The organism is Cupriavidus malaysiensis (assembly GCF_001854325.1).
Lineage (GTDB): Bacteria > Pseudomonadota > Gammaproteobacteria > Burkholderiales > Burkholderiaceae > Cupriavidus > Cupriavidus malaysiensis.
The window spans coordinates 168,913-226,583 of sequence record NZ_CP017755.1; the positions used below are offsets into that span (position 1 = coordinate 168,913).

Sequence of the window (57,671 nt, forward strand, 5' to 3'; positions counted from 1 at the left end):
GCTATCCCTTTACCGGCCGCCCCGTGCCGGTGGCCGCGAACTAGTCCGCGCAGTCCGTGCGGCGCCGGGCCGACCACCCCGGTGCCGCCCCCGGCACCCCGGGTGGCACGGCCTCCACCTGTTGCGCGGCCGCGCGCTTCGGTGTGCTTCCGTGCGCGAAAGCACGCGCATTCCTCGCGCCAGCGACGATACTAGTAGCATCATCGATGTCCGTCGCAACGCTGCCGCTGGATTATCGCCGTGCTGCCAAGGGTCCTGAACCGGTCTTCCGCCTCCGCGCGCAGCGCGAAGCGCGAGGCCGCTCGCCGCCCGCCACGGCGGGGCTGGCTGCGCCTGGTGGTGCTGGCGACCACCCTGGGTGGCGTCTACGTCATCGGCCACGGCATCGCCGACGAATTGCGCACCTCGCGCCTGCAGGCCCGCTACCTGTCCCGCCTGGGGCGCGACATCCGCTTCGAGGTGCAGCCGGGGGCCAGTGACAGCATCCGCTTTCCCGACCCCTCGCCTTATGACACCCGCCTGGGCTACGCGCTGCTGCCCGGCATCAGCAAGCGCCTGGCGGCCCGTGGCTACGCGCCGGTGGCGCAGGCGCGCATGTCGGACGACATGCTGCGGGCCATCGACTACGGCCTGTTCGCGCCCTACCCCGAGAAGGACCAGGCCGGGCTGTCCCTGCTGGACTGCAACGGCCTGACCTTGGCCGCACAGCACTATCCGCAACGCCAGTACGCCGGCTTCGCAGCCGTGCCGACGGTGATGGTCAACGCCCTGCTGTTCGTCGAGAACCAGGGCCTGCTCAATCCCGAATTCCCGGAGCGCAATCCGGCGCTGGACTGGGTACGCTTCTCGCATGCGATCGCCGACCAGGGCCTGCGCCTGGCACTGCGCCACCATGACTCGCCCGGCGGCAGCACGCTGGCCACGCAGATCGAGAAATACCGGCACTCGCCAGAGGGCCGCACGGTCTCTGTCAGGGAGAAGTTCCGGCAGATGGCGTCCGCCTCGCTGCGCGCCTACCTGGAAGGCCCCGACACGCAGGCCGCGCGCGAGCGCGTGGTGGTGGACTACCTGAACACGGTGCCGCTGGCGGCGCGGGCCGGCTTCGGCGAGGTCAACGGCATCGGTGACGGCCTGTGGGTCTGGTACGGCGAGGATTTCGCCGAGGCGAACCGCCTGCTGACCGGCATGGACCCGGTCCATCCCACGCCGCGCGAGGCGCAGGTGTTCAAGCGCGCGCTGTCGCTGATCATCGCGCAGCGCCGTCCCACCTTCCATCTGCGCCGCGACGACACCAACCTGGATGCGCTGACCGGCAGCTATCTGCGCCTGCTGGCCGCCAACGGCAGCATCACGCCCGCGCTGCGCGACGCCGCGCTGGCCCAGCCCCTGGACAAGGCGGCACCGCCGCCGCGGCCGCCGCAGCCGCCCTATGTCACACGCAAGGCGGAGAACCAGTTGCGCGCCGACCTCTCGCACCTGACCGGGATACCGAGCCGCTATGAACTCGACCGGCTCGACCTGCGCGCCACCAGCAGCGTCAACCGCGAGGCGCAGCGCGACATCAGCGCGGTGCTGCAGCGCCTGCACGATCCCGCCGGCGCGCGCGAGATGGGGCTGTACGGCTACAACATGCTGCGTCCCGGCGACGATCCGGGCAAGCTGGTGGCGAGCTTCACGCTGTACGAGCGGGTTGGCAACGCCAGCCTGCTGCGCGTGCAGGCCGACAACGTCGACCAGCCGTTCGACCTCAACAGCGGTGCGCGGCTCAACCTCGGCTCCACCGCCAAGCTGCGCACGCTGGTCACCTACCTGGAGATCGTCACCGAACTGCAGGCGCGCTATGCCGACATGAGCCGCGCCGAACTGCAGGCGGCCAGGCTGGCGCGCAACGATGTGCTGAGCCGCTGGGCGGTCGACTACATGCTGAAGACGCGCGAGGTCGACGAGCGCGCGCTCGAACCGATGCTGGAAGCCGCGCTCGAGCGCAAGTATTCGGGCAATCCGGGTGAGGCGTTCTTTACCGGCGGCGGCATGCAGAGCTTCTCCAATTTCGAGCGCTGGGAAGGCGAGCGCATCATGACCGTGCGCCAGGGTTTCCAGCATTCGGTCAACCTCGTCTTCATCCGCCTGATGCGCGATATCGTGCGCTACGAAGTGGCGCAGGCCCATCCCGATGTCGACCGCCTGATGGAAGACCGCGCCGCGCCGGAGCGGCGCGGCTACCTCGAGCGCTTCGCCGATATCGAAGGCAGTGCCTATATGGCGGGCTTCTACCGGCGCTACCGTCACCTGGACCAGCCGCACCGCATCAGCGCGCTGCTGGATCGCGTGCGCACGCCGCCATCGCATCTCGGTGCGGTGCACCTGGCCGTAGCCCTGCTCAGCGTCGAGCCGTCGCTCGACGAGGCCGGTTTTGCCCGCGTCCTGCGCGCGCGCCTGCCGGCGCTGAAGCTTTCCGACGAAGACATCGACAAGCTGTACCAGAAATACGGCCACGACAAGTTCAACCTCAATGACCGCGGCTACCTGTCGCGCATCCATCCTCTGGAACTGTGGCTGGTCGAGTACCTGTCCGGGCATCCGGACGCCACGCTGGAACAGGTATTACGCGACAGCCGCGCGCAGCGCCAGGAGGTCTACCGCTGGCTGTTCCGCACGCACAGCAAGTTCGGCCAGGACAATCGCATCCGCACGCTGCTGGAACAGGATGCCTTCGTGCGCATCGCGCAGCGCTGGCACCGCCTGGGCTATCCCTTCGATGCGCTGACGCCGTCCTATGCCACCGCCATCGGCGCCTCGGGCGACCGCCCGGCCGCGCTGGCGGAACTGGCCGGCATCCTGCTCGGCGGCGGGCTGGCGGTGCGCACCGCGGCGCTGACTCGGCTGGATTTTGCCGAGGGGACTCCCTACGCCACGCAGTTCGCGCTGCAGGCGCCCACACCTCAACGCCTGCTGCCGCCCGAGGTGGCAGCGCTGGTGCGCCGCTCGATGACCGAGGTGGTGCAGGGCGGCACCGCCAGCTCCATCCGGGATGCCTTCACCGTGGCCGGCCAGCCGCCGTCCGCGCAGCTGGCGGTGGGCGGCAAGACCGGCACCGGCGACCAGCGCTACCAGGTCGGCGGCCCTGGCGGGCGGGTGGTGGCCTCGTATGCGGTGAGCCGGTCGGCGACCTTCGTCTTCGTGCTCGGCGAGCGCTACTTCGGCACCGTCACGCTGTTCGTCAAGGGACAGGACGCATCGCACTACAACTTCACCAGCGCCCTCGCCGTGCACCTGCTGCGCTCGCTTGCGCCGCAGCTCACGGCAATGGCGGGCAGCACGGGCACGGAGCGCGCATTGCTGCGGTGTCCGCGCGAGTGAGGAGGGCTGGCGAGCGGCACGGTGCCGTCGCGCCGGCCAGCGCCTGCCCTCACCCCCGGCCCCTCTCCCGCAGGCGGGAGAGGGGAGCGAACCGGCGCCGCGCGGATCCGATCGTGCTGGACAGAGCCGCCAGGATGCACCCAAGGCGACCGAAGCAGCCGGCAGGCGAAGCCGGAAGCCTAGGCCGCCTTTTTCGCGTTGATGACCGCTTCGGCCACGCTGGCCGGCGCTTCCGCGTAGTGCTTGAACTCCATCGTGTAGGTGGCGCGGCCCTGCGTCAGCGAGCGCAGCGAGGTGGAGTAGCCGAACATGGTCGCCAGCGGCACTTCGGCGCGCACGATCTTGCCGCCGCCACCGGCGATATCTTCCATGCCCAGCACCATGCCGCGCCGCGAGGTGAGGTCGCCCATCACATTGCCGGTGAATTCCTCGGGCGTCTCCACTTCCACCGCCATCATCGGTTCGAGCAGGATCGGCCGGGCGCGGCGCATGCCTTCCTTGAAAGCCATCGAGCCTGCCGTGCGGAAGGCGTTCTCGTTGGAGTCGACGTCGTGGTAGGAGCCGAACACCAGCGTCACCTTGACGTCCACCACCGGGTAGCCCGCCAGCACGCCGGAATTGAGCGTGTCCTGGATGCCCTTGTCCACCGCCGGGATGAACTCGCGCGGCACCACGCCGCCCTTGATGGCATCGACGAACTCATAGCCTTTGCCGTGCGGTTGCGGCGCCACGTCGATCACCACATGGCCATACTGGCCGCGCCCGCCTGACTGCTTGACGAACTTGCCTTCGACGTCCTTGACCGCTTGCTTGATGGTCTCGCGGTAGGCCACCTGCGGCTTGCCGACCGAGGCCTCCACGCCGAACTCGCGCCGCATGCGGTCGACGATGATCTCCAGGTGCAGTTCGCCCATGCCGGAGATGATGGTCTGCCCCGATTCCTCGTCGGTCTTGACGCGGAAGGACGGGTCTTCCTGCGCCAGGCGGTTCAGCGCCAGCCCCATCTTCTCCTGGTCGGCCTTGGTCTTCGGCTCGACCGCCTGCGAGATCACCGGATCGGGGAAGCTCATGCGCTCGAGGATGATGATCTTGTGCGGGTCGCACAGCGTGTCGCCGGTGGTGGCCTCCTTCAGGCCCACCGCCGCGGCGATGTCGCCCGCGCGTACTTCCTTGATCTCGTTGCGCACGTTGGCGTGCATCTGCAGGATGCGCCCGATGCGCTCGCGCTTGCCCTTGCCCGGGTTGTAGACGGTATCGCCCGAGTTGACCACGCCCGAGTAGACGCGGAAGAAGATCAACTGGCCGACGAAGGGATCGGTCATGATCTTGAAGGCGAGCGCGGAGAACGGCTCGTCGTCGCTCGGATGGCGCTCCGCCTCCCGGTCGTCCTCGGTGTGTCCGAGGATGGCGGGCACGTCCACCGGCGACGGCAGGTAATCGATCACCGCGTCGAGCATGCTCTGCACGCCCTTGTTCTTGAACGCGCTGCCGCACAGCATGGGCACGATCTCGTTGGCGACGGTGCGCTTGCGCAGGCCGGCCTTGATCTGCGCTTCGCTCAGGGACTCGCCGGACAGGTACTGCTCGAGCAGTTCCTCGCTGGCCTCGGCGGCGGCCTCGATCATCTTCTCGCGCCAATGCTGCGCGGTCTCCAGCAGCTCGGGCGGGATCTCGACGTACTCGAAGCGCACGCCCTGGCTTTCGTCATCCCAGACGATGCCCTTCATCTTGACCAGGTCGATCACGCCGCGGAACTGGTCCTCGGCGCCGATCGGCACCTGGATCGGTACCACATTGCCCTTCAGGCGCTCGACGATCTGGCCGTGCACGCGGAAGAAGTCCGCGCCGACGCGATCCATCTTGTTGACGAAGGCCAGGCGCGGCACCTTGTACTTGTTGGCCTGGCGCCAGACGGTCTCGGACTGCGGCTGCACGCCGCCGACGGCGTCGTAGACCATGCAGGCGCCGTCGAGCACGCGCATCGAGCGCTCGACCTCGATGGTGAAGTCGACGTGGCCCGGGGTGTCGATGATGTTGATGCGATGCTCGGGATAGTTGCCCGCCATGCCACGCCAGAATGCCGTGGTGGCGGCCGAGGTGATGGTGATCCCGCGCTCCTGCTCCTGCTCCATCCAGTCCATCGTGGCCGCGCCGTCGTGCACTTCACCGATCTTGTGGTTCACGCCGGTGTAGAACAGGATGCGTTCGGTCGTGGTGGTCTTGCCGGCATCGATATGGGCGCTGATGCCGATGTTGCGGTAGCGTTCGATCGGTGTTTTGCGAGGCACGTTTGGCTCCTGGGGTAGCGGCTCGGACTGCTGAGATAGCGTAGCACTTTCGGAGTTTTCCGGTGCAAGGCTGGGCACATTCCCATGATCGCCGCATGTCATGCCGCCTGCCCTTGCACGCCGGGGCGCGCCGGTCTACCACTCGGCCTGCGCCAGCGCCTCCACCAGTGCGCCGATCTTCAGGGAACACTGGCGCGAAGGCGGATAGACCAGCGAGACCTGCCGGCCCGGACCTTCGAAGGCTTCGAGCACGGGCACCAGCCGTCCCGCGGCAATGGCGTCACGCGCCATGAAGGCCAGCACCTGCACCACGCCATGGCCGAGCACTGCTGCATCGACCAGTGCATCGGGCGCATCGAAGGTGAGCTTGCCTTCGACCGGCACGCTGAAGGCCCCGTCGGCGCGCGCGAACAGCCAGTCCTCCAGCCGGCCGGTGCGCGCGCAGCGCACCGTCAGGCAGTTGTGCCGCGCCAGGTCTTCGGGTTGCGCCGGCGTACCGTGCGCGGCGAGGTAGGACGGCGCCGCCACGGTGACGCGGCGCGCCATGCCGAGCGTGCGCACCACGATGCGGCCCTCGGGAACGGGGCCCATGCGCACCGCCGCATCGAAGCCCTCCTCGCTGAGGTCGACCATGCGGTCGGTCATCACCGACTCGATGCGCAGCGCGGGGTGCTGTTCGGCCAGCCGGGCGATCAGCGGCAGCAGCACGACGCGGCCGAGGCCGGCCGGCATGCTGAGCTTGAACGGCCCGGACGGGGCGCAACGGCGGTCCACCAGCAGCTTTTCCGCCTGCTCGAGTTCCGCCAGCAGCGGCGCGCAGCGTTCGTAGAAGAACTGGCCGTCGGGCGTCAGGCCGACGCTGCGCGTGGTCCGGTGCAGCAGGCGCACCCCCAGCTCGGCCTCGAGGCGGCTGATGGCGCGTGACAGGCCGGGCTGGGTCATCTGCAGCGATGCCGCCGCCAGCGTGAAGCTCCTGGCCTCGGCCACGCGGATCAGCATCTTGACGGCATTCAGGTCCATGTCTGGGTCATCGCGGAAGGCGCCGGAGCCGCCCGGGCGCGGGCGGCATGCCGACCCCTGGTTCGATGCACGGATTCATGCATCAAAGCATAGGTGAAAGCAAAGATAACGTATTTATCATTCTAGAGGCATGAGACAGACTCTGCATCCGTCACTTTTTCGGATCGACCCACCATGACCGTCCCGGCTACCCGACCTGCGCCGGCCGCCGCCAGCCTGCCGGCGGGCGCGCTGACCGTGCTTGCCATGGCCCAGCTCATCATTGCGCTGGATGCCACCATCGTCTTCGTTGCCCTGCCCGAAATCGGCGGCGCCCTGCGCTTCTCGGCACAGCAGCTGCAGTGGGTGGTGAGCGCCTACACGGTTGCCTTCGGCGGCTTCCTGCTGCTGGGCGGGCGCGCCACCGACCTGCTCGGGCGGCGCCGCATCTATGTGCTGGGCCAGGCGCTTTACGCGCTGGCATCGCTGGCCGGGGGCGTGGCCACCGACCAGGCCCTGCTGATCGCCGCGCGCGCGCTGCAGGGCATCGGCGGTGCCATGCTGTTTCCAGCCACGCTGGCGCTGATCCATGCCTGCTTCGCCGAAGGGCCCGCCCGCACGCGCGCATTCGCGGTCTGGAGCGCGGCCTCGGCGGTCGGGCTGGCGCTCGGCTCGCTGCTGGGCGGCGTGCTGACCGAGTGGCTGGGCTGGCAGGCCATCTTCCTGGTCAACGTGCCGCTGGCCGGCGGCTGCGCGCTGGCCGCGCTGCGCTGCCTGCCGGCCGACGGCCCGCCGCTGCGCGGGCGCCGCTTCGACGTGGCCGGTGGGCTCACCGTGACCGCCGGCGGCACCCTGCTGGTCCTGGCCCTGGTGCAGGGCCCCGAAACGGGCTGGGATGCGCCGGGCATCATCGGCAGCATCGTGCTGGCCTGCGCCCTGCTGGCAGCCTTCGTCGCCATCGAGCGGCACAGCCCCGATCCCCTGGTGCCGCTGCGCATGTTCGGCCACCGCAAGCTGCGCCTGGCCATGCTGCTGACCTGCGTCTTCATGGCGAGCTTCGGTGCGCAGTACTACTTCCTCGCGCTGTACTACCAGGAGGTCTATCGCTACAGCGTGCTGCAGGCCGGCCTGGCCTTCCTGCCGCCGACGGTGCTGTGCACGGCCGGCATCCATTGCGCCGAGCGCATGCTGCTGCGCGCGGGCGAACGCGCCACCCTGCTCGCCGGCTTGCTGGCCGGCGCGGCCGGCACGGCCTGGCTGTGCCTGGCGCTGCCGGGCGGTGCCGGCTACTGGCGCCTGCTGGCGCCGATCATGCTGCTGAGCGTGGGCCAGGGGATGACCTGGACCGCGATGTGGGTGACGGCCGGCAGCGGCGTCGCCGTACACGAACAGGGCGTGGCCTCCGGCATGGCCTCGATGAGCCAGCAGGTCGGCGGGGCCCTGGCACTGGCCGTGCTGGTGGCGGTGGCGAATGCCGGCAGCGCGGGGCTGGATGGCGAGGCGCTGCGCCAGGCGCAGGCGCATGGCATCGAGCGGGCCTTCTGGGGCATGGCGGGGGTGTTGCTGCTGGGCGTCGCGATCGCCGCCCGCCTGCGCCGGCCGGCCCCGCTGCGCGGCGGTACCGCGGCCGGCTGAGGCGGCTCTCCGCCGCCGTGCCGTGCCGCGGCATCAGCGCGTCATCGGCGGTCGATCAGCAAGCGGCCGATCAGCGGTCCGCCGGCGCACGCGGCGCCAGCCGGGCCAGCAGGGCGGCATGGTCCGGGTAGGCGGCCAGCAACGCCGGCATGTCGGCCAGCTCGAACTCGGCGAACTCGAAGCCGGGCGCCACCGTGCATCCGGCCAGCGCGAAGCCGTCCGGATCGGCGCCGGCATCGGCGCGCTCGGCGGCGAACCAGCTGCCCGCCGGCACCACTGCCTGGAACACCGTGCCGGGATGTGCCAGAGCGTTGCCCAGGTGCAGGGTGTGCACGCCACCGTCCGGGTCGAGCACATGCACGTCGAGCGGGCCGCCGGCGTAGAAATGCCAGACCTCGTCGGAACGGATGCGGTGCCAGGCCGAGTGGGCCGTGCCGCACAACAGGTAGTAGATGGCGGTCGAGGCGTGGCGCAGGCCTTCCTCCACGGCGCCCTCGCGCCGCACGCGGCGCGGATCGCGGTGGGTCTCGCGGTAATAGCCGCCCTCGGGGTGCGGCTGCAGCGCGAAGCGTGCGATCAGTTCCGGGATGACGGGCACGGGTGGTTTCGGTGTCATCGGGGCTGTGGTCCTTGGTGCGCTTCCTCCCCCGTCGCCATGACCGGCCCATCTCGTGGTTCGTCATTCGAACGAGCGGAAGAAAAATCTGACTAGAGAAGAAGAAAGGTCTCGTAGATCGTGCAATAGCGCCTTTTTAAACTCGGGCCTTGCATACCAATGCAGGTATTTCCGACCGACCCGCTCGACCTTTCGGGCATTTCAAAGGTGACGATTCTATGACGACGATCCTGATCGTGGACGACCATCCCGCCCTGCGGATGGTGATGAAGGCGCAATTGGAGCAGATACTGGGCGTCGGCAACATCCTGGAGGCCGACAACGGCCAGGCGACCGTGGAGGCGGTGCGCCAGTATGCGCCGGACCTGGTGGTGCTGGACCTGGACATCCCCAAGATCAACGGGCTGGACGTGGTGCCCCGCCTCAAGGTCATGCAGCCGGAAATCCGCGTGCTGGTGGTGTCCGGCCAGGACCAGTCGGCTTTCGCCACGCGGGCCATGCAGGCGGGGGCGCAAGGCTTCGTCAGCAAGACGCAGGACATCAAGGAGATCGTCCGTTGCGTCGAGGCCGTGATGGCCGGATACATGGTCTTCCCCGACCTGAGCCGCACCGGCGCCGCGGTGCGCGGCGCCACGCCGGACGACGAGCGCCTGCGCCGCCTGTCCGACAAGGAAGTGGTGATCCTGCAGATGCTGGCCAAGGGCCTGACCAACAAGTCCATCGGCGAGGCACTCTTCATCAGCAACAAGACGGTCAGCAGCCACAAGGCGCGCATCATGGTCAAGCTGCAGGCCACCTCCCTGGTCGAGCTGGTCGACTTCGCGCGGCGCTGCAAGATCACCGCCTGATGCCGGCGCGGCGGTGCGGGCGGCAGCGGGGACACATTCAGGGAATTTGATCTCCTCGTGCAAGGCGCAAGCGTGCAAGCGCCGCGCGCCGCTGGCACACTGAGGCCTCGTTCCCGGCGCGGCCGGGGCGTGCTGCGCGGGAGAGTGTCGTGGGTGATTTGCAGGGCTTGCTGGAAAGCCATGGGCTGATGCTGGTATTCCTCAACGTGCTGGCCGAGCAGGCCGGCCTGCCGGTGCCCGCCTATCCGATGCTGTTCGTGGCCGGCGCGCTCGGCATGCAGGACGGCGGCCCGTCCATCGGCGCCGTGCTGGCGGCGGTGATCGCGGCCTGCCTGATCGCCGACACGGCCTGGTACCTGGCTGGCAAGCGCCTCGGGCAACCGATGCTGCGTACCGTCTGCCGCGTGTCGATCTCGCCCGACAGCTGTATCCGCCAGACCCAGTCGGTCTATCTCAAGCTGGGGCCGCGCTCGCTGCTGTTCGCCAAGCTGCTGCCCGGCGCCGGCGCGCTGTCCACGGCCATGGCCGGCATGACCGGCACGCCCTATCCGCTTTTCCTTTTCTACGACGCTCTCGGCTCGCTGGTCTGGGCCGGCGGCGCGCTGCTGGTCGGCGTGGTCTTCAGCGACTTCGTCGATGCCATCCTGCATGCCTTCAGCACCTACGGCCACCTCGCGGTGCTGGCCGCGCTGGCGCTCTTCGCGCTCTTCCTCGCCTGGCGCTGGTGGCGGCGCGTGCATCTGCTGCGCCGCACCCGGCGCATCCCGCGCATGACCGTGGACGAACTGGAGAGGCGGCGCCGCAACGGCGTGCTGCCGCTGGTGCTGGACGTGCGCTCGGCGCCAGCGGAGATCGAGCGCATCCCGGGCGCGCAGGTGGTCGACCTGGATAGCGCCCTGCAGATGCTGGCGTCCCATCCCGCCACGGCCGAGATCGTGACCTACTGCGCCTGCCCGAACGAGGTGTCGGCCGCCATCCTGGCGGAACGGCTGATCGCGGCGGGCTATGCCAGCACCTGGGCGCTGGCCGGCGGCTTCGACGAATGGAAGCGCCTGCAGGGCGAGGCGGGCATCGAGCCGCCGGCCGCCCGGGACGAGCTATCGTCGCCCGCGTCCGGCAAGTCCTGAGCGCCACCGGTTCGCCACGCCGGCTGGCCGCCTCCGCACCCGGGTAAACCTGGGGCCCTTGCAAGCAGTGCTTTGCACGACGCTCCGGCTACCTATACTGGGCTGAACACTTCGCCGGGCTGAACCCTTCGAGACGGAGGATCGGATGCGAGACGACGCCCACCCAGGCAGCGACGAGGCGGCCCGCATCGCGCGCCGGCGCAAGCTGCTCGGCATTCCCCCGCGTCAGCGCGACGCGGCGCGCAACTGGGCGCTGGCGCTGTCGGGTGGCGGCATCCGCAGCGCCACCTTCTGCCTGGGTGTACTGCAGGCCCTGGCCAAGGCGCCGCCACCGCCGGTGGCGGCCCAGGCCGAACCCGAGCCGGGTACGGCCCCGGCCAATCCCGCCACCGCCACCACGGCCCCGCCGCTGCCGCCGAACCTGCTGGCGCAGTTCGACTACCTCTCCACCGTCAGCGGCGGCGGCTACCTGGGTGCCTTCTTCGCCAGCCTGTTCTTGCCCGGCCGCCTGCGCCGCGGCAGCAACCCGGTCCAGGCGGCCGCCGACGCCTACCGCACGCTGCAGAACGAGCCGCCCGGGCGCATCCATACCAGCCACGGCGAGGAGCCGACGCGCGACGCCGTGGCCTGGCTGCGCGAGAACGGACGCTACCTGACCCCGACCGGGGCCGGCGATGCCTTCTACGCGGCGGCCACCGTGGTGCGCAACTGGTTTGCCATGCACTGCGTGCTGGGCAGCGCGCTGGTGGTACTGCTGGCCGCGCTGGCGCTCGGCCGCCAACTGCTGGGCGGCAGCTGGCTCGCGCTCGGCAATTACCAGATGGATCTGCTGCACGACGCCCGCCAGGCCTTCAACCAGGGTGGCCTGCCGCTGTGGTGGAGCGAACTGATGTGGCTGCCGCCGGCGAGCCTGCTGCTGCTGGTGCTGCCACCCGGGCTGGCCTACTGGTTCGTCTATCCGTCGCAGGCCGAGCCGCAGCGCGCGCGCCTGCTCAATGCCGCCACGGTGCTGGCAGCGCTCGCCGCGGCGGGCTTCCTGCTGGCCGCAGTGTGGTTCCGGTTGCAGCCGCCGGCCATGTCGCTGGGCTGGTCGCTGGCGTGCCTGTTCCTCTTCCTCGGCGCCTGGCTCCTGCTGGGCCTGGCCTGGTGCGCCGCCATGCTGCTGCAGCCGGCCACGGTCAGCGCCTACCGCGTGCGCGCCACCCGCGCACTGCGCTTCGGCCTCGCGCTCACGCTCTGGCTGGCCGCGCTGGGGTTGGCCGACACCTTGGCGCGCACCACCTTCCTCTACGGCTATATGGCGACACAGCGCTGGGGGACGCTGCTGCCCGGCGGACTGCTGGCGGCCCTGGTCTGGCTGGTGCGCTACGGCAGCACGCAGCTGGACGAACGCAGCCGCGCCGGCGGCGCCGCGCAGGCGGGCTGGCGCGGCCGGCTGCCGGTCTCGCTGCTGGCTGGCGCGGCGGCGGCGGTGCTGGCCCTGCTCGTCTTCCTGTTGTGGTCGTGGCTGGTGCTGTGGGTGCGCTGGAACGGCCGCGAGCCGTTCGACTGGCTGGTGTTCGGCAACGCCTGGACCACGCCGGTGCTGGCGCTGCTGCTGGCGGCCGCGCTCGGCCTCGCGCTGCTGGCCGGCCGCTTTGCCGGCTTCCTCAACCTGTCGACGCTGCAGCCCTTCTATGCGGCGCGGCTCACGCGCGCCTACCTGGGCGCTTCGAACGGCCAGCGCTTCGGCGCCGCCGAGATGCTGGCGCCGCTCCGGCGCAGCGCGCTGAGCGTGGCGGAGCCGGTGGCGGGCGATGGCATCAGCCTCAATGCCTACTATGACCCCAAGGTGCTGGCGCCGCTGCACCTGATCAATGTGACGCTCAACCTCACCGTCGACCCGGCCGAGCAATTGGTGCAGCGCGATCGCAAGGGCAAGCCCCTTTGCGTGGCGCCCGGCGCCGGCAGCGTGCCGCACGGCTCGGCCTTTCTGCCGACGGACAACTATGTGCGCTTCACGGTCGACGGGCAGCCCTATCATCCCGCCAGCGGCAAGGCCTTGGCGAGCGAGCTGACGCAGGCACAGGGGGTGGGCGACTGGGTGGCCATCTCCGGCGCGGCGATCTCGACCGGGCTGGGCCGCGCCACCACGCTGGGGACGTCGCTGCTGCTCGGGCTGGCCAACCTGCGCCTGGGCGTGTGGTGGCCCTCCTACCCGCTCGATGCCGGGCATGGCGCGCACGCGGTGCGGCGCCAGGCCGACCGCGCCACGCATCCCTGGCTGGGGCGCCTGATCGCCTTGTTCCGCACGCAGTACTACCTCGGCTGCGAACTGGCCGCGCGCTTCCACGGCACGCAGCGCGGCTGGCAGTACCTGTCGGATGGCGGCCACTTCGAGAACACCGCCGTCTACGAACTGCTGCGTCCCGAGCGCAACGTCAGCCTGATCGTGCTGTGCGATTGCGGCTGCGATCCGGACTACCGCTTCGGCGACCTGGCCAACCTGGTGCGGCTGGCGCGCATCGACCACGGCCTGGAGATCGCCGTCGACGCCGGCGCCGCGGCGGATCCCGTGCTGGGACAGGTGTTCGGCGTGCCGGAGGATTTCCGCGCAGCCGCGCAGCCGGAGCCGGCCGGCGCCGGCAAATGCGCGCTGCTGCTGCAGGTCTTCCGTGCCGCCGATGCGCAGCCGCGCCAGCCCGTGTGCCGCATCGTGCTGCTCAAGCCGCGCCTGACGGCCTGCGCGCCGCTCGATGTCGCCGAGTATGCCGCCACCCGCCCGGCCTTCCCGCAGGAGCCGACCGCCGACCAGTTCTTCGACGAGGCGCAGTGGGAGAGTTACCGTGCGCTGGGCCTGGCCATCGGCGCGCGCGTATTCGGTGGCGGCCCGCACGGCGACGCGGTGGCGCGGACCCTGTTCGCGCTGTAGCGATGGCCGCAGGCCTAAGCCTTGCGCGCGCTGCGGGCGCGGGCGGCCTTCGCGCCGCCGGGTGCCGCCGGCGCGCTGCTGTCCGGCGCCACCACGCACACCGTGCGCATCACGGTCGCCTGGATCACCTCGCGCCAATGGGCGAGCGCCGGCTGGCTCATCATCGCCTCGCCAAGGAAGGCGCTCAGCGTGTGGTGGTTCGAGTTGTAGAAGTAGCCGAGCGAGGCGATCACCAGGTAGATGTCGCGCGCCTGTGAATCTGCACGGAAGGTGCCCGCGGCCTTGCCACGCGCGAGAATGCCGTCCAGCACCGACAGCGCATAGCGCGAGATGTCGCGCAGCCGTTCCGACTTCTTGGCATGCTTGCCCTGGCTCATGTTCTCGCTGGACAGGATGGCGACGAATTCAGGATGCTCGAGGTAGTAGTGCCAGACGAAGTCGATCAGCTGGGACAGTGCCCGCACCGGGTCCTCGGTATCGAGTTCCAGCTTCTGCTCGGCTTCGTTGAGCTGGGCATAGATGGTCTCGAGCACTTCGACGAAGAGTTTCTCCTTGCTGCCGAAGTAGTAATAGATCATCCGGTCGTAGGTCTTGGCCAGCGACGAGATGCGTTCCACGCGGCCGCCTTCGTAGCCGCGCTGGGCGAAGACCTTGATGGCTGCCTTGAGGATCTTGGCACGGGTGTCCTGTGCCTGCCGGGCCCGGGTTCCGGCTGCCGCGCTCTTTCTTGCGGTCGGGGTGCTCATATGTCAGCGGCGTGACGCCGCGTTGCTGTACGGATCGAGGCCGCCAGTATACCGATGCCATGCGTGCCGTCGCGGCTTCTCTGCGGCATGGCCCGCATGGCTTCCGGTCGCGGGCGGGAGGCCGGGCGCGCCGGTGCCGCACTCGGCACAGATGGCCGCCGTCGTCCGGAGCGTCGCGTGCCGGCCATGGGCATGGAGCTTGCTTGATGCCAGTCGAGTCGGCGTACGCCTGCCTGCCGATGTGGCAGGCAGGGCAGGTGCGCCAACCTTCTTCCCGCAACGCGACACCCGCTTTCGCCGATGCCATTGCCCGTCTTCCAATTCGTTCTGCGCGCCAAGCAACTCGAGATCGAGGGCCTGCAGCGGATGGCTGCGCGCATCGAGCTGGTGGACCTGATCGGCCGCCTGATCGACGCGTTGCAGCGCGAGCGTGGCGCCAGCAGCCTCTATGTGGCTTCCGGCGGCATGCGCTTCGGCCAGGAACGGCAAGACGCGACGGCTCAGGCCGAGCCGCTCGAGGCGACGCTGCGCCAGCGCTTCATGGAACAGCTCGATCCCGCCCAGGGCAGCTCTGCGCGCATGCTGTCGTTGATCGCCTGGGTGCTGCTCGACCTGGACACGCTGGCCGGGCTGCGCCAGCGCATCGGCCAGCGCGGCATCTCGGCGCATGACGCGGTGGCGGCATTCAGCCGCGTGATCGCGGGCATGGTCGAGCTGATCTTCCACCTGGCCGACGTGGCCCTGCAGCCGGGTATCTCGCGCCTGCTGGTCGCGCTGGTGCACGTGGTGCAGGGCAAGGAACTGGCAGGGCAGGAGCGCGCGGTCGGGGCCCAGCTGTTCGCATCGGGACAGTGCAGCGCCGATCCGCAGCAGCGCATCCTCCATTTGATCGACGCGCAGGAACGCAGCCTGCAGGTGTTCGAGGATTTCGCCGAGCCGAGCCAGCTCGCCTGGTGGCAGCGGCATCAACTGCAGCCGCACGTGGCGGCGCTGGAACGCCTGCGCCGCGCGCTGTGCACGGCAAAGCCGGGAGCCGCGCTCGACGGCCAGCTCAGCGAGAACTGGTTCGAGGCGAGCAGCGAGCGCATCGCCGGCCTGTGGCAGGTGGAGGTCGGCCTGGCGCAAGCGCTGCGCCAGGCCTGCGAGGCGCAGATCCAGGCATCGGAGCAAGAGCTGCAGGATTCCGAGGGCTTGCTGCGCCAATTGCGCGACAACCCGCCGCCCCATACCCACGCCGTGGCCTGTTTCTTCGAAGAAGCCGCGCAGGTCGAGGCGGTGCCGGTGCTGCCGGGCGTGGCGGATGGACCTGCCTCGGCGGTGCCGGGCGGCGCCGACCAGCCCACGGTGGCGGCGCTCAAGACCCTGCTGCAGGCGCAGTCCTCGCGGCTGGCGCGTGTCGAGGTGGAACTGGATACGGCGCGGCGCGCCTTGCACGAGCGCAAGGTCATCGAGCGTGCCAAGCGCGCGCTGATGTCGCGCCTGGGCATGAGCGAGGAGGATGCCTTCCGCGCCTTGCAGAAGGCGTCGATGGACCATAACCGCAGGCTGGTCGATGTCGCCGAGGCGACGCTTGCCATGCCGGAACTGGCAGCGCCGGCAAGCGGGCGCGCCCGGCCGCCGCACCGGAGTTGAGCGTGCCGGTGTGCGCTTGCCGTGCCCCTGCACCGTATGTGTGCGGCGGCGGCACGCCTGCGCCCGTGCGGCGCGATGGGGCGGGCGGCGCCGGCCCTGCGGGTCGGGCACGGAACGTGCGTAAGGGCAGGGCATCAGGCTAATGATGGCTTGGTGAGGTTGCCCCCGTGCGCGGCGAGGCGAGGCATCGCGAATCGTGCGGCGCGGGCGACAGGAATACGTGGATAACGGCGTCCCGTCCACGCATCGGCTGCGGCCGGTGCGTGGACGCGGACGCTTTTTTTTCTTTGTCCTACCGCTCAGAGGAAATTCCGATGGCCTACCTAGCCCCTGCCGAGTTCGTCTCCAAGATGGTCGATGCCGGTGAGTCCAAGTTGCTCATGTCGACCCGGGATACCTTGATCCGCGCCTATATGGCCGGCGCCATCCTCGCGCTGTCCGCAGCCTTCGCGGTCAGCGTCACCGTCAACACGGGTAATCCGCTGGTCGGCTCGCTGCTGTTCCCGGTGGGCTTCTGCATGCTCTACCTGCTGGGCTTCGACCTGCTGACCGGCGTCTTCACCCTGGCGCCGCTGGCCGTGCTCGACCAGCGCCCGGGCGCCACCTGGGGCGGCGTCATGCGCAACTGGACCCTGGTCTTCGCCGGCAACTTTGCCGGCGCGCTGACCGTGGCGGTCTTCATGGCCATCATCTTCACCTATGGCTTTTCCGAAGCGCCCAACCTGATCGGCCAGAAGATCGGCAGCATCGGCGAGAGCCGCACGCTGGGCTACGCGGCCCACGGCGCGGCCGGCATGCTGACGCTGTTCATCCGCGGCGTGATGTGCAACTGGATGGTGTCGACCGGCGTGGTCGCTGCGATGATGTCGACCTCGGTGTCGGGCAAGGTCATCGCCATGTGGATGCCCATCCTGGTGTTCTTCTACATGGGCTTCGAGCACTCGGTGGTCAACATGTTCCTGTTTCCCTCGGGCCTGATGCTGGGTGGCCATTTCACCCTGATGGACTATCTGCTGTGGAACGAGATTCCCACCGTGGTGGGCAATGTCGTCGGCGGCCTGACCTTCGTCGGCGCGACGCTGTACAGCACGCACTACAAGACCGCGCCCAAGCGCGTTCCGGCTGCCCCGGCCAAGCGCGCCGCCGTCTGAGGCCGTGCGATGGACGCGCTGCGCGTGGCGGTCGGCCAGCATTCGCAAGCCGGGTGCAAGCGCGTCAACCAGGATTTCCACGGCGCCGCGCTGCCCGCCGAGCCGCAGCGCAGCGCCAAGGGCATCGCCGTGGCGCTGGCCGACGGCATCGGCAGCAGCGCCGTCAGCCAGGTGGCGAGCGCCGCGGCGGTGCGCGGCTTTCTCGAAGACTACTATGGCACGAGCGAGGCCTGGAGCGTGCGCCGCGCGGCGCAGTGCGTGCTCGCCGCGACCAATTCCTGGCTGCACGCGCAGAACCAGCGCGGCGATGCGCGCTTCGACAAAGAGCGTGGCTACGTCTGCACCTTCAGCGCGCTGATCTTCAAGGGCCGCGACGTCCATCTGCTGCACGTGGGCGACGCGCGCGTCTACCGCCTGCATGCACAGGCCTGGGAGCAGCTCAGCGACGATCACCGCGTGCGCCTGTCCTCGCGCGAGTCCTACCTGGGGCGCGCGCTCGGTGTGGGGCCGACGGTCGAGGCGGACTATCGCTGCTGGCCCGCCGAGGCGGGCGAGGTTTACCTGCTGGCCAGCGACGGTGCCTATGAATACCTCGACCACGCGGATGCGCGGCAGGCGCTGGCCGAGCACCCGGGCGACCTCGATGCCGCCGCCGCGAAGCTGGTCGCCATCGCGCTGGCGCGCGGCAGCCAGGACAATGCCACGGTGCAACTGGTGCGCGTGGAGGCGTTGCCCGACAGCGACGCCGCGGGTCTGTGGCGGCAGCGCGCGGAACTGGCGCTGCCGCCGCCGCTGCAGCCGCGCATGGAATTCGAAGGCTATCGCATCGAGCGCGAGCTGTACGCCAGCGCGCGCTGCCACGTGCACCTGGCGCGCGACCTGGAGGATGGCGCGTGCATTGCGCTGAAGACGCCCTCGGTCGACCTGCGTGAAGATCCGGCTTATCTCGACCGCTTCCTGCTCGAGGAGTGGGTGGCCCGGCGCATCGACAATGCGCACGTGCTCAGGCCGCATGCCGTGACGCGCGCGCGCCGCTACCTCTATACCGCCATGGAGTTCATCGACGGGCAGACCCTGGCGCAATGGATGCGCGACCATCCGCGCCCCGCGCTGGCGGACGTGCGCCAGCTGGTCGAGCAGGTCGCGCGCGGCCTGCAGGCTTTCCACCGGCGTGAGATGCTGCACCAGGACCTGCGCCCGGACAACGTGATGATCGACCGCACCGGCACGGCCCGCATCATCGACTTCGCCGCGGTGCACGTGGCCGGCCTGGAAGAAGGCATGGTCGACCCGCATGCGCGCGCGCCGCTCGGCGCGCTGCAGTATGTCGCGCCCGAGTACTTCCTGGGCCAGCCCGGCACGACGGCCTCGGACCTGTTTACGCTGGCGGTGGTGACCTACCAGATGCTGGCCGGGCAGCTGCCGTACGGCCTGCAGGTGACCCGCCTGCGCCAGGCCGGCGAACTGCGCGGCCTGCGCTATGTCAGCGTGCGCGAGCGGCGGCCCGACCTGCCGCCGTGGATCGACCAGGCGCTGCGCAAGGCCCTGCATCCCCTGCCGCACAAGCGTCATGAGGCCTTGTCGGAGTTTCTCGAAGACCTGCGCGCTTCTCCCCGGCAGCAGCGGTTGCGCGACGCGCCGGCGCTGATCGAGCGCAATCCGGTGCGCTTCTGGCAGGGCTTGTCGCTGCTGCTGGCGCTGGCGGTCGTGCTGCTGCTGGGCCTGCGCTGGGGCTGAGGCAGGCTGCCGGCGATCAACGCTGGGAGTCAACGATCCGAGTCAACGACCGGCGTCACCTCGCAGGGCTGCCCCCCGCTGGCAGCGTACCGCGCAGGCCGACTACGCGGCGGCACCGTGCGCCGCCAGCACCGGGTCGCCTTCCAGCGCCACCGAGGGCCTGCCGTTCACGCCGACCGGCACGTCGCCGACCAGCGTGGTGCGATAGAGCTGGCGGTCGAAGTCGAGGTCGAAGATGTCGGCGGGCGCCAGGTGCGCGGTGGCGCGGTTGTCCCAGAAGGCGAGGCTGCCGGGCTCCCACTGGAAGCGCACGGTGAATTCCGGACGGACCGCATGTTCCCACAGCAGTTCCAGCAGTTGCTGGCTCTCGCGCTGGTGGAAGCCGCTCAGGTGCTGCAGGAAGGACGGGCTGATGTAGAGCACGCGCTCGCCGGTCTCGGGATGCACGCGCACCACCGGATGCTCGCTGACCAGGGTGTGCGCCTTGACGGCCTGGTCGAAGGCGGCGGTGGCGCTGGCGCCGACGGGCGCGGTGAAGCGGTGCACGCCGCGCAGGCCGTCGACGATGGCGCGCAGCGGCGCGGACAGCGCCTGGTAGGCGGCCGCGAGATTGGTCCACTGGGTGTCGCCGCCGTAGGGCGGGATCACCACGCCGCGCAGGATGGAAGCCGCGGGCGGGTTCACCGCCGCGGTGACGTCGGTGTGCCAGCCGCTCCAGGGACGCAGCAGCGCCCGGCCCTCGAAGCGGTTGGCCTTGCGGTGCTTGCTGACCGAGTACAGCTCGGGATGCCCGTCGACGTGGCCGAACACCGGATGCCCCACCGTCAGTTCGCCGAACTGGCGGGCGAAGGCGATGTGCTGCGCATGGCTGAGGTGCTGGTCGCGGAAGAACACCACCTTCCATTTCAGCAGCGCGGCGCGGATCGCGCCGATCTCGGCCGGGTGCAGCGGCGCGCGCAGGTCGACGCCGCCGATCAGCGCGCCGATATGGGCGGACAGCGGCCGCACGGTCACGGCACCTGCCGCTGACCCGGCGGCTGCCTGGTTATCTTGATCCTGGGTTTCCAGCACGGTCTGGGTCATCGTTGGCTCCGGGGAAGGGCGATGGGTGCGCCGGCCGGTGCGACGGCAGGCGGGTCGACCGCCTGCCGTCGGCGCGGCGGCCGCCGCGGGACTCCCACCATAAGCCCGGCCGGCACCGGCGCCAACGAAGCATTCCGCCGATGGATATGCGGAGCCGCTGCCGGCGCGGCCAAGGCGGCGGTCAGTGCCGCCCACTGCCTCGCCGGTTCAGCGGCGTACCCGTTTCTGCGGCCACGCCAGCATGGCCGTTTCGGCCACGGACTCCAGCGCCGCGCGCGTGGCACCGTCGCGCGCCTGCATCGACATGCCCTGCAGCACGGTGTTGAAGAAGCGCGCCAGGGCGGCCGCGTCGGCCTGCGCCGGCAGTTCGCCGCCGTCGATGCCCTGCTGGATGCGCGCCTGCAGCGCCGCCTGCCGCTCGCGGCGGCGCGCCTTCAGGGTGTCGTCGATATACGCGCAGTCGACCGAGTGGCTGGCCCCGGACAGCAGGAAGCAGCCGGACGGGTGGCCCCGCGTACTGAACTGCGCCGCCGCGCCGCGCAGCAGCGCGTGGATGGCATCGCGCGCGGCGCCGGGGCGGGCCAGCGGCGCGTACAACTCCATGCCGTGTGTCTGCGCATAACGGTCGACGGCCTCGTAGAAGAGCTGTTCCTTGCTGCCGAAGGCGGCATACAGGCTGGGCGCCGTGATCGACATGGCGTCGGTGAGGGCCGCGATCGAGGTGGCGTCATAGCCATGGCGCCAGAACAGCGCCATGGCGGTGCCGAGGGCCGCGTCGCGGTCGAACTGGCGGGGGCGGCCGCGGCCGGGCGATACACGCTTTTCCATAGTGGTCATTATATTTTTCCGTTGCCAGCGCCGCCAGCGCTGATTACTATAGCGATCGCTCTATAAATCAGGACAGCGTTCCGGCCGCGCGGCTGCGTTCCCGTTGCCGCGGCCGCCGGAACCAGGCAACGCCGATGATCCCCTACTCCCTGCTGGACCTGGCGCCGGTCGCCGAAGGGTCCGATCCTGGCCAGGCCATGCGCAATTCGCTCGACCTGGCACGCCATGCCGAAGCGCTGGGCTATCGCCGCTTCTGGCTGGCCGAGCACCACAACATGCCGGGCATCGCCAGCGCGGCCACCGCCGTGCTGATGGGCTACGTGGCCGGCGGCACGTCCACCATCCTGGTGGGATCGGGCGGCGTGATGCTGCCCAACCATGCGCCGCTGGTGGTGGCGGAGCAGTTCGGCACACTGGCCTCGCTGTACCCCGGCCGCATCGAACTGGGCCTGGGCCGCGCGCCGGGCACCGACCAGGCCACGGCGCGCGCCCTGCGGCGCCATCTCGGCCAGGATTCGGCGGATAGCTTCCCGCAGGATGTCGAGGAACTGCTGGCCTATTTCGACGAGCCCCGGCCGGGGCAGCGCGTGCGCGCGGTGCCCGGCGCCGGCCTCAAGGTGCCGGTGTGGCTGCTGGGATCGAGCCTGTTCAGCGCGCAGCTGGCGGCGGCGCTGGGCCTGCCCTTCGCCTTCGCTTCGCACTTCGCGCCGGGGTTCATGCGCCAGGCGGTCGATCTGTACCGCCGCACCTTCCGGCCTTCGGCGGAGCTGGCGCAGCCCTATGTGATGCTCGGCCTGAACGTGTTCGCCGCCGACTCCGACGCCGAGGCCAGGCGGCTGTTCAGCTCGCTGCAGCAGCAGTTCCTGGCCCTGGTGCGCGGCACGCCCGGCCGCCTGCGCGCGCCGGTCGACGACATCGCGTCGCTGTGGACGGAGAGCGAGGCCGACCACATCCGCCGCTCGCTGGCCTGTTCGGTGGTGGGCGACGCGGCGGGCGTGCGGGCCGGCCTGCAACGCTTCATCGAGGACCTGCGTCCGGACGAGCTGATGCTGACGGCCCAGGTCTTCGATCACGGCGCACGGCGCCGCTCCTTCGAACTGGCGGCGCAGGCGCTCGGCGAACTGGCGCGCTGAGCCTGGGACGCGCCGGCGCGTCCGCGCCGCGTGCCCGCCTGCCATCGGCGGCTGTCAGCATCAGCTGCCGCGGCGCAACATCGCCAAGGAACCCGCTCCGCTTCCGGCCCGCGCCAAGTGGCGCCACCAGCACCGGCGCCCCCGGCAGGCCACCCGGCCCCCGCCGTGCCCCCGGAGCCGGCCCGGTCGCCGTGTTTGCTCAAGCCGGAGCCTCTCGGATACAGTAGAAGTCCGAATTCAGGCGTTCCATTCCACAGGCAGAGAAAGCGCATCCATGCGCCCGCCCGCCGGTCGCCCGACGGCCGCCCGCCAGCGCGCGGTGGCCGCCGGGGCACCGGACGACTAGGAGACGACGATGGACCTGCGCCAGCGCGAGCACATCGAGACGGTAGTCCAGGCGACGGCACGCGGCCTGGCGCTGTGGCCCGAGGCCGCGGACGATGCTGTCATCCACAATTCCTGGCGCCGCTGCGTGCACCAGTACGGGCTCGATCCGTCACGCATGCAGGAGGCACGCATCCTGCCGCAGGCGCGGCTGCGCGAGCACCAGCAGCGCCTGGACGACTTCGTGCGGATCGCGCGCCACGGTCTGCAGACGCTCTACGGCCAGGTGGCCGGCATGGGCTACGTGGTGCTGCTGACCGACGCGCAGGGCGTCACCGTCGATTACCTCGGCGACGCCGGCGCCGACGCGCCGCTGCGCCGCGCCGGACTCTATCTCGGCGCCGAGTGGAGCGAGCGCGGTGCCGGCACCTGCGCGGTGGGCACCGCGCTGGCGACCGGCGAGGCGCTGACCGTCCACCAGGCCGATCACTTCGACGCCACCCATATTCCGCTGACCTGCACCGCCGCACCGCTGTTCGACACGCGCGGCAGCCTCAACGCCGTGCTCGACATTTCCGCGCTGGTCTCGCCATCGGCCAAGGCCAGCCAGGCGCTGGCGCTGCAGCTGGTGAAGATCTACGCGGCCCATATCGAGAACGCCAACTTCCTGCGCGTGCACCGGCGCGACTGGATCCTGCGGCTGAACGCCGCGCCCGAGTTCCTCGATGTCAATCCCGAATACCTGATCGCGCTCGACGCGGCGGGGCGCATCGTCGGCCACAACCGGCGGGCCCAGCGCATGCTCGAGGCGGAGTGGGGGCCGGCCGGCCTGGCGCGTCCGCTGCTCGGGCTGGCCTTCGACGAGGTGTTCGAGGCGCGCCTGGACGAACTCGGGCGCTTCGTGCACTCCACGCCCAGCGAGCAGCGCGTGCTGGCGCTGGCGCGCAGCGGCGGCCTGCTCTACCTGAGCGCGACGCCGCCGGCGCGGCCCGCGGTGGCGGCCGAGGCGCCGCGCCGCGTCGCGCTGCCGGCGCCGCTGGCCGCGCTGTGCGGGGGCGATGCGGCGTTGCAGCAGCAACTGGAACGCGCGGCCAGGCTGGTGGATTCGCCCATCCACCTGCTGGTCCACGGCGAGACCGGCAGCGGCAAGGAGTACTTCGCCAAGGCGCTGCACGCCGCCAGTGCGCGGCGTGCCGGGCCTTTCGTCGCCGTCAATTGCGCGGCGATTCCCGAGACGCTGATCGAAAGCGAGCTGTTCGGCCACCTGCCCAACAGCTTCTCCGGCGCCGGCGCGCGCGGCAAGCGCGGCCTGATCCAGGAAGCCGATGGCGGTACGCTGTTCCTCGACGAGATCGGGGACATGCCGCTCGGCTTGCAGTCGCGCCTGCTGCGCGTGCTGGCCGAGGGAGAGGTGATGCCGGTCGGTGCGGCCCGGCCGGTGCCGGTGCGCCTGCGCGTGGTCTGCGCCACCCACCAGGACCTGGAGGCGCTCGTGCGGCAGGGACGCTTCCGCGAGGACCTCTACTACCGCCTCAACGGCGCCCGCTTCACTTTGCCGCCGCTGCGCGCGCGCGCCGACCTCGACTGGCTGGTCGACAAGCTGCTGGCCGAAGGCGAGCCGGCCGCCGCCGCCGGGCCGGTGCTGCTGTCGGCCGAGGCGCGGGCGTGCCTGCACCGGCACCGCTGGCCGGGCAACCTGCGCGAACTGCGCAATGCGCTGGAGTATGCGCGCGCGGTCTGCGCGGGTGCCTGCATCGAATCGGCGGACCTGCCGGAGGCCTTGCACGGTAACGCTGGCGCGGCCGCGGTAGCGCGCGCGCAGGAGGGTTCCATGCCCTTGCCACAGACGGCGCAGACGACCCTGTCAGCGGACGGCCTGCTGCTGATGCAGTACCTGCGCGCGGCCAACTGGAACCTGAGCGCGGTGGCGCGCCAGATCGGTGTCAGCCGTATGACGCTCTACCGGCGCATGGCGCGCCTCGGCATCCAGTCGCCGAACCATCGCGACGCGGCAGGGTAGGCAAGGGCCGGCCGCGCCGGCGCTCGCTGCCCTGCATTGCTCCTCTCCCCCGCCATTGCGCGTCCCGGTACGCGTGTCTCCGCCCATCCGTCTCCGCTCACACCCTCTCTGCTCACCTTCTGCGTTCACCTTCGGCACGCGGTGGGCGTCTCCGCCGGCGGCGGGGCGCCGCGCGTTCCGGCGCGCGCGTCACCGCACGTGTCACCTGTTCACGTGATGTGACACCCGCCCCGTGACACCTGTCACGCCCGCATTGCAGCAAGCCGCCGCGTAGCGAGGGACGGTGCCGCCCGTGCGCGCGGGCCGGGCCCAGCCGCGGCGCGCCTGTGCGGGCGGCGGTGGCGTTTCCGCCGCTGCCGCGGCCGCCCGCCCGAAGGCTGGCACGCCCGTTGCAGATACCTGTGCAGACATCCAAAAACACAGGAGACAGGCATGGGCCAGCCGACCCGCGCCGCAGCGCCGCTGGTGGGCATCATCGCCAACCCGGTGTCGGCGCGCGACATCCGCCGCGTGATCGCCAACGCCAACAGCCTGCAACTGGCTGACCGCGTCAATATCGTGCTGCGCCTGCTGGCCGCGCTGGCGGCCTGCGGCGTCGGCCGCGTCCTGATGATGCCGGACCGCGAAGGGTTGCGCGTGATGCTGGCGCGCCATCTGTCGCGCCGGCATGGCCCCGATGCCGCGCTGCCGGCCGTCGACTACCTCGACATGCCGGTCACGGCCAGCGTCGACGACACGCTGCTGGCCGCGCGCCGCATGGCCGAGGCCGGCGTGGCGGCCATCATCGTGCTGGGCGGCGACGGCACCCATCGCGCCGTGGTGCGCGAATGCGGCGCGGTGCCGATCGCCGGCCTGTCGACCGGCACCAATAACGCCTTTCCCGAGATGCGCGAGCCGACCGTGACCGGCCTCGCCGCCGGCCTGTTCGCCAGCGGGCGCGTGCCCGCCGCGCGGGCGCTGCTGTGGAACAAGCGGCTCGACATCGCCATTCGCGACGGGGACGGCGGCCTGCGGCGCGATATCGCGCTGGTCGACGCGGTCATCTCGCATGAACACTTCATCGGCGCGCGCGCCTTGTGGAAGCCCGACACGCTGGCCGCGATCTATGCCGCCTATGCCGATCCGGAGGCGATCGGCCTGTCGTCCATCGCCGGCCTGCTGCAGCCCATCGGCCGCCGCGAGGCGGGCGGGTTGGCGATCGAGCTCGGCACGCACGACGATTGCGCCTTCGTGCTGCAGGCGCCGATCGCGCCCGGCCTGCTGTGCCCGGTGCCGGTGGCGGGCTGGCGCCGGCTGGAGCACGGCCATCCGGCCCCGGTGCGACAGCGCAGCGGCATCGTGGCGCTGGACGGCGAACGCGAGCTCGCCTTCGGCGCGCACGACGAGGTCACCATCACGCTGCACGAGCAGGCCTTCCGCAGCCTCGACGTGTCGGCCTGCATGCGGTATGCGGCCGATGCCGGACTGATGCGCGGCACCGTGCAGGCATGACCCAGTTTTCCCCCCCAAAGCCATGACAAAGGAGACAGCGATGGCCACTTCCTCTTCGCGCGGCGCGGCGGCGCCGCTACCGCTCGACAAGCAGATGCTGCTGGACGTCTACCGCAGGATGCGCACGATCCGCGAGTTCGAGGAACGACTGCACGTGGATTTCTCGCGCGGCGACATCCCCGGCTTCGTCCACCTGTATGCCGGCGAGGAAGCCGCGGGCGTCGGCATCCTGCACCACCTGCATGACGGCGACCGCATCGCCAGTACCCATCGCGGGCACGGCCACTGCATCGCCAAGGGCGTGGACCCGGTGGCGATGATGAAGGAGATCTACGGACGCAAGGGCGGATCCTGCAATGGCAAGGGCGGCTCCATGCATATCGCCGACCTGTCCAAGGGCATGATGGGCGCCAACGGCATCCTCGGCGCGGGCGCGCCGCTGATCTGCGGTGCCGCGCTGGCAGCGAAGTTCCGCGGCAAGGGCGAGGTCGGCGTGACCTTCGTCGGCGATGGCGCCTCCAACCAGGGCACTTTCCTCGAAAGCCTCAACCTGGCCGCGGTGTGGAACCTGCCGGTGATCTTCGTCATCGAGAACAACGGCTACGCCGAGTCGACCGCGCGCGAGTACGGCACCGCGGTCGACAGCTACGTGGACCGCGCCGCCGGCTTCGGCGTACCCGGCGTGACCGTGGACGGCACCGATTTCTTCGCTGTGCACGAAGCGGCCGGCGAGGTGATCCGGCGCGCGCGCGAAGGCGGCGGCCCTTCGTTGCTCGAGTGCAAGATGGTTCGCTTCTACGGCCACTTCGAGGGCGATGCGCAGACCTACCGTGCCGCCGGCGAGCTGGACGACATCCGCGCCAACAAGGACTGCCTGAAGCGCTTCGCACGCACGGTCACGCAGGCGGAGGCGCTGTCCGCCGCGGAACTCGAAGCGATCGACCGCGAGGTGGCCGCGCTGATCGAGCACGCGGTGCAGGAGGCGAAGGCCGCGCCGCAGCCCGGTCCGGCAGACCTGCTCACCGACGTCTACGTGCGCTACTGAGCGCGGGCAGACCGATATCGCGCCACCGGCGGATTCGATACGTTCGATACGTTCGATACGCAGCGGCAAGCGCCGAGAAAACACCACCAGCATCGACAGGAGACAAGACATGTCGCGCAGACTCAGCATGAAGCTGGCGATCAACGAAGCGATCGACCAGGAAATGACCCGTGACCCGAGCGTGATCATGCTCGGCGAGGATATCGTCGGCGGCGCCGGCGCGGACGGCGAGAAGGACGCCTGGGGCGGGGTCCTCGGCGTCACCAAGGGCTTGTACGCCAAGCATGGCGACCGGCTGCTCGACACGCCGCTGTCGGAGTCCGCCTACGTCGGCGCCGCCATCGGCGCCGCCGCCTGCGGCATGCGCCCCATCGCCGAACTGATGTTCATCGACTTCATGGGCGTGTGCTTCGACCAGATCTTCAACCAGGCGGCCAAGTTCCGCTACATGTTCGGCGGCAAGGCCGAGACGCCGGTGGTGATCCGCGCCATGGTGGGCGCGGGCTTCCGTGCGGCCGCGCAGCACAGCCAGATGCTGACGCCGATCTTCACCCACGTGCCCGGGCTCAAGGTGGTGTGCCCGTCCACGCCCTACGACACCAAGGGCCTGCTGATCCAGGCGATCCGCGACAACGATCCGGTCATCTTCTGCGAGCACAAGAACCTCTATGGCCTGGAGGGCGAAGTACCGGAGAACTCCTATGCGATTCCCTTCGGCGAAGCCAATGTGGTGCGCGACGGCAAGGACGTGTCCATCGTCACCTATGGCCTGATGGTGCACCGCGCGCTGGAAGCGGCCGCGACGCTGGCCAAGGAAGGCATCGAGGCCGAAGTGGTGGACCTGCGCACGCTGTCGCCGCTGGATCTCGATACGGTGCTGGAGACAGTCGAGAATACCGGCCGCCTGGTGGTGGTCGACGAGGCCAGCCCGCGCTGCAACATCGCCACCGACATCGCCGCGCAGGTCGCCTCGCAGGCGTTCGGCGCGCTCAAGGCCGGCATCGAGATGGTATGCCCGCCGCATACGCCGGTGCCGTTCTCGCCCGTGCTGGAGGATCTCTACATCCCCAGCGCGGCGCAGATCGCCGATGCCGCGCGCAAGACCATGAAGGGAGGGAAACACTGATGGGCGCGACCACGCAAGACAAGGGCATCACGCCCATCGTGATGCCCAAATGGGGCCTGTCGATGAAGGAAGGGACGATCAACGACTGGCTGGTCGCCGAAGGCGATGCGATTGCGGTCGGCATGCCGATTCTCGACGTGGAGACCGACAAGATCGCCAATGCGGTGGAGGCGTCCGACGCCGGCATCCTGCGGCGCAAGGTGGCCGCCGTGGGTGACGTGCTGCCGGTCAAGGCGCTGCTCGGCGTGCTGGCGTCGCCCGAGGTCAGCGACGCCGAGATCGACGCTTACGTGGCGGGCTACGAGACGCCGTCGAGCGACGAGGACGAAGCGGACGAAGCCGCTTCCGCCTACCAGTATGCAGACGTCGACGGCATCCGCGTGCGCTATGCGAAGAAGGGCGTGGGCGGTGCGCCGGTGCTGTTCCTGCACGGCTTCGGCGGCGACCTCGACAACTGGCTGTTCAATCTCGATGCCCTGGCCGAGGGCCACGCCGTCTATGCGCTCGACCTCCCCGCGCACGGACAGTCCACGCCACGGCTGCCCGGCACCACGCTGGCCGCACTGGCGGCCTTCGTGGCGCGCTTCATGGATGCGGCCGGACTCGAGGCCGCGCATGTGGTCGGCCACTCGATGGGCGGCGGGGTCGCGGCACAGCTCGCGCTCGATGCGCCGGGGCGGGTGCTGTCGCTGGCGCTGATATCGCCCGCGGGCCTGGGCGAGGAGGTCAACCAGGGCTATACGGCCGGCTTCGTCGCGGCACAGTCGCGGCGCGAACTGAAGCCGGTGGTGGAGCAGCTCTTCGCCGATCCGGCACTGGTCAGCCGGCAGATGCTGGATGACCTGCTCCGCTACAAGCGCCTGGACGGTGTGGGCGAGGCGCTGGCGGCCCTGGACGCCGGCCTGTTCGCCGGCGGGCGGCAGCAGGAGCGTCCCGGCCTGCGCCTGGCCGGGGCAGGGCCGGCGCGCGTGCTGGTGATCTGGGGCGCGCAGGATCGCATCATCCCCGCCGAGCACGCCGGCAATGCGCCGGCCGGTGCCACGGTGAAGGTGTTTGCCGACGCCGGCCATATGAGCCAGATGGAGAAGGCGGCCGAAGTCAACGCCTTGCTCAGGCAGCACGTGGCAGGCTGACACGGCGTGCGGCGGCGCGCCGCCGCACGCTGCTCCCGGGCCCGTCGCACAGCGGCGTCGCGGTCCGGGCGGCGGCTGGCGCCACGGTCCGCTGCGATGGACAATGGCATGCGGTCCAATGGCACGCGGTCGCCTGCCGCGGGTCGCGGCCCGTCCTTCCCTTTCCGATCACCACAACGATGCCATTCGAACTCGTCGAGCCGGAAGTCTCCGCGGACGGCCCGCTGCACGCCGAGCTGGCGCTGCTCGCCAGGGCGGAGGCGGGCGCGCCGCTGGCGCAGCTGTGGCAGGCGCCCGCCTCGCTGGTGGTGCCGCGCAGCTACCTGCGCTTCGCTGCCTTCGAGGCGGCGCGGACGGACTTCGCCGCGCGCGGCTGTCCGGTGTGGCTGCGCCAGTCCGGCGGCGGGCTGGTGCCGCAGGGACCGGGCATCCTGAACCTGACCTTGGCCTACCGCGTGGGCGGCGCTCCGGGCGACCTGGCCGAGGCGGTCTACCTGCATCTGTGCGACGTGCTGCGGGCGGCCCTGGACGCGCTCGGCGTGGCGACGCACTGGCAGGCGGTCGACGGGTCGTTCTGCGACGGCCGCTTCAATCTCGCCTGGGGGCCGGCCGGTGCCGCGCGCAAGATCGCGGGCACGGCGCAATACTGGCGCCGCGTGCCGGCGGCGCAGGCCGGAGCCACCCCGGGGCATGTGGTGCTGGCCCATGCGGTGCTGGTGGTCGATGCCGACCTGGACGAGATCCACCGGCGCGCCAACGGATTCGAGGCGCGGCTTGGCAGCGGCCGCCATTACGACCCGGCCGCCGTGGTCAGCGTGCGGCAGGCGATCGAGGCGGGCGGGGCGAGTGCGGGCGGCGCGCTTGCCGCACGCGTCGGCGAGCGGCTGCGCGCCGCGCTGGCGCAGCGGCCGCCGCCCCGCTAAGCGGCGCGGAGGTGGGCGGGCTGCTTCCGGGCGGGCGCGCCACGGGGGCTCAATGCTCGGGCTGGAAATGCAGGTCACCGTACCAGGCACGTGCCGTGGTGCCGGTATTGTCGGTGTCGGTCAACAGGCCGTAGGCGATCAGCTTGCCCGGTTTCTCATGGAAGACCTGCTCGTAGTCGCGCACGATGTCGCGCTGGAACTGCAGCCAGCGGCCGGCCTCGGCGCTGCCGCCGCTGACCACGATCATCTGCACCCGTGAGGTGAGGGGATTGGCGATCACGGCGCCCGGCGGTGCGGATTCCGACCAGATGTACATCAAGGTGGCGTAGGGCAGTTCCATGCCGGCCAGGCCCTGGGCGAGGTGCATCTGTACCCGCTGGCCAAACGTCAGCTTGCTGCGGTCGCCGTCGAAGAAGAACACCAGGCGCGCGGGCGCGTCTTCCTGTGCGGACAGGTGGTTGTCGGCACCGGTGATCGGCGCGGCGACCTTCCAGCGCCAGCTGACGGCGGGCGTCTGCGCCAGGTCGATGTCGCCGTGGCGCAGCAGCGCCGAGGCGGAGCCGTCGGCATCGGCCTGGATCACGGTGTTGCCGCCATCGTCCACCAGCGTGTAATGGGTCAGGCGCTTGCCCTTGACGACCGGCAGGTTATGCCAGCCGGGTGGCAGGGGGCCGGCCGGATGGGCGGAGGAGAAGGCGCCGCCGGCCGGTCCCCGCGGGGCTGGCACCGCCGAAGCGGCTGCGGCCGGCTGGACCGATGCCGCTGCCGTCGCGGCCGGGGTGGTGTCGTGCGCCGGTTGCGCCAGCGCCAGCGCAGGCATCAGCAGCGCGCAGCGCCAGGCGAAACCGAACCGGAGCCGCAGGCGGGCCGCTGGGCGCCACTGGCGATGGAGGACGGGGCGGCTGGTGGCGGCGTGCCGGTCGATGGGCATGGGCCGGTCGTGTGGTGAAGTCAACCACGATTGTAGGGCGCGGCGCCGGCGGGAGGCCGGCAGCGACGGCCCGGGCCAGGCAAAAAAATCGCGGCCACGGGGGCCGCGAAATCGGGAACTTGAGGGGGGTCGAATCCCTCATGAGCGATAACGGGCGATTGCGTAGTGCTTTTCACCCTACTTCCCGGGGGGCAGGTGGAGGCGAGCATGTGGCTGGACATACGGGGAGCGGGCTAGCCGGCGGTGGCCAGGGTTCCGCGTGGCGCCGCTTGCCCGGCCAGGCGTGCGCTGATGGCAGCCTCCAGTTCCGCCCGGGCCGCGTCCAGCCAGGGCAGGCGGTGGCGTACCGGATCGTTGCCGGACAATTCGTGGGCGTGGATCTCGCGCAGGAAGTAACGCACCATATTGCCGGCCCTGGCGGGCACCGGCAGCATGCCCAGCAGCTGGCGCCGGGGCAGCAGGCCCAGCGCCGCAGCGTGCAGCAGGCCGGCCCAGGCCGTGCGGCCCAGGCCGAGATAGAGCATGTCTACCGGCAGGCGCGGCAACAGGCCGAGGAAATGTTCGTCATAGATGGCGCGCAGCATGGGCACGTCGAGCAGGGCCGCCAGCGCGCCATCGAAGACCTGTCCGCGCCGGGTCGTGGCATGGGGCAGCAGCGCGAGCGGCTGCAGGAGGTCGAAGGCCTCGCCCCACAGCGAGGCCGCCGCCGCTATCCCGAGCAGCCTGGGTAGTTGGAAATGATCAAGCATGCGGATCAGGTTGGGGCGGATCAGCGCTCCACCCAATTCCACTTCCCGCTTGTTCTCGCGCTGGATCGCGCGTCCGGGCCGCTGTGTCGCCAGCAGGCGCGCGGTCAGCTCCGCCGCGAGCCTGACGTGCGTGTGGCCTGGCGTCAGGCTGACCAGCGCCAGCCTGGCGCCGGGATTCCGGTGCTCGAACGGCACATAGCTGGCGCTATGGATGGCATCGTGCTGGACCAGGACCGGCGACGCGATCACGCCCACCGCCCCGCCGCGCAGGATGCGGGCGCAATACTCTTCGAAATAACTTGCCAAGATGGAGACCCCCTCCGCATCCCTACCCGTCGAAATGCCTAGCAACAAAGCTCTTGTCTTTGTCCCTTGATCGTACGAGCGGGGCCGGGCGGCGGCAAAAACCGCTGTGCTGTTTGCGGCAGCCGGGGGCGCGTGCTTGGTGGTGCAGCGAACAGAGTCGGGTGCGTCCGCCCTGGGTCTGCCGCGCATGCCGGGCAGGGCAATGCGGGAACAGTCCGGGCGGCGAGGCATGACCTGGGTGCGGGCATGGCGCCGCGGGGCGCGTGCCGAGGTATTGGCGGACGTGGGAAAAAACGCCGGACACGAGGTGTCCGGCAACCCATTTGCTGACTCAGGCGGTGTCGAATGACCTGAGATTTAAATGATAACCATTATCATTTGCGGCGGCAAGCTTGCCGGCCACCGCCGGCTTCACGCCGGCAGTGGCTCGGTACTCAGTACGGCAGGCCCACGTAGTTCTCGGCCAGCGCGGCCGAGGCCGCAGCCGAGCCGACCACATAGTCCAGTTCGGCCTGCTGCAAGCGCCTGGCGAAGGCGTCCGCATCGGGAAAGCGGTGCAGCAGGGAGGTCATCCACCAGGAGAAGCGCTCCGCCTTCCAGATGCGTGCCAGGCATTTGTGCGAGTAGCCGTCGAGGCCGCCGCCGTCGCGCTCCTGGTAGTACTGGATCAGGCCGTCGGCCAGGTAGAGCACGTCGCTCGCCGCCAGGTTCAGGCCTTTGGCGCCGGTGGGTGGCACGATGTGAGCGGCATCCCCGGCGAGGAACAGCCGGCCGAAGCGTATGGGCTCGCAGACGAAGCTGCGCAGTGGCGCGATGCTCTTTTCGATGCTGGGGCCGGTGACCAATGCCTCGGCGGCGGCCGGATCGAGGCGGCGGCGCAGTTCGTCCCAGAAGCGTGCATCGCTCCAGTCCTTCGCCTGCTCGTCTGCGGGTACCTGGATGTAGTAGCGGCTGCGCGTCAGCGAGCGCATGCTGCATAGCGCGAAGCCGCGCTCGTGGCTGGCGTAGATCAGTTCGTCGGCAACCGGCGGCGTCTCGCTCAGCACGCCGAGCCAGCCGAACGGATAGACGCGTTCGAAGATCTGGCGCGAGCGCTCGGGGACGCTCTGCCGGCTGACGCCGTGGAAGCCGTCGCAGCCGGCGATGAAATCGCACTGCAGTTCATGCTGTCGGCCGTCCTTCGTGTAGCGCACGCGCGGCGTGTCCGCGTCGAAGTCGTGCAGACTGACCTGCTCCGCTTCATAGATGGTGAGCGCGCCTGCGGCGGCGCGGGCGTCCATCAGGTCGTGGGTGACCTCGGTCTGCCCGTAGACCGTGACCGAACGGCCGATCAGCGCGTGCAGGTCGATGCGGTGGCGCGTACCGTCGAATGCCAGCTCGATGCCATGGTGGACCAGTCCTTCCCGGTGCAGCCGTGCTGCGACGCCGGCGCGCTCGAGGGCATCGACCGTGACACTCTCCAGGATGCCCGCTCGGATCCGGCCGAGCACATAGTCGGGACTGCGCTGTTCGAGGATGACGGCGTCGATGCCGGCGCGGGCCAGCAATTGTCCGAGCAGCAGGCCTGCGGGGCCCGCGCCGATGATGGCGACTTGGGTGCGCATCGTTGTCTCCAGGGGCGGATGTTATGTGTGGAGGTAACGATAGCCGCGGCTGCGGGCCGTCGGGAAGGGACGGAGCGAACCAAGACCAGGACATATCGAACATTGTGCTTCTGTCCGCGCCGAAGCCCGCCCGGTTCACGCTCCGCGGCCTGGCATACTGCAGTGCGTCATGCCAGCTCTTTCCGCCCGAGGGTTTGATGGCAGAAGAGATGTCGGCAAGGACGTCTCGAACATGCCGGGGTGCGCCCGCCTGCGCCTGGGCCTTGCCGGTAGGCGAGGCGGCGCGTCGCTCAGGCCAGCGAGGTCTCGATACTGATCTGGGCCGACAGGCTCTTGTGGACCGGGCAGCGATTGGCCACGCGCAGGAGATCGTCGAGCACCGGCTGTTCCAGTTCGCCCTCGATCTTGATGGTCCGCTTGAGCTGGTACTTGCCGGCTTCTTCCACGTGAGCGACCGAGACGGCGACCGATCGGATCGGGTAGGCCTTGCGCTTGGCATAAAGCTGGATCGTCAGCGTGGTGCAGGCGGCCAGTGCCGAATCCAGCAGATCGTGCGGATTGGGCAGGCTCGGGTCGCCGCCGGCCGAGGTATCGAGGTCGGCTGCCCAATGGGCGGTGCCATTGTCCAGTGCGCAGGCACTCGAGCCCTGGTCGGCTTTCCAGCTTGCGTGAATCGTCATGGGGTGTCCTTGTACAGTGTGGTGAGGGGGAGAGACTGGACGAGGTGGCGTGGCTGCCCCGTCATCCCGGCCATCTGGGATATGTCGATTCTATATATAGAGAGTGGAGAGGACTGGCGGGACGGCCCCCTGGCCCCGTCGGGCAGCATAGGTGGCGCTTGCGCCACCTATGCTGTGTTTTTTCGGCTTTTTCTTCTTCTTGTCAAAAAGGCTTGCCAAGGCGGCCGGACTGGCCTACTATTCGCCCCCTCGCAACACGAAGCGCAGCGGCAAAGCCAGCGGCGACGCGGGTTGCGGGGTTGGCAGGATGGTGGGTGGTGCTGCGAAGCGCGACTGACCGAAGCGAAAAAGATGCTTCGAACCTGTTGACGAAACGCAGAAAGTTGTTCATAATCTCGTTTCTCTGCTGCTGACAACGCAGCGACGCGATAAGCAAAGCGAATCGCGTGAGTTCTTTAACAAACAAACAGCCGATAAGTGTGGGCGCTTGATGCGGGAAGCGGAAGACCTCGGTCTTCTAGCTTACAAGTTATCAGTGCTCGCACAGTAAACATGTTTGGTTTCGTCTTCGGACGGAGCCAGTCAGTTTTCTGAGAGTGAGCGACCGCTCGAAAGAGCGAGGTTTGCGCAGGCAACTGCGCGGAACCACACAGAGATTGAACTGAAGAGTTTGATCCTGGCTCAGATTGAACGCTGGCGGCATGCCTTACACATGCAAGTCGAACGGCAGCGCGGACTTCGGTCTGGCGGCGAGTGGCGAACGGGTGAGTAATACATCGGAACGTGCCCTGTTGTGGGGGATAACTAGTCGAAAGATTAGCTAATACCGCATACGACCTGAGGGTGAAAGCGGGGGACCGTAAGGCCTCGCGCAATAGGAGCGGCCGATGTCTGATTAGCTAGTTGGTGAGGTAAAGGCTCACCAAGGCGACGATCAGTAGCTGGTCTGAGAGGACGATCAGCCACACTGGGACTGAGACACGGCCCAGACTCCTACGGGAGGCAGCAGTGGGGAATTTTGGACAATGGGGGCAACCCTGATCCAGCAATGCCGCGTGTGTGAAGAAGGCCTTCGGGTTGTAAAGCACTTTTGTCCGGAAAGAAATCCTTTGGGCTAATACCCCGGAGGGATGACGGTACCGGAAGAATAAGCACCGGCTAACTACGTGCCAGCAGCCGCGGTAATACGTAGGGTGCGAGCGTTAATCGGAATTACTGGGCGTAAAGCGTGCGCAGGCGGTTTTGTAAGACAGGCGTGAAATCCCCGGGCTCAACCTGGGAATGGCGCTTGTGACTGCAAGGCTAGAGTGCGTCAGAGGGGGGTAGAATTCCACGTGTAGCAGTGAAATGCGTAGAGATGTGGAGGAATACCGATGGCGAAGGCAGCCCCCTGGGACGTGACTGACGCTCATGCACGAAAGCGTGGGGAGCAAACAGGATTAGATACCCTGGTAGTCCACGCCCTAAACGATGTCAACTAGTTGTTGGGGATTCATTTCTTCAGTAACGAAGCTAACGCGTGAAGTTGACCGCCTGGGGAGTACGGTCGCAAGATTAAAACTCAAAGGAATTGACGGGGACCCGCACAAGCGGTGGATGATGTGGATTAATTCGATGCAACGCGAAAAACCTTACCTACCCTTGACATGCCACTAACGAAGCAGAGATGCATCAGGTGCCCGAAAGGGAAAGTGGACACAGGTGCTGCATGGCTGTCGTCAGCTCGTGTCGTGAGATGTTGGGTTAAGTCCCGCAACGAGCGCAACCCTTGTCTCTAGTTGCTACGAAAGGGCACTCTAGAGAGACTGCCGGTGACAAACCGGAGGAAGGTGGGGATGACGTCAAGTCCTCATGGCCCTTATGGGTAGGGCTTCACACGTCATACAATGGTGCGTACAGAGGGTTGCCAACCCGCGAGGGGGAGCTAATCCCAGAAAACGCATCGTAGTCCGGATCGTAGTCTGCAACTCGACTACGTGAAGCTGGAATCGCTAGTAATCGCGGATCAGCATGCCGCGGTGAATACGTTCCCGGGTCTTGTACACACCGCCCGTCACACCATGGGAGTGGGTTTTGCCAGAAGTAGTTAGCCTAACCGCAAGGAGGGCGATTACCACGGCAGGGTTCATGACTGGGGTGAAGTCGTAACAAGGTAGCCGTACCGGAAGGTGCGGCTGGATCACCTCCTTTCCAGAGCGTGCTTCCCAAGTGAAGCGTTCACACTTATCGGTCTGTTTGCTGTTACAGCCAAGGGTCTGTAGCTCAGGTGGTTAGAGCACCGTCTTGATAAGGCGGGGGTCGTAGGTTCAAGTCCTACCAGACCCACCAAGTTATCCGAGGGGGATTAGCTCAGCTGGGAGAGCACCTGCTTTGCAAGCAGGGGGTCGTCGGTTCGATCCCGTCATCCTCCACCATCGACCTTGGGTTGGACAAGCCAAATGCAAGCGCTTAGCGTTGAGCGCTTGCATTTGGCGTTGGCCAAGCGATGCGAAAGCATCGGCTGTTCTTTAACAATATGGGATGTAGTAAAGGTGTCACGGCGTGTTGATGAGACGCGCAGTAGTTTAACGTGATACCGGGTTGTGATTGTATCAACCAAAGTATTTAAGTGATCGAAAGATGACTTGGAATACGGCACAAATGCGAGAACTCAACCTGTAATGAGCGTTTCAAGCGCGAGCTTGAGACACACTCGTTATAGGGTCAAGCGAACAAGTGCATGTGGTGGATGCCTTGGCGATCACAGGCGATGAAGGACGCGGTAGCCTGCGAAAAGCTTCGGGGAGCTGGCAAACGAGCTTTGATCCGGAGATGTCCGAATGGGGAAACCCGGCCCGTATGGGTCATCCCTTGCTGAATACATAGGCAAGGGAAGCGAACGCGGCGAACTGAAACATCTAAGTAGCTGCAGGAACAGAAATCAACCGAGATTCCCAGAGTAGTGGCGAACGAAATGGGAAGAGCCTTGTACTCTTTAGCAGCATTGTTAGCAGAACGGGATGGAAAGCCCGGCCATAGCAGGTGATAGCCCTGTATGCGAAAACAGCGTTGTGGAACTAGGTGTACGACAAGTAGGGCGGGACACGTGAAATCCTGTCTGAAGATGGGGGGACCATCCTCCAAGGCTAAATACTCGTGATCGACCGATAGTGAACCAGTACCGTGAGGGAAAGGCGAAAAGAACCCCGGGAGGGGAGTGAAATAGATCCTGAAACCGCATGCATACAAACAGTCGGAGCCTGGAAACGGGTGACGGCGTACCTTTTGTATAATGGGTCAGCGACTTACATTCAGTGGCAAGCTTAACCGATTAGGGCAGGCGTAGCGAAAGCGAGTCCGAACAGGGCGTTCAGTCGCTGGGTGTAGACCCGAAACCAGATGATCTATCCATGGCCAGGTTGAAGGTGCGGTAACACGTACTGGAGGACCGAACCCACTAGTGTTGAAAAACTAGGGGATGAGCTGTGGATAGGGGTGAAAGGCTAAACAAATCTGGAAATAGCTGGTTCTCTCCGAAAACTATTTAGGTAGTGCCTCGTGTCTCACCTTCGGGGGTAGAGCACTGTCATGGTTGGGGGGTCTATTGCTGATTACCCCGCCATAGCAAACTCCGAATACCGAAGAGTGCAATCACGGGAGACAGACATCGGGTGCTAACGTCCGGTGTCAAGAGGGAAACAACCCAGACCGCCAGCTAAGGTCCCAAAGATTGGCTAAGTGGGAAACGAAGTGGGAAGGCTAAAACAGTCAGGAGGTTGGCTTAGAAGCAGCCACCCTTTAAAGAAAGCGTAATAGCTCACTGATCGAGTCGTCCTGCGCGGAAGATGTAACGGGGCTAAGCCAGTCACCGAAGCTGCGGACGCGCGCAAGCGCGTGGTAGGAGAGCGTTCTGTAAGCCTGTGAAGGTGTCTTGTAAAGGATGCTGGAGGTATCAGAAGTGCGAATGCTGACATGAGTAGCGATAAAGGGGGTGAAAGGCCCCCTCGCCGTAAGCCCAAGGTTTCCTACGCAACGTTCATCGGCGTAGGGTGAGTCGGCCCCTAAGGCGAGGCAGAGATGCGTAGCTGATGGGAAGCAGGTTAATATTCCTGCACCGTCGTATGATGCGATGGGGGGACGGATCGCGGAAGGTTGTCCGGGTGTTGGAAGTCCCGGTCCCTGCAGTGGAGAAGGCGCTTAGGCAAATCCGGGCGCGGGATTCAAGGCTGTGGGGCGAGCGACCATGCGTCGCGAAGCAATCGGAAGTGGTTCCAAGAAAAGCCTCTAAGCTTCAGTCATACGAGACCGTACCGCAAACCGACACAGGTGGGCGAGATGAGTATTCTAAGGCGCTTGAGAGAACTCGGGAGAAGGAACTCGGCAAATTGGTACCGTAACTTCGGGATAAGGTACGCCCTGGTAGCTTGACTGGCCTGCGCCAGAAGGGTGAAGGGGTTGCAATAAACTGGTGGCTGCGACTGTTTAATAAAAACACAGCACTCTGCAAACACGAAAGTGGACGTATAGGGTGTGACGCCTGCCCGGTGCCGGAAGATTAAATGATGGGGTGCAAGCTCTTGATTGAAGTCCCGGTAAACGGCGGCCGTAACTATAACGGTCCTAAGGTAGCGAAATTCCTTGTCGGGTAAGTTCCGACCTGCACGAATGGCGTAACGATGGCCACACTGTCTCCTCCCGAGACTCAGCGAAGTTGAAGTGTTTGTGATGATGCAATCTCCCCGCGGCTAGACGGAAAGACCCCATGAACCTTTACTGTAGCTTTGCATTGGACTTTGAACCGATCTGTGTAGGATAGGTGGGAGGCTTTGAAACCGGGACGCTAGTTCCGGTGGAGCCGTCCTTGAAATACCACCCTGGTTTGTTTGAGGTTCTAACCTTGGCCCGTGAATCCGGGTCGGGGACAGTGCATGGTAGGCAGTTTGACTGGGGCGGTCTCCTCCCAAAGTGTAACGGAGGAGTTCGAAGGTACGCTTGGTACGGTCGGACATCGTACCTAAAGTGCAATGGCAAAAGCGTGCTTAACTGCGAGACCGACAAGTCGAGCAGGTGCGAAAGCAGGACATAGTGATCCGGTGGTTCTGTATGGAAGGGCCATCGCTCAACGGATAAAAGGTACTCTGGGGATAACAGGCTGATACCGCCCAAGAGTTCATATCGACGGCGGTGTTTGGCACCTCGATGTCGGCTCATCTCATCCTGGGGCTGTAGCCGGTCCCAAGGGTATGGCTGTTCGCCATTTAAAGAGGTACGTGAGCTGGGTTTAAAACGTCGTGAGACAGTTTGGTCCCTATCTGCCGTGGGCGTTGGAATCTTGACGGGGGCTGCTCCTAGTACGAGAGGACCGGAGTGGACGTACCGCTGGTGTACCTGTTGTCTCGCCAGAGGCATCGCAGGGTAGCTATGTACGGAAGAGATAACCGCTGAAAGCATCTAAGCGGGAAACTCGCCTGAAGATGAGGATTCCCTGGAGGCTTGACCTCCTTGAAGGGTCGTTCGAGACCAGGACGTTGATAGGCTGGGTGTGGAAGCGCAGTAATGCGTTAAGCTAACCAGTACTAATTGCCCGTAAGGCTTGATCCTATAACCAGTGTGTTTCACTGGTTGACGTATCGCGTGTGCCCAGGACGGTGCCGATACCTCACAACCAAGACTACATCCCTATTCGCTGCGACGGCTCAACCCCGGCGCAGCAACCCCTTATGCCTGGTGACCATAGCGAGTCGGAACCACCCCTTCCCATCCCGAACAGGACCGTGAAACGACTTTGCGCCGATGATAGTGCGGACTACCCGTGTGAAAGTAGGTCATCGCCAGGCTCTCCCTCCCGCAAAACCCCTCGACAGCAAACGCTGCGAGGGGTTTTGTCTTTGCGGCGCGCCGTCGTACCTGTCTTTCGCACATCGCGGCGCAATCCAAGGCGATAATCGTGCTGCGTTACCCACGTGCAGCCGCGCCGGGTCGGCGGCGATTCGCGCCGAACGTCTCTATCGCACCACTCACCTCATGCCGAATCCGGCCACCTGGTACCTCTACCTGCTCGAATGCGAGGGCAATGCCATCTACACCGGTATTACCACCGATGTAGCACGGCGCTTCGCCCAGCACCTGGCGGGTACCGGGGCGAAGTACACGCGTTCGCGCAAGCCGATCCGCGTCCTCGGCAGTCACCCCTTTCCCAACCGCTCGGAAGCCTCGCGCGCCGAGGCGGCGGTCAAGCGCCTCAGTCCCGAGCAGAAGCGTGCTTATTGCGCCACTCTGGCATCGACGCAAGCCGCGACCGGCGCCGGCTGAGGCCGCCGGACAGGCCGGCCCCTCACGCAACTGCTCACACCACCGTCAGCACCACATCGATATTGCCCCGCGTCGCATTGGAGTACGGGCAGACCTGATGGGCCTGTTCGACCAGCTTCTGGGCCTGTGCCTTGTCATAGCCGGGAATCGAGATCTTCAACTCCACCTGCAGGCCGAAGCCCTGTCCGGCCGGTCCGATGCTGACGGCACCTTCGATCGACGTATCGGCCGGCAAGGCGGCCTTCTGCTGGCCGGCAACGTAACGCATTGCTCCGATGAAGCAGGCCGAATAGCCTGCGGCGAACAGCTGCTCGGGATTCAAGCCATTGCCGGCCCCGCCCATTTCCTTGGGAACGGCGAGTTTGATGTCGAGTTGGCCATCCGAGGTCACAGCGCGCCCATCGCGGCCGCCGGTGGCGGTTGCGTGGGCGGTGTACAGCACTTTTTCGAGTGTCATATCGGCTCCCATCATGTTTTCGTGGGAAAGTGGAAGTGAAGGCTTACCTGAGCCCGGCTCGACTCGGGAATCCGGCGAGCGGCCTTCCAGCTTAGTGCCTGCGCAGACCCGTGGCGGAAAAAATGGCGGAGAGATGGCGGACAACGAGGACCACCCACCGGAGGATCTGCTGGTCGGTTGGGTCATCATATTCCACCGAACTTGAGATTGCGCGAGAGTGAGCATGTGCTGACAAAGCCGGAGGCCAGCCAGCGGGACCAGGGCCAGGGTGCGTGCGCCCGCTTAAGTCTGCGTTAAGGATCGTTGGATAGCATGGTTCCGTCGCGCCAGGGAAGGCCAAGGCGCTGGAACTTCAAAGAAAGGGACACTCCATGATTCGCCAGACTCTTGCTCGCTCGGCTCTCGGCATCGCCGCGCTGGCCGCCATCGGCGGTGGTTATGCCTACCTGCAGAAGGAAGTCATCACGCCCAGCTACGCGGCCACCACGCCTGCCATCGCTGCCGCGCAATCCGTCGCCGTGGCGACACCGACCGACTTTTCCGGCATCGTGCAGCAGTACGGGCCGGCCGTGGTCAATATCAGTGTGACCGCGCGCGCGCAGCGGACCTCGGCCCAGACGCAAGGCATGGATCCGGAAGATCCACTGTTCCAGTTCTTCAAGCGCTTCGGCCCGCAGTTCCAGATGCCGCAGAACAACCAGCCGCAACTGGTGCGAGGCCTCGGCTCGGGCTTCATCATCAGCCATGACGGACTGATCCTGACCAACGCTCACGTGGTCGACAATGCACAGGAAGTGACGGTCAAGCTGACCGACCGGCGCGAGTTCAAGGCCAAGGTCCTGGGTTCCGACGCGCAGTCCGACATCGCGGTCATCCGTATCGATGCCAAGGACCTGCCGACCGTCAAGCTCGGCGATGCTTCCGTGGTACGCGTCGGCGAACCGGTGCTCGCGATCGGCTCGCCCTATGGTTTCGAGAACACGGCGACCGCCGGCATCGTCAGCGCCAAGTCGCGCTCGCTGCCCGACGACACCTACGTGCCCTTCATCCAGACCGATGTCGCGGTCAATCCCGGCAACTCGGGCGGCCCGCTGTTCAACCAGCGTGGCGAGGTGATCGGTATCAATTCGCAGATCTACAGCCAGACCGGCGGTTACCAGGGCCTGTCCTTCGCCATCCCGATCAACGTGGCGACCAAGGTCGAGCAGCAGCTGGTCGAGCATGGCAAGGTGACCCGCGGCCGCCTGGGCCTTGCGGTCCAGGAGGTCAACCAGGCGCTGGCCAATTCCTTCGGCCTGCCGAAGCCGTCGGGCGCGCTGGTGACGTCGGTCGAACCGGACAGCCCGGCCTCCAAGGCGGGACTGAAGGCCGGCGATGTGATCGTGCAGTTCAACAATGACGTCATCGACCATTCGGGCGACCTGCCGGAACGCGTGGCCGACATCAAGCCGGGCACCGACAGCACCGTGAAGATCATCCGCAAGGGCCAGCCGATGACGCTCACGGTCAAGGTGGGCGCGGCACGCGAACAGAACGTGGCGCAAAAAGGCGGCAACAGCGATGCCGGCGGCCGGCTCGGGCTGGCGGTACGCCAGCTGACGGCCGAGGAGAAGCGCGACAGCGGCATCGATGCAGGCCTGGTGGTCGAGGACGTCAGCGGCCCGGCTGCGCGCGTCGGCATCCAGCCCGGTGACGTGATCCTGTCGCTCAACGGTACGCCCATCACCTCCGCCGACCAGCTGCGCTCGCTGGTGGCCAAGTCCGGCAAGCAGGTGGCACTGCTGGTGCAGCGGGACGATGCACGCATCTTCATTCCGCTCGACCTCGGCTGATCCCGCCACGATCCGCTGAGCGACGGCGGCGCACCGGGTGGACCGGCGCGCCGCCGATTTCGTTTACCGGGGCGGGTCGGCGGCAGGTATACCCCGCGTAAACGGCATCGTATACGCGGGGTATACGAAGCGGGTATACCTCCCGCGAAGCCTTGCAGATCGCGGCATTCCGGCTCACAAAGGGCTTTCAACGGGCGCCTTTACAGGTATCATCACGCCTGCGACGCATCAAATCATGCTCCGTCCCCGCGACCGGTATTTCCGACGCAAGCCGGAGCGATTGAACAAGGAAGTCTATGCAGTTGGATTTCACCCGGGCCCCGGCCGGTGCGGGTACAGAGAGAGCGCGCCGCGCGCCTCACTCCACGCCGTCGGCGCCCCGCCGCCGCAAGAAGGCCGCTACCCCGCCTCACTGGGAGCGCGGATACCGATCGCACTACTACCGCAATGAGCGCGGCGACAAGCTGGGCGAGGTCCGGCTGTCCGAGCGCGGCGATCTGCCCGTGGTCTACCATTGGGCCGCCGGCAACTATTCCGGCGCAGAAGGCTCGCTCGCCCACGCCCGCATGCGCGTCGAAGAGACCGTCGGTTTCGGCATGCGCCAGCTTCCCCTGTTCTGAGCCCCGGGAACACGCTTTTCCCAGGGTGGCTTGCGCCATCCACTCCCAGCCGCGCTTCACCCAGCCGCGCCTCACGGCCACCCGGCCGTCTCAGTTGAGCCGGCGCTGTATCAGCACGAAGGCCGCAGTGGCCAGTGCCAGTACGACCACCAGTCGGTACAGATCCTCGCAGGCGATCAGCCTTGCCTGCTGCTCGACCAGCAATCCCAGTTGTGCCACCGCGCCTTGATGGCCGTGTGCGGCATCCATGCCTCGCGCCACCAGTGTTTCCTGGACCTGGGCAAGCCATTGCGATACCTGCTCCGGACGCTGCCCCAGTGCATCGGTCAGGCTGGTATGGACGGCGAACTGCCGGTTCTGCAGCAACACCGCCCCGAGTGCAGAGGCAAAGGTGCCGGCGATCTGCCGGATCAGGTTCTTGCTGCGATAGCCGTGCGCGAAGTCGTCGTCAGCCAGTGAGCGGAAGGTCAGCCCGGCGACCGGGATCACCACCATCACGCCGAACAGTCCCTTGCCGACCAGGCCCCAGGCCAGGGCCGATGGCCCCGCGTCGGGCGGCATCACCGAGAACCACCAGGCGGCGCCGGCCATCACCAGCAGCCCGCAGACGATCAGCGGCTTCTTGTCCGGCAGGCGCGGCGCCACGCGCAGGTAGACCAGGATGCCGCCAAAGCTCACCAGCGCGGCGAAGCTGTTGAGCCAGCCCGTGGTGGCCAGCGGGATCTTCAGGGCCTGCTCCGCATAGACGGGGAAGAGATAGGCGCTCAGGTTGCTGACCACGTAGTAGAGGAAGTACAGCGCCAGGCCGGTCAGGTAGACCGGGTTGCGCAACGGGCGCAGGCGCAGCACCGGTGCCGCATGGTGCCATTGCTGCCACAGGAAGGAGGCGAGCAGCGCCAGCCCGAGCAGGCACACCAGCAGCAGGCGCAGCGGGTGCGAGAAGATATCGAAGCGCGCCTCGGTCATGGCGGCCTGCAGCGCCACCACCGCGGTACCGAACAGCAACAGCGGCCCCAGCGCCGGGCCTTCGTCCGGCGCACGCTGCTCGGCGTCCGGCAGCAGCAGCCAGGCGCCGATCGCCGCCAGCACCGCGAACGGCAGCACGCCGTAGAACACGTCCTGCCACACGCCGCGGTCGATCAGCTCCGCGGCCAGCGCGGGTGCCAGCGCCGAGGCGCCAAAGATGCCGATCATGAAGATGCGCGTGGCGCGCGGCCGGTCCGCGGCGCCGAACATCGCCACGATCAGGATGCGGCAACTGGTGAAGAGCGAGCCGCCGCCCACGCCCTGCACGAAGCGCGCGGCGACGAGCTGGGCGAGGTTGTGGCTGGTGGCGGCGGCCAGCGTGCCGGCGATGAACAGCAGCAGCGCACCGGTCATGTAGTAGCGATAGCCGAAGCGCCGCGCCAGCCATTGCTGCTTGAGGATCATCAGCATGCCGCCCACGGCGTAGCCGCCCTGCACCAGGGCGAAGCCGCGCGGATCGGCGTCGACGCCGCCCACGATGTGGCTCGAGGCGAACACGAACATGATGTTCTCGAGAAACTCGACGGCGGTGGCCAGGGCCAGCAGCATCATCACCAGGGTCTGGCGCTGCCGGTGGCTCAGCAGCCGCAGCCAGCGCCAGCCGATGCGCAGCGGCTGCAAGGCCGGATTCGCTCTCATGGCTCGAGGGCCTCCAGGTTGGCGTGCAGGCGGGCCAGTGCGCGCGTGGCCTTGTCCAGGCCGCCGCTTCCGAGGGGTTCCCACGCTTCGCCATAGGCCGCGTGCACGGCGGGCATCGCCTGTTCCAGCAGCCGGCGCCCGGCGGGCGTCAGCACCAGGTCGAGGCTGCGCCGGTCCTGCGTGGACGCGTGGCGCTGGACCAGCCCGCGCGTTTCCAGCCCGTCCACCAGCCGCGTCATCTGCGTGCGGGTGGCGTCGATGGCGACGCCGAGTTCGGAGGGCATGGTGGGCTCGCCGGCATCGGCGGCCAGCATGCTGATGACCAGATACTGCGACAGGTCGAGCCCGAACGGGGCCAGCGCGCGCTCGATATGCGCGCGCAGCAGGCGGCTGGTTCGCAGCAGCAGGCGCGAGGCGAGGATCAGCTCGCGCGGGGCATCGGCGTAGGTGGTGCAGATGCGGTCGATACGCGCTTCGAAAGATGACATGGAGGGCGGACAAGGCGTGGGAGGCTGCCGTGCCATTCGGTGTGTTAGTTACGAATGAAATTATATCATTCGCAACGAATGACGCGGCCGAGGGCGGTGTACCTGGGTCCCTTGTCCGCCAGGCCGGCCGCCTCAGCGGCGCCGCAGCCGCGCCAGCTTGCCGAGGGTGCGGCGCATGATGGCGAGTGCGGCGGCGCGCTGCTGCGCGGTAGCGGTACCGTAGCGCAGCGCGATGTAGGCGTCGATGAAGGCCTGTGCGTGCGGCGCCACGGCCGGCAGCTGCGCCGCGGCGCGCGTGGCGAAGTCGCGCGGCCCTTCGCCGGTGCGGCGCACGCAGCCGAGGCGCCCCAGCCTGGCACAGAAACGTGCGTACAGGGCCGTGACCGGATCGGTGCCGCGGCGCCGCAGCCACCAGGGCAGAGGCAGCAGCAGCGCCAGCACGGCCATGCCGGCCAGCAGCAGTTGCGTCAGGCTGGCGCCGATACCGAGCCGCTCGAGATGTCCGAGCAGGCGGGCCTGCTGCCGGCGATCGTACTGCAGTACCCAGCGCTGCCAGGCGTAGACCATGCCGTCCAGGCCCCAGTGCAGGCGCCGCAGCCAGGCCGGGCCGCGCTGCCACCCCCCCAGGCCGGCGGCTCCGTCGCCCAGGACATCCGCTGCGCCCAGGTCGATGCGGTCCGGCGCGACGGCCGCGGTCGGATCGACCCGGACCCAGCCACGCCCGGCCAGCCAGACCTCGGCCCAGGCGTGGGCATCGGACTGCCGCACGAGGTAGTGGCCGCCGATCGGGTTGTATTCGCCGCCCTGGTAGCCGGTCACCACGCGCGCCGGCACTCCGGCGGCGCGCATCAGGAAGACGAAGCTGCCGGCGTAGTGCTCGCAGAAGCCGCTGCGCGTGCCGAACAGGAAGCTGTCCACCTGCTGTTGTCCGAGCGGGGGCGGCGACAGGGTGTAGCGGAAGGGCGCGCCGGCGAACAGCTGCAGTGCCGCCCGCACGCGCTGCCAGGGGGCGGCAAGGTCTGTCTGCCATTGCCGCGCCAGGGCGCGGCTGCGCGCATTGCCGGGCGGCAGCTCCAGCGCCAGCCGCGCGGTGCGCTCGTCCAGTATCTCGGCGGCCGGCGGCGGTGCCGAGCGCGCACGGTATTGCAGACGGTGGTCGGCCGGAGCGCCGGCGAGGAATTCGCCGTCGACGGTGACCGCGGCCGAGCCCGCCTGTTCGAGCGACCGGCCGCGGTCGAGCAGCAGCAGCCAGCGCTGCCCGCTGGGCTCGAGCGCGATGTCGTAATCGACGGCGTCACCCGCCGCGGCGGCGGACAGCGGCGGAGGCGGCTGGAGCGTGCGGCGCCGCGCGGCATCGGGCAGCCAGGCCGTGCCGTCGTAGTGCCACAGCACCATGGCACGCCAGTAGAGGGCGGCATTGGGCAGCGGCGCGCCACGGAGGGTCGCATGGAAGGCCGGTTCCGCCGAGCGGATCAGTTCGCCCACGCTGCCCGGCCGCATGGTGTCGCTCAATCCGGTGGTGGCCGTCCGCGCGGCTTGCGGCAGCCGCCATAGGGGCTGCTCCAGGCGCGGAAACAACAGGAACAGCAGCAGTGCCCAGGGCAGGCCGAGCAGCGCCATGCGCGCCAGCATCGGCCAGGGGGCCAGTCGCGCGCGGGCTTCCGGATGCTGCAGCCACAGCCAGTTGCGCAACATCCAGGCCGCCACCCCGGCGCCATACACGGCCAGCCAGAAGGGCTGCTCGAACAGGTACAGGCTCAGCAGCAGGTAGAAGCAGAGCTGGGTCACGAAGGTGGCATCGGCGAGCGCGCGGCACTCCAGCAACTTGAGCACGACAAAGGCGCCGAGCAGCGCGACCGCCAGCTCGCGGCCGACGCTGCCGCCGTCCTGCCAGGCCAGGGCCGCGCCGGTCAGCACCACCAGGCCGGCCACCGTGCCGAGCGCCAGCCGCGATGGCAGCGGGGCGCGCTGCTGCCAGAGCAGCCAGCGCCACAACATCAGCAGCATCAGCAGCAGGCTGACCGCGAGCGGGAGGGTACGGGCCTGCGGCGCCAGCACCAGGGCGAGCTGGCCCAGCAGCAGGCCGTGCTCATCGTGCCCGAGCGGGTGCGCGGCAGTCTTCATGGGACGGCTTCCGCCGCCGCCGCGCCCCCTGCGCCTCGCCCATCCGGCCAGAGCGCAAGCGCCTCCAGGCAGGCGCGTCGCTGCGCGGCGCCGCTGCCGGGCGGGATCTCCACGCCCGGCAGGCGCAGGCCGAAGCGCACGGACTCGTCCGCCGCCAGCACCCAGGCACACAGCCGCGACAAGCGTGCCTCCTCGTCGAGCGAAGCCGGCATGTCTTGCCACGCCAGCCAGCAGGCCGGCCGGTCCTCATTGCCGCCGGTGCGTGTCAGCCAGCTGCCGGTGCGGGCGCTGTGCTTCCACGCGATACGGTGCAGGGGGTCGCCATTGCGGTAGCGGCGCAACTGGTCGATGCCGTCGTCGCCGCTGCGCGCCGCAGACTCGTCCCCGGTGTCCGGCGCGGTCCAGGGCGGGGGCGGCGCGCCGGTTTCCGGCGCGGGGTAGACCAGGGCCGCGAGCGGCAGGTCGGCGTGGCTCCAGACGCGGAACAGCGCCAGCGGGAAGCGGCTGGATACAGTCAGGCGCGGCAAGGCCAGCCAGCCCCGCTGCGGCGCGTCGAGGCGCAGCGCCAGCACGGCATCGGCCTCTGCTGCCAGGAACTCGCCGCCGTCCGCGAGCACGGGACCGCGAGCTGCCTGCAGCGCCACGCTGTAGCGGGGCATGGTCCCGGCATTGCGCAGCCGGACGCGGAAGGTGGCGGCGTCGCCGGCAAAGGCAGGCTCGGCGGCTACGGCCCCGACCGCGAGGTCGAGCAGGTTGCGGTAGGCCTGCCACATGCTGCCCATGGCGATGCCGCCCAGCACGAAGGTCAGGGCGAAGCCCAGGCTGATGTTGTAGTTCAGCGCGGTCAGCAGCATGGCCGCCAGCAGCACCGCGAAGCCGGCGCCGCTGCGCGTGGGCAGGATGTAGAGATGGCGGCGGTCGAGTGTGACGACGCCGTCCAGCGGCGCGCGCCGGCGCCGCAGCCGCATGGCGGTCCAGCGGCGCAGCGCCGCCGGTGCTGGCCCGGTGGGCCGGGCGCGCGGCGCCGTGGCGGCATCTGCGCGGGTGCGCGCCATGGTGTCAGGGGATGGCGACCTCGGCCAGCAGCCGCGCCACGTCGTCCTGCCCGCTGCGTGCCGCGCCGGGCAGCAAGCGGTGGCTGGCCACCGCGGTGAACACGGCCTGCACATCCTCGGGCAGTACCAGCTCGCGATGGTCGAGCAGTGCCCAGGCGCGCGCGCACGCCAGCAGCGCCAGGCCGGCGCGCGGCGACAGGCCCGCGGCGAACTCGCGCCGGCCGCGCGTGGCCTGCACCAGCGCCAGCACATAGTCGACCAGCGCCGGGCTGGCGTAGACCTGCGCCGCCGCAGCCTGCAGGCCGCGCACCTGGGTGGCGTCCAGGATGGCCGGCGCCGCCGCTTCGTCGGCGCCCCCCAGGTAGAGCACGCGTTCGAAGGCGGGGTCCGGATAGCCGAGCGACAGCCGCATGGTGAAACGGTCGAGCTGCGATTCGGGCAGGGCGTGGGTGCCGAGCTGCTCCAGCGGGTTCTGCGTGGCGATCACGAAGAAAGGGGAGGGCAGCGCATGCGTGGTGCCGTCATGGGTCACCTGTCCTTCCGCCATGGCTTCCAGCAGCGCGCTCTGGGTCTTCGGGGGGGGCCGGTTGATCTCGTCGGCCAGCACCACCTGAGCGAACACCGGCCCGGGATGGAAGCGGAATTCACCGGCATCGCGCAGGAACACTGAGACGCCGATCAGGTCGGCCGGCAGCAGGTCGCTGGTGAACTGCACGCGCCGGTACTGCAGCCCCAGCGTACGCGCCAGCGCATGGGCCAGGGTGGTCTTGCCCACGCCCGGCAGGTCCTCCAGCAGCAGGTGGCCGCGCGCCAGCATGCAGGCCAGCGCCAGCCGCACCTGGCGCGGCTTGCCCAGTACGATGCGGCCCAGCTGGGTCTGCGCTTCGCCGAGGGCGTCGGTGATTCTCGGGCGGGCGGTCACGGTGGCCGTCTCCGGGTGGGGCTGACGCGCCATTGTAGCGGTGCGCGCCACCGCGCGGACTGTCCGCTGCCGCACCCTCCGGGCGGGTACACCGGGGCGCCCCGCTTCTGGCATCATCGAAGCTATTGCCGATCAACCGGTCACACGCGATGACTTCCCCGCAGCAACCCCACCCGACGGCGCCAGCGGCGGCCGGCGGGATTTCCCCGTCCCCGGCCGAACTGGACAAACTGGCCGTGGATTTCCACCAGGATGGCTACCTGGTCTTGCGCAGCTTCGCGCCCGAGGCCGTCTGCGCGGCGCTGGAGCAGGTGGCCCGCGCGCATCTGGCCGGCGCTGTGCCGCCGGTGGAGTACGAAGCCGAGCTGGGCTATCCCGGCGCGCCGGCCAGCCGCGATGCCGCCGGCGGCGGCACCGTGCGGCGGCTGCGCCAGGCTTATGGCCGGGACGAGGTGTTCCGCCGCTGGGCCGGCGATCCGGCGCTGGTGCGGGTGGTCGAAGGCCTGCTGGGCGAACCGGCCCGGCTGACGCTGGCGCACCACAATTGCGTGATGACCAAGCACCCGCATTTCGGCAGCCAGACCGGCTGGCACCGCGATACGCGCTACTGGTCGTTTACCAGCCCCGAGTTGGTGACGGTGTGGCTGGCGTTGGGCGACGAGGACGAGCGTAACGGCGTGCTGCGCGTGATTCCCGGCTCGCACCGGGCGGCGCTCGAACCCGGACAGCTCGACGCGCTGGAATTCCTGGTGGAGGCGCATCCGGCCAGCCAGGCGCTGCTGCAGGGCGTGGTGCCCTTGTCGCTGCATCGTGGCGACGTGCTGTTCTTCGACAGCCGCCTGTTCCACAGTGCCGGGCGCAATGCCTCGGAAGCGGTCAAGCTGTCGGTGGCCTTCGCCTACCACGGCGCCGGCAACCAACCGCTGCCGGGCACGCGTTCGGCCGAGTTCGGCAGCATCGCGCTGCCTCCGGCCTGAGCGGCGCGGGGCTGGCCCCCGCGCGACGCCCCCGCCAGCGCCTCAGGTGCGCAGGCCGACCAGGTTGGAGATCTTCTCCGAGGCCGCCAGCAGCGGCGGCAGGAAGTTCTGGATCATTTCGGCGGCGCTGGTGCGGTTGGCCTGGCCGCTGATATTGATGGCGGCGAGCACCTGTCCCGCACGGTTGCGGATGGGCGCCGCCAGCGACACCAGCCCTTCCTCCAGTTCCTGGTCGTTCTCCGCCCAGCCGCGCGCGCGGATATCGGCGATCACCTGCTTGAGCGCGTCGATATCGGTGACGGTGTTGCGCGTGCGCGCGCGCAGATCCGAGGCCCGCAGCACGCGGTCCAGTTCGGCTTCCGGCAGGCCGGCCAGCAGCACGCGCCCCATCGACGAGCAGTAGGCGGGCAGGCGGCTGCCGATCGACAGGTTGATGGTCATGATCTTGCGCGCCGGCACCCGCAGCACGTAGACGATCTCCGTGCCGTCCAGCACCGAGATGGAACAGCTCTCGTGCACCTGCTGCGACAGCGTCTCCATGATCGGCTCGGCCAGGTTCCAGAACGGCATCGAGGTCAGGTAGGCGAAGCCCAGGTCCAGGATCTTGGGGGTCAGGCGGAACAGCCGGCCGTCCGCCTGCACGTAGCCGAGACCGACCAGCGTCAGCAGGATGCGGCGCGCGCCGGCCCGCGTCAGCCCGCTGGCCTGCGCGATCTCGGTCAGGGTCTGGGCCGGGTGCTCGGCGTTGAAGGCGCGAATCACGGACAGGCCGCGCGCGAAGGACTGCACGTAGCTGTCGCTCGGCTTCTCGGCCGCCGGACCGGCGCCGGCTTCGGCCGTCGGATGGGAGGTGGCTGGGGTGGCCATCGGTGGAATCGGCTTGGCGCCGAATAGCACGGAAAGGCCGAAAGGGTAGAGGAAATGCGCGTTCGGCGCCAGTGGCGCACCCGCCGCATCCTGCCGCTGGCGGCAGCCGCGGCGGCGCGCTGTATGGCGCCGGAGTGCGCAAGCCGGCGCCGGCAGGCCGGCTTTCGGTGCCGCGCCCGCCGGCTTGTGCAGACGCTGTCCGCCGCGTGCCGCATAATGTCGCGCGAATTCGGCCGATTAGGAGGCGCGGCGCACCGACTGTGCCGCAGAGGAAAGTGTCGTCAGCGAACGAAACGATTCAGTGGAACGATTGGGAGGCATTCTGCAGCGTGGTGGAGTACGGCACCTTCACCGCTGCCGCCGAGCAGCTCGAGTGCCCGAAGTCCCGCGTCTCGGCGGCGGTGGCCCGGCTCGAGGACGCCATCGGTGCCAAGCTGCTGGAGCGCACCACGCGCCGCATGCGCCTGACGGACGCGGGCAGCGCCGTCTACCGGGATGTGGCGCCCTTGTTCGCGCGGCTGCGCGAGATCCGGCAGGAAACCCTGGCGCGCGAGGAGCGCGTGCAGGGCGTGCTGCGCATTGCCACCCCCTACGAGTTCGGCGCCCAGCAGCTCGGGGGCGTGATCTGCCGTACCCTGGCCGCGTACCCGGAGCTGGACGTGTCGGTGGAAACGGCACAAGGCCTGGTCGATCCGATCCGTGACGGCTTCGATATCGCCTTCGTCGCGGTCGATGCCGATCTGCCGGACTCCGGCACGGTCGCGCGCCGCATCTACCATGTCGAGCGCGGCCTGTTCGCCGCGCCCGCGCTGGCCGCCACGCTGCCGCAGGCGGCCGTGCCCGAGCAGCTGGCCAACCTGCCGGTGCTGACCACGCCGGGCGATACGGTCTGGGAGTTCACCTACGCCGGCGAGCGCGTATCGGTGCCGATCCACCCGCGCATGCAGACGTTCAACGCGGAACTGCGCCTGCAAGGGGCGCTCGCCGGGCTGGGCATCGTGCGGCTGGCGCTGCACTACTGCGAGGCCGAGGTGGCCCAGGGCAGGCTGGTGCGCGTCTTGCCGGAATTCACGCCGCCGCCCTTGCGGGTCTTCGCCCTGTTGCCGGACCGGCGCCTGCAGCCGCGCAAGGTGCGGGCCTTCATGGAAGAGGTGGAGTCGATGCTGGCTGCCCACGAGCAGGCCGGCATCGCGATCTGCTGAGGCAGCGCAGGGCGGGGAGTCCCTGCGCCACCGGTACCGGCGGCAGCGGTCCCGGCAAGGGCGCGGCGCCGTCAGGTGTGCCCGACGTGCCGGACGTGCCCGATGTCTCAGGCGCCTTCGCTGAAGCTGTCGCGGCGGCCGAGGTTGGCGCCTTCCGAGTACGGGTCGCGGCGGCCCAGGTTCGCGCCTTCCGCATACGGGTCACGGGCGCCGATGCGTGCGCCATCCGAGTACGGGTCGCGATTGCCGGCGCGTGCGCCTTCCGAGTACGGATCGCGCGCACCCGCGTGGCCGACGCTGCCGTCCAGGCGGGTCAGGTCGGAATCCAGTGCCGCTGCGTGCGCGCCGGCGGCGGCACCAAGCGAGAGGCCGACGGCGCAGAGCAGGGAGAGGACGAGGCTGCGGGTTTGGGAGGGAGTCTTCATGATGTTTTCTTCTCTTGTCTTGGCAGTGTGCGTGGTTCGGGCCACGTTGACCGTACTGTAGTCGCTGCAGAATTCGAGAAAAAGCATCAATTCTCAACACACTGTCCAGGCTCGTGGACAATGCTTGCCCCGGCGGCCTGGGCCGCCAGGCCCAGCCTTTACAGCAGGAAGCGCGTGCCGGTCAGGCCGGCGCCCAGGCGCGCGATCATCATCAGCAGGATCTGCGCGATCACGAACAGCACCAGCGGCGAGATGTCGAAGCCGCCCAGGCGCGGCACCACGCGCTGGATCGGCCGCAGCAGCGGGGCCGTCAGGTGGTGGATGATGGGGGTGATCGGGGAGTGCGGGTTGACCCAGGACAGCAGGGCCATCAGCAAGGTCACCCACATCACCAGGCTGACGCCCCACTTCAGCACGCTCGGAATCGCCATCAGCAGCGAGAACGGCAGGAAGTCGAGCGGATTGCCGCCCGACACCATCAGCGCCAGCGTCAGGTAGACCACCGCCGCCAGCCAGGCACCGACCAGCGTGGCCCAGTCGAAGCCGCCCAGGCCGGGAATGATGCGGCGCAAGGGACGCACCAGCCAGTCGGTCACCTGGAACACGCCCTGCGACACGGGATTGCGGGTGGGCAGCCGTGTCAACTGCATCCACAGCCGCAGCAGCAGCGCCATGCCGAACAGGGAGAAGACGGTATCGAGCAGGAAGAGTGCAATTTCCGTGAACATCGGGGGAGTTCCGTGGGCGTGGATAAGGAGCCGCAAAGGGTCTGCAACCGCACAGATTCTGCCACAGCCCTCGCCCCCGACGGCATTCCGCGCGGGGTGTGGCGTGCCTCTCCCTATAATGCCGGGCAACGACGCAGGCCGCCGCATCGGTGCCGCCCGTCTTTCTCCCAGCCCAGATGACGCGCCGAACCACCGCAGCCCCGATCCCGCTCGACAAGCGGGATTTCGAAGCCCTGTCCGATTTCCGCTACCAGCTGCGGCGTTTCCTCCGCTTTTCGGAGGATGCCGCGCGCGAGGAGGGGCTGACGGTGCAGCAGTACCTGCTGCTGCTCCATGTGCGCGGCTGTCCTGGCAAGGACTGGGCCTCGATCGGTGAGCTGGCGGAGCGCCTGCAGGCCAAGCCGCATGGCGTGGTGGCCCTGGTCAACCGCTGCGAGGAAGCCGGGCTGGTGCGGCGCCAGGTCAATGCCGGCGACCGCCGCATCGTCGAGGTACACCTGTTGCCCGCCGGAGAGCGCTCGCTGGCGCGGCTGGCCATGCTCCACCGGGTCGAACTCGAGTCGCTGCAGGGTACCTTCCGCGTGGCGCGTATCACCGCGTTCAACGACGACGGCGCCGAACGGGGCTGAGGCCGGCCGCTGCTGCGGCCCCATGGCGTTTGGTTACAGCGCGTTACGAATCCGTGTTCTCCGTGACACCCATGCAGCGGCCGCGGCCCTAGACTCGCGCGCATTCCCACCACCTTGCGCTGGAGTCGCATTCCCATGTCCGTGCCTGTCCGTTCCCTGCTGTCCGTCACCCTTGCAGCGCTTGCCGCGCTGGGGCTTGGCGCCTGTGCCGCGCCGTATGGCTACGGCAGCCCGGGAGGCTACGGCGGGTACGCCCCCTATGGCAGTGCAGGCGCCACGGGGTACGCCAATGGCTATGGCGGCAGCACCGCCGGTGGCACCTATGTGAGCCAGGATGGCTATGCCTCTGCCGACGGGGCGCAGGCCGGCGCCTATGCGCCGCCGGCCTACCCCGGCCCGCAGGCGCCGGCGCCTGCCTATGCGCCGGCCGAGCCGGCTCCGGCCTATCCCCCGGCCGCTTATCCCCCGGCCACCTATCCCGGGGCGGCCGGCCAGCCGCCCGCTTATGGCCAGTCTGGCCAGCAAGGGTCCTACGGCGCGCCGGGCTATGCGCAGGGAGCACCGGCGGCACCGGTGGCCTACGGCGTGCGCTACGGCTGGGTCGAATCCATCGAGCAGCTGCCGCCGCAGCCGGCCGGCACCAGTGGTGCGGGTGCCGTGGTGGGCGGCCTGGTCGGCGGCCTGCTCGGTCACCAGGTCGGCGGCGGCCGCGGCAACACCGTGGCGACCATCGGCGGCGCGGTGGTCGGCGCGCTGGCCGGCAACGAAGTCGAGAAGCGCGCCAGTACCGCGCCGCAGGCGTTCCGCGTGCGCGTGCGCACCAGCGACAACGCCTACCTGACGCTGACCCAGTCCGATGCCTACCGCCTGCGCAACGGTGACCGCGTCAGGATCGAGAACGGCGTCGCCGTCCCGTATTGATCCGGGCGATCCCTGCCGGACGCGCGCATGGCGCGCGTGTCCGGACCCGGCGCACGCCGCCTGGCTGCTGCACGCTCAGTCGTCGAACAAGGCGGCGTAGTCGTCGCGCAACTGGCGCTTGAGCAGCTTGCCGGCCGTATTGCGCGGCAGGTCGTCGACGAAGACGATGCGCTTGGGAACCTTGTAGGCGGCCAGGCTGGCGCGGGCGTGTTCCAGCAGCGCGTCCTCGCTGACGCCGCCGCCCGGCTTGCGCACCACGCACGCCACCACCGCCTCGACCCACCTGGGGTGCGGCAGCGCGATCACCGCCACCTCTCCGACCGACGCATGCGTGTACAGGCACTCCTCGACCTCGCGGCTGGACACCAGCACGCCGCCGGAGTTGATCACGTCCTTGATGCGGTCGACCACATAGAGGTAGCCGGCCTCGTCCATATAGCCCAGGTCGCCCGAATGGAACCAGCCGCCGGTAAAGGCTTCGGCAGTCTGCTCCGGCTTGTCCCAGTAGCCGGTGAGCAGTTGCGGCGAGCGATGCACGATCTCGCCCATCTCGCCCGGCGCCACGTCGCGCAGGGTCTCGTCGACGATGCGCGTCTCCACATTGAGCACCGGCCTTCCCGCCGAGGCCGGGCGGTCGCGATGTTCGCGCGGGCCCAGCACGGTGGCGAGCGGACCGATCTCGCTTTGCCCGTAGCAGTTGTAGAAGCCGAGCGCGGGCAGGCGCTGCTGCAGTTCCAGCAGCACCGGCACCGGCATGATCGAGGCCCCGTAGTAGGCCTTGGCCAGCGTGCCGAGGCGCGCCGGGTCGAAGCCGGGGTGGCGCAGCAGCGCGATCCAGACCGTGGGCGGCGCGAAGAAGCTGTTGAGTCCTTCCGCTTCGATCGTGCGCAGGCAGAAGCCTGCCTCCGGGCTCTCGGCGATCAGCGAGGTGCCGCCCATCAGCAGCAGCGGCATCAGGAACACATGCATCTGCGCCGAATGGTAGAGCGGCAGCGCGGCCAGCGCGCGATCCTCGGCGCGGATATCGCAGCAGGCGATGGCGCTGGCGTATTCGGCCAGCAGCGCGCGATGTGTCATCACCGCGCCCTTGGGCGCCGAGGTGGTGCCGGAGGTGTACAGGATCTGCGCCGGCATCTCGTCGTCGAGCGCGGGGGAGAGCTCCGCCAGCGGACCCTGGGCGGCGGCCTGCAGTACATCGTGCGCCGTGCCGCCGTGCAGCGTGCCATGCAGCCGGCACGGCAGGCCGTCGACGCGCTCGGCCAGCGCCGGATCGGCGAACACCGCGCTGGCGCCCGACTGGCCGATGATGTATTCGGCCTCCTTGCGCGTCATCGCGTAGTTGACCGGCACGTGGACCAGGCCGGCGCGCAGGCAGCCCAGCCACAGCAGCAGGTAGGCATCCGAGTTCTTGCCGAAGGCGGCCACGCGATCGCCCGGCTGCAGCCCCCAGGCGGCGAGGGCACCCGCCACGCGCGCGCTCGCCTGCTCGAGCGCGCGGAAGGACCAGCTGCGCTCCTGGAAACGGATGGCGATGCGCTCGGGGTCGCGCCGTACGGCGCGCGCGATGGCATCGGGGATGGTGTTGCGCCGGGCGCGCTGCTGCTCTGACTGCATGGTGGTCTCCGTCGTTATCGTGAGGTCCCATGGCGGGACGACGAAGGCCAAGCCCTCCTCACCCTGTCATGGGTACCTGGGTGCCAGCAAGCCTGAAAGCGGGTTTGGCGCCCAGCATAAGGGCGCCCGGTGAGGAAGGCAAGGCACCGCCGGTCCGCGCCGGCGGCACCCGCGACGCGTCAGAGCGCGTCGGCGAGGAAGGTCAGCGCCCGGCCGTGCGACAGGGCCGCCGAATGCTGGTGGTAGGAGGCGCGTGCCCAGCAGTTGAAGCCGTGGTCCGCCTGCTCGTAGACGAAGACCTCGGCGCGCTTGCCCGCCACCGCCTCGCGCACCTGCCGTACCGCTTCGGGCGGGATGTGGGCATCGAGCGCGCCGTAGTGGAACTGCACCGGGACCTCGATGGCCGCGGCCTCCTGCAGGTTGTTCTG

The 57,671-nt window shown here is 68.5% G+C and carries 44 protein-coding genes, 2 tRNA genes and 3 rRNA genes (2 of these 49 only partly in view); 28 read left to right on the forward strand and 21 right to left on the reverse strand.

Going from position 1 to position 57,671, the window contains the following annotated elements; translation table 11 throughout:
• Both BKK80_RS20665 and BKK80_RS20670 read left to right on the forward strand, forming a co-directional pair.
• Positions 1-44, forward strand: the end of a protein-coding gene (locus BKK80_RS20665) for an aldo/keto reductase (RefSeq protein WP_071017468.1). Its footprint begins 988 nt before the window's first position; only the last 44 of its 1,032 coding nucleotides appear in the window; its start codon lies beyond the left edge, outside the window; the stop codon is at positions 42-44.
• 196 nt (positions 45-240) lie between these two features.
• Positions 241-3,360, forward strand: coding sequence for a transglycosylase domain-containing protein (locus tag BKK80_RS20670; RefSeq protein ID WP_418235910.1), 3,120 nt, complete (start codon positions 241-243; stop codon positions 3,358-3,360).
• 179 nt (positions 3,361-3,539) lie between these two features.
• Here BKK80_RS20670 and fusA read toward each other — a convergent pair whose 3' ends face one another.
• Positions 3,540-5,648 (reverse strand): elongation factor G, encoded by a 2,109-nt coding sequence (gene fusA / locus BKK80_RS20675; RefSeq protein ID WP_071017466.1) that lies wholly within the window; start codon positions 5,646-5,648, stop codon positions 3,540-3,542.
• 135 nt (positions 5,649-5,783) lie between these two features.
• Positions 5,784-6,668: a LysR family transcriptional regulator gene (locus tag BKK80_RS20680; protein ID WP_071017464.1), complete on the reverse strand. Its 885-nt coding sequence runs from the start codon at positions 6,666-6,668 to the stop codon at positions 5,784-5,786.
• A gap of 174 nt (positions 6,669-6,842) precedes the next feature.
• Between BKK80_RS20680 and BKK80_RS20685 the strand changes: the two genes are divergently transcribed.
• The gene (locus BKK80_RS20685; RefSeq protein ID WP_071017462.1) at positions 6,843-8,282 is read left to right on the forward strand and encodes an MFS transporter; all 1,440 of its coding nucleotides are present in this window, start codon (positions 6,843-6,845) and stop codon (positions 8,280-8,282) included.
• Positions 8,283-8,352: 70 nt separating this feature from the next.
• Here BKK80_RS20685 and BKK80_RS20690 read toward each other — a convergent pair whose 3' ends face one another.
• Complete coding sequence (locus BKK80_RS20690; RefSeq protein ID WP_071017460.1) at positions 8,353-8,898, reverse strand: cupin domain-containing protein; 546 nt, start codon at positions 8,896-8,898, stop codon at positions 8,353-8,355.
• A 218-nt stretch (positions 8,899-9,116) separates the two neighbouring features.
• On the opposite strand from BKK80_RS20690, the gene BKK80_RS20695 reads away from it, so the two are divergent.
• From BKK80_RS20695 to BKK80_RS20705, 3 genes are all read left to right on the forward strand, one after another.
• Entirely contained in the window at positions 9,117-9,746 is a 630-nt protein-coding gene (locus BKK80_RS20695) for a response regulator transcription factor (protein WP_071017458.1), read from the forward strand.
• A 149-nt stretch (positions 9,747-9,895) separates the two neighbouring features.
• Positions 9,896-10,873 (forward strand): DedA family protein/thiosulfate sulfurtransferase GlpE, encoded by a 978-nt coding sequence (locus BKK80_RS20700; RefSeq protein ID WP_071071025.1) that lies wholly within the window; start codon positions 9,896-9,898, stop codon positions 10,871-10,873.
• 145 nt (positions 10,874-11,018) lie between these two features.
• Entirely contained in the window at positions 11,019-13,784 is a 2,766-nt protein-coding gene (locus BKK80_RS20705; protein WP_071071027.1) for a hypothetical protein, read from the forward strand.
• A 14-nt stretch (positions 13,785-13,798) separates the two neighbouring features.
• Here BKK80_RS20705 and BKK80_RS20710 read toward each other — a convergent pair whose 3' ends face one another.
• Entirely contained in the window at positions 13,799-14,530 is a 732-nt protein-coding gene (locus BKK80_RS20710; protein ID WP_071017453.1) for a TetR/AcrR family transcriptional regulator, read from the reverse strand.
• 300 nt (positions 14,531-14,830) lie between these two features.
• Here BKK80_RS20710 and BKK80_RS20715 point away from each other — a divergent pair, with 300 nt between their 5' ends.
• From BKK80_RS20715 to BKK80_RS20725, 3 genes are all read left to right on the forward strand, one after another.
• Positions 14,831-16,162 (forward strand): nitrate- and nitrite sensing domain-containing protein, encoded by a 1,332-nt coding sequence (locus tag BKK80_RS20715; RefSeq protein WP_071017451.1) that lies wholly within the window; start codon positions 14,831-14,833, stop codon positions 16,160-16,162.
• Between the two features lie 314 nt (positions 16,163-16,476).
• A complete protein-coding gene (locus tag BKK80_RS20720) occupies positions 16,477-17,313 on the forward strand; it encodes a formate/nitrite transporter family protein (RefSeq protein WP_071039214.1) in 837 nt (278 codons plus the stop codon).
• 9 nt (positions 17,314-17,322) lie between these two features.
• Positions 17,323-19,050 carry a bifunctional protein-serine/threonine kinase/phosphatase gene (locus BKK80_RS20725; RefSeq protein ID WP_071071029.1) on the forward strand — a complete coding sequence of 576 codons (1,728 nt, stop codon included), beginning with the start codon at positions 17,323-17,325 and terminating at the stop codon, positions 19,048-19,050.
• A gap of 102 nt (positions 19,051-19,152) precedes the next feature.
• Here the strand turns inward: BKK80_RS20725 and BKK80_RS20730 are convergent, their stop codons facing one another.
• Both BKK80_RS20730 and BKK80_RS20735 read right to left on the reverse strand, forming a co-directional pair.
• Positions 19,153-20,133, reverse strand: a complete 981-nt coding sequence (locus BKK80_RS20730; RefSeq protein WP_071071031.1) for a TauD/TfdA dioxygenase family protein — start codon at positions 20,131-20,133, stop codon at positions 19,153-19,155.
• A 207-nt stretch (positions 20,134-20,340) separates the two neighbouring features.
• Positions 20,341-20,970, reverse strand: coding sequence for a TetR/AcrR family transcriptional regulator (locus BKK80_RS20735; protein WP_071017444.1), 630 nt, complete (start codon positions 20,968-20,970; stop codon positions 20,341-20,343).
• Positions 20,971-21,095: 125 nt separating this feature from the next.
• Between BKK80_RS20735 and BKK80_RS20740 the strand changes: the two genes are divergently transcribed.
• From BKK80_RS20740 to BKK80_RS20770, 7 genes are all read left to right on the forward strand, one after another.
• Positions 21,096-22,094: an LLM class flavin-dependent oxidoreductase gene (locus BKK80_RS20740; protein ID WP_071071034.1), complete on the forward strand. Its 999-nt coding sequence runs from the start codon at positions 21,096-21,098 to the stop codon at positions 22,092-22,094.
• 355 nt (positions 22,095-22,449) lie between these two features.
• Complete coding sequence (locus BKK80_RS20745; RefSeq protein ID WP_071017440.1) at positions 22,450-24,438, forward strand: sigma-54-dependent Fis family transcriptional regulator; 1,989 nt, start codon at positions 22,450-22,452, stop codon at positions 24,436-24,438.
• Between the two features lie 432 nt (positions 24,439-24,870).
• Entirely contained in the window at positions 24,871-25,929 is a 1,059-nt protein-coding gene (locus BKK80_RS20750) for an ATP-NAD kinase family protein (RefSeq protein ID WP_071017439.1), read from the forward strand.
• Positions 25,930-25,969: 40 nt separating this feature from the next.
• Positions 25,970-26,974, forward strand: a complete 1,005-nt coding sequence (locus BKK80_RS20755; protein WP_071017436.1) for a thiamine pyrophosphate-dependent dehydrogenase E1 component subunit alpha — start codon at positions 25,970-25,972, stop codon at positions 26,972-26,974.
• Positions 26,975-27,083: 109 nt separating this feature from the next.
• Complete coding sequence (locus tag BKK80_RS20760; RefSeq protein ID WP_071017434.1) at positions 27,084-28,100, forward strand: alpha-ketoacid dehydrogenase subunit beta; 1,017 nt, start codon at positions 27,084-27,086, stop codon at positions 28,098-28,100.
• Positions 28,100-29,233, forward strand: coding sequence for an acetoin dehydrogenase dihydrolipoyllysine-residue acetyltransferase subunit (locus BKK80_RS20765; protein ID WP_071017433.1), 1,134 nt, complete (start codon positions 28,100-28,102; stop codon positions 29,231-29,233). Before BKK80_RS20760 ends, BKK80_RS20765 begins: the two co-directional genes overlap by 1 nt.
• A gap of 179 nt (positions 29,234-29,412) precedes the next feature.
• Complete coding sequence (locus BKK80_RS20770; RefSeq protein ID WP_071071037.1) at positions 29,413-30,156, forward strand: lipoyl protein ligase domain-containing protein; 744 nt, start codon at positions 29,413-29,415, stop codon at positions 30,154-30,156.
• Between the two features lie 49 nt (positions 30,157-30,205).
• On the opposite strand, the gene BKK80_RS20775 is transcribed toward BKK80_RS20770, so the two are convergent.
• The 4 genes from BKK80_RS20775 to BKK80_RS20790 all read right to left on the reverse strand — a co-directional run bounded on the left by BKK80_RS20775 (position 30,206) and on the right by BKK80_RS20790 (position 34,426).
• Positions 30,206-31,087: a DUF3047 domain-containing protein gene (locus BKK80_RS20775; protein ID WP_231908185.1), complete on the reverse strand. Its 882-nt coding sequence runs from the start codon at positions 31,085-31,087 to the stop codon at positions 30,206-30,208.
• Positions 31,088-31,320: 233 nt separating this feature from the next.
• The gene (locus BKK80_RS20780) at positions 31,321-32,142 is read right to left on the reverse strand and encodes a hypothetical protein (protein WP_071017429.1); all 822 of its coding nucleotides are present in this window, start codon (positions 32,140-32,142) and stop codon (positions 31,321-31,323) included.
• A 434-nt stretch (positions 32,143-32,576) separates the two neighbouring features.
• Positions 32,577-33,746, reverse strand: a complete 1,170-nt coding sequence (pobA, locus tag BKK80_RS20785; RefSeq protein WP_071017427.1) for a 4-hydroxybenzoate 3-monooxygenase — start codon at positions 33,744-33,746, stop codon at positions 32,577-32,579.
• Positions 33,747-34,036: 290 nt separating this feature from the next.
• The gene (locus BKK80_RS20790; RefSeq protein ID WP_071017426.1) at positions 34,037-34,426 is read right to left on the reverse strand and encodes an OsmC family protein; all 390 of its coding nucleotides are present in this window, start codon (positions 34,424-34,426) and stop codon (positions 34,037-34,039) included.
• A 658-nt stretch (positions 34,427-35,084) separates the two neighbouring features.
• Between BKK80_RS20790 and BKK80_RS20795 the strand changes: the two genes are divergently transcribed.
• From BKK80_RS20795 to BKK80_RS20820, 6 genes are all read left to right on the forward strand, one after another.
• A 16S ribosomal RNA gene (locus BKK80_RS20795) occupies positions 35,085-36,616 on the forward strand.
• A 61-nt stretch (positions 36,617-36,677) separates the two neighbouring features.
• Positions 36,678-36,754 (forward strand) — tRNA-Ile (locus BKK80_RS20800).
• 10 nt (positions 36,755-36,764) lie between these two features.
• A tRNA-Ala gene (locus BKK80_RS20805) sits at positions 36,765-36,840 on the forward strand.
• Positions 36,841-37,127: 287 nt separating this feature from the next.
• A 23S ribosomal RNA gene (locus BKK80_RS20810) occupies positions 37,128-40,006 on the forward strand.
• Positions 40,007-40,128: 122 nt separating this feature from the next.
• Positions 40,129-40,242 (forward strand): 5S ribosomal RNA (gene rrf / locus BKK80_RS20815).
• Together the 16S, 23S and 5S rRNA genes with 2 tRNA genes alongside form the textbook arrangement of a ribosomal RNA operon.
• Before the next feature lie 187 nt (positions 40,243-40,429).
• A complete protein-coding gene (locus BKK80_RS20820) occupies positions 40,430-40,717 on the forward strand; it encodes a GIY-YIG nuclease family protein (protein WP_071071039.1) in 288 nt (95 codons plus the stop codon).
• Positions 40,718-40,751: 34 nt separating this feature from the next.
• Here BKK80_RS20820 and BKK80_RS20825 read toward each other — a convergent pair whose 3' ends face one another.
• Positions 40,752-41,174, reverse strand: coding sequence for an organic hydroperoxide resistance protein (locus BKK80_RS20825; RefSeq protein ID WP_071021943.1), 423 nt, complete (start codon positions 41,172-41,174; stop codon positions 40,752-40,754).
• Positions 41,175-41,545: 371 nt separating this feature from the next.
• On the opposite strand from BKK80_RS20825, the gene BKK80_RS20830 reads away from it, so the two are divergent.
• Together BKK80_RS20830 and BKK80_RS20835 are read left to right on the forward strand one after the other, a co-directional pair.
• Positions 41,546-43,006 (forward strand): DegQ family serine endoprotease, encoded by a 1,461-nt coding sequence (locus tag BKK80_RS20830; protein WP_071017422.1) that lies wholly within the window; start codon positions 41,546-41,548, stop codon positions 43,004-43,006.
• 296 nt (positions 43,007-43,302) lie between these two features.
• A complete protein-coding gene (locus BKK80_RS20835) occupies positions 43,303-43,626 on the forward strand; it encodes a hypothetical protein (RefSeq protein WP_071017420.1) in 324 nt (107 codons plus the stop codon).
• Between the two features lie 90 nt (positions 43,627-43,716).
• Here BKK80_RS20835 and BKK80_RS20840 read toward each other — a convergent pair whose 3' ends face one another.
• The 5 genes from BKK80_RS20840 to BKK80_RS20860 form a co-directional block, all read right to left on the reverse strand.
• A complete protein-coding gene (locus BKK80_RS20840) occupies positions 43,717-45,291 on the reverse strand; it encodes an MFS transporter (RefSeq protein WP_197524031.1) in 1,575 nt (524 codons plus the stop codon).
• Entirely contained in the window at positions 45,288-45,779 is a 492-nt protein-coding gene (locus BKK80_RS20845; RefSeq protein WP_071017417.1) for a MarR family winged helix-turn-helix transcriptional regulator, read from the reverse strand. Before BKK80_RS20845 ends, BKK80_RS20840 begins: the two co-directional genes overlap by 4 nt.
• A gap of 132 nt (positions 45,780-45,911) precedes the next feature.
• Entirely contained in the window at positions 45,912-47,903 is a 1,992-nt protein-coding gene (locus BKK80_RS20850) for a transglutaminase TgpA family protein (RefSeq protein ID WP_071071041.1), read from the reverse strand.
• On the reverse strand, positions 47,900-48,958 hold the full coding sequence (locus BKK80_RS20855; RefSeq protein ID WP_071039222.1) for a DUF58 domain-containing protein: 1,059 nt from the start codon (positions 48,956-48,958) through the stop codon (positions 47,900-47,902). Before BKK80_RS20855 ends, BKK80_RS20850 begins: the two co-directional genes overlap by 4 nt.
• 4 nt (positions 48,959-48,962) lie before the next feature.
• On the reverse strand, positions 48,963-49,880 hold the full coding sequence (locus BKK80_RS20860) for an AAA family ATPase (protein WP_071073166.1): 918 nt from the start codon (positions 49,878-49,880) through the stop codon (positions 48,963-48,965).
• Positions 49,881-50,029: 149 nt separating this feature from the next.
• Here BKK80_RS20860 and BKK80_RS20865 point away from each other — a divergent pair, with 149 nt between their 5' ends.
• Positions 50,030-50,857: a phytanoyl-CoA dioxygenase family protein gene (locus BKK80_RS20865; protein WP_071039223.1), complete on the forward strand. Its 828-nt coding sequence runs from the start codon at positions 50,030-50,032 to the stop codon at positions 50,855-50,857.
• A gap of 42 nt (positions 50,858-50,899) precedes the next feature.
• Here the strand turns inward: BKK80_RS20865 and BKK80_RS20870 are convergent, their stop codons facing one another.
• The gene (locus BKK80_RS20870) at positions 50,900-51,724 is read right to left on the reverse strand and encodes an IclR family transcriptional regulator (RefSeq protein ID WP_071017409.1); all 825 of its coding nucleotides are present in this window, start codon (positions 51,722-51,724) and stop codon (positions 50,900-50,902) included.
• Between the two features lie 275 nt (positions 51,725-51,999).
• Between BKK80_RS20870 and BKK80_RS20875 the strand changes: the two genes are divergently transcribed.
• Positions 52,000-52,926: a LysR family transcriptional regulator gene (locus BKK80_RS20875; RefSeq protein ID WP_071039224.1), complete on the forward strand. Its 927-nt coding sequence runs from the start codon at positions 52,000-52,002 to the stop codon at positions 52,924-52,926.
• 107 nt (positions 52,927-53,033) lie between these two features.
• Here the strand turns inward: BKK80_RS20875 and BKK80_RS20880 are convergent, their stop codons facing one another.
• Entirely contained in the window at positions 53,034-53,438 is a 405-nt protein-coding gene (locus BKK80_RS20880; protein WP_335582972.1) for a hypothetical protein, read from the reverse strand.
• A gap of 71 nt (positions 53,439-53,509) precedes the next feature.
• Positions 53,510-54,079, reverse strand: coding sequence for a YggT family protein (locus tag BKK80_RS20885; protein WP_071017403.1), 570 nt, complete (start codon positions 54,077-54,079; stop codon positions 53,510-53,512).
• Positions 54,080-54,255: 176 nt separating this feature from the next.
• On the opposite strand from BKK80_RS20885, the gene BKK80_RS20890 reads away from it, so the two are divergent.
• The gene (locus tag BKK80_RS20890) at positions 54,256-54,708 is read left to right on the forward strand and encodes a MarR family winged helix-turn-helix transcriptional regulator (protein ID WP_071017401.1); all 453 of its coding nucleotides are present in this window, start codon (positions 54,256-54,258) and stop codon (positions 54,706-54,708) included.
• Positions 54,709-54,843: 135 nt separating this feature from the next.
• Positions 54,844-55,629: a glycine zipper 2TM domain-containing protein gene (locus tag BKK80_RS20895; protein WP_071071045.1), complete on the forward strand. Its 786-nt coding sequence runs from the start codon at positions 54,844-54,846 to the stop codon at positions 55,627-55,629.
• Positions 55,630-55,704: 75 nt separating this feature from the next.
• Here the strand turns inward: BKK80_RS20895 and BKK80_RS20900 are convergent, their stop codons facing one another.
• Entirely contained in the window at positions 55,705-57,243 is a 1,539-nt protein-coding gene (locus tag BKK80_RS20900; protein ID WP_071017398.1) for an acyl-CoA synthetase, read from the reverse strand.
• Between the two features lie 179 nt (positions 57,244-57,422).
• Positions 57,423-57,671, reverse strand: partial view of a dienelactone hydrolase family protein gene (locus BKK80_RS20905; RefSeq protein WP_071017396.1) — the final stretch only. Its footprint extends 450 nt past the window's final position; 249 of the gene's 699 nt are visible here — the last part of the coding sequence; the start codon falls outside the window, past its right edge — the gene reads right to left on this strand; its stop codon occupies positions 57,423-57,425.

Bases quoted from the DNA above. Each gene is read 5' to 3' on its own strand.
- BKK80_RS20725 (WP_071071029.1), top strand. From the start codon at position 17,323: ATGGACGCGCTGCGCGTGGCGGTCGGCCAGCATTCGCAAGCCGGGTGC.
- BKK80_RS20890 (WP_071017401.1), top strand. From the start codon at position 54,256: ATGACGCGCCGAACCACCGCAGCCCCGATCCCGCTCGACAAGCGGGAT.
- BKK80_RS20735 (WP_071017444.1), bottom strand. From the start codon at position 20,970: ATGACCACTATGGAAAAGCGTGTATCGCCCGGCCGCGGCCGCCCCCGC.
- BKK80_RS20720 (WP_071039214.1), top strand. From the start codon at position 16,477: ATGGCCTACCTAGCCCCTGCCGAGTTCGTCTCCAAGATGGTCGATGCC.
- BKK80_RS20690 (WP_071017460.1), bottom strand. From the start codon at position 8,898: ATGACACCGAAACCACCCGTGCCCGTCATCCCGGAACTGATCGCACGC.
- BKK80_RS20680 (WP_071017464.1), bottom strand. From the start codon at position 6,668: ATGGACCTGAATGCCGTCAAGATGCTGATCCGCGTGGCCGAGGCCAGG.
- BKK80_RS20840 (WP_197524031.1), bottom strand. From the start codon at position 45,291: ATGAGAGCGAATCCGGCCTTGCAGCCGCTGCGCATCGGCTGGCGCTGG.
- BKK80_RS20705 (WP_071071027.1), top strand. From the start codon at position 11,019: ATGCGAGACGACGCCCACCCAGGCAGCGACGAGGCGGCCCGCATCGCG.
- BKK80_RS20730 (WP_071071031.1), bottom strand. From the start codon at position 20,133: ATGACCCAGACCGTGCTGGAAACCCAGGATCAAGATAACCAGGCAGCC.
- BKK80_RS20710 (WP_071017453.1), bottom strand. From the start codon at position 14,530: ATGAGCACCCCGACCGCAAGAAAGAGCGCGGCAGCCGGAACCCGGGCC.
- BKK80_RS20825 (WP_071021943.1), bottom strand. From the start codon at position 41,174: ATGACACTCGAAAAAGTGCTGTACACCGCCCACGCAACCGCCACCGGC.
- BKK80_RS20770 (WP_071071037.1), top strand. From the start codon at position 29,413: ATGCCATTCGAACTCGTCGAGCCGGAAGTCTCCGCGGACGGCCCGCTG.
- pobA (WP_071017427.1), bottom strand. From the start codon at position 33,746: ATGCGCACCCAAGTCGCCATCATCGGCGCGGGCCCCGCAGGCCTGCTG.
- BKK80_RS20745 (WP_071017440.1), top strand. From the start codon at position 22,450: ATGGACCTGCGCCAGCGCGAGCACATCGAGACGGTAGTCCAGGCGACG.
- BKK80_RS20895 (WP_071071045.1), top strand. From the start codon at position 54,844: ATGTCCGTGCCTGTCCGTTCCCTGCTGTCCGTCACCCTTGCAGCGCTT.
- BKK80_RS20695 (WP_071017458.1), top strand. From the start codon at position 9,117: ATGACGACGATCCTGATCGTGGACGACCATCCCGCCCTGCGGATGGTG.
- BKK80_RS20865 (WP_071039223.1), top strand. From the start codon at position 50,030: ATGACTTCCCCGCAGCAACCCCACCCGACGGCGCCAGCGGCGGCCGGC.
- BKK80_RS20685 (WP_071017462.1), top strand. From the start codon at position 6,843: ATGACCGTCCCGGCTACCCGACCTGCGCCGGCCGCCGCCAGCCTGCCG.
- BKK80_RS20760 (WP_071017434.1), top strand. From the start codon at position 27,084: ATGTCGCGCAGACTCAGCATGAAGCTGGCGATCAACGAAGCGATCGAC.
- BKK80_RS20740 (WP_071071034.1), top strand. From the start codon at position 21,096: ATGATCCCCTACTCCCTGCTGGACCTGGCGCCGGTCGCCGAAGGGTCC.
- BKK80_RS20885 (WP_071017403.1), bottom strand. From the start codon at position 54,079: ATGTTCACGGAAATTGCACTCTTCCTGCTCGATACCGTCTTCTCCCTG.
- BKK80_RS20870 (WP_071017409.1), bottom strand. From the start codon at position 51,724: ATGGCCACCCCAGCCACCTCCCATCCGACGGCCGAAGCCGGCGCCGGT.
- BKK80_RS20755 (WP_071017436.1), top strand. From the start codon at position 25,970: ATGGCCACTTCCTCTTCGCGCGGCGCGGCGGCGCCGCTACCGCTCGAC.
- BKK80_RS20715 (WP_071017451.1), top strand. From the start codon at position 14,831: ATGCCATTGCCCGTCTTCCAATTCGTTCTGCGCGCCAAGCAACTCGAG.
- BKK80_RS20835 (WP_071017420.1), top strand. From the start codon at position 43,303: ATGCAGTTGGATTTCACCCGGGCCCCGGCCGGTGCGGGTACAGAGAGA.
- BKK80_RS20830 (WP_071017422.1), top strand. From the start codon at position 41,546: ATGATTCGCCAGACTCTTGCTCGCTCGGCTCTCGGCATCGCCGCGCTG.
- BKK80_RS20850 (WP_071071041.1), bottom strand. From the start codon at position 47,903: ATGAAGACTGCCGCGCACCCGCTCGGGCACGATGAGCACGGCCTGCTG.
- BKK80_RS20845 (WP_071017417.1), bottom strand. From the start codon at position 45,779: ATGTCATCTTTCGAAGCGCGTATCGACCGCATCTGCACCACCTACGCC.
- BKK80_RS20775 (WP_231908185.1), bottom strand. From the start codon at position 31,087: ATGCCCATCGACCGGCACGCCGCCACCAGCCGCCCCGTCCTCCATCGC.
- BKK80_RS20750 (WP_071017439.1), top strand. From the start codon at position 24,871: ATGGGCCAGCCGACCCGCGCCGCAGCGCCGCTGGTGGGCATCATCGCC.
- BKK80_RS20765 (WP_071017433.1), top strand. From the start codon at position 28,100: ATGGGCGCGACCACGCAAGACAAGGGCATCACGCCCATCGTGATGCCC.
- BKK80_RS20880 (WP_335582972.1), bottom strand. From the start codon at position 53,438: ATGCTTTTTCTCGAATTCTGCAGCGACTACAGTACGGTCAACGTGGCC.
- BKK80_RS20855 (WP_071039222.1), bottom strand. From the start codon at position 48,958: ATGGCGCGCACCCGCGCAGATGCCGCCACGGCGCCGCGCGCCCGGCCC.
- BKK80_RS20820 (WP_071071039.1), top strand. From the start codon at position 40,430: ATGCCGAATCCGGCCACCTGGTACCTCTACCTGCTCGAATGCGAGGGC.
- BKK80_RS20900 (WP_071017398.1), bottom strand. From the start codon at position 57,243: ATGCAGTCAGAGCAGCAGCGCGCCCGGCGCAACACCATCCCCGATGCC.
- BKK80_RS20790 (WP_071017426.1), bottom strand. From the start codon at position 34,426: ATGACGATTCACGCAAGCTGGAAAGCCGACCAGGGCTCGAGTGCCTGC.